The sequence below is a fragment of the Streptomyces sp. WAC 04229 genome, from assembly GCF_003947455.1.
Classification (GTDB): domain Bacteria; phylum Actinomycetota; class Actinomycetes; order Streptomycetales; family Streptomycetaceae; genus Streptomyces.
In genome coordinates, this window is the sequence record NZ_QHJH01000029.1 from 1 (window position 1) to 56719 (window position 56719).

At 73.1% G+C, this 56719-nt stretch carries 51 protein-coding genes, 2 tRNA genes and 1 pseudogene (1 of these 54 cut by a window edge); 24 read left to right on the forward strand and 30 right to left on the reverse strand.

Annotated features, from left to right (window positions below):
- The 3 genes from DMH12_RS11220 to DMH12_RS11230 all read right to left on the reverse strand — a co-directional run.
- On the reverse strand, positions 1–362 hold a 362-nt coding region (locus tag DMH12_RS11220; protein WP_125491427.1), incomplete at its 3' end, for an FAD-dependent oxidoreductase.
- Entirely contained in the window at positions 359–1765 is a 1407-nt protein-coding gene (locus DMH12_RS11225) for an FAD-dependent oxidoreductase (RefSeq protein WP_125491428.1), read from the reverse strand. The genes DMH12_RS11220 and DMH12_RS11225, both read right to left, overlap by 4 nt.
- A 118-nt stretch (positions 1766–1883) precedes the next feature.
- Positions 1884–3323 (reverse strand): FGGY family carbohydrate kinase, encoded by a 1440-nt coding sequence (locus DMH12_RS11230; RefSeq protein ID WP_125491429.1) that lies wholly within the window; start codon positions 3321–3323, stop codon positions 1884–1886.
- 274 nt (positions 3324–3597) lie between these two features.
- Between DMH12_RS11230 and DMH12_RS11235 the strand changes: the two genes are divergently transcribed.
- The 5 genes from DMH12_RS11235 (at position 3598) to DMH12_RS11255 (ending at position 10671) form a co-directional block, all read left to right on the forward strand.
- Positions 3598–4599, forward strand: coding sequence for a hypothetical protein (locus tag DMH12_RS11235; RefSeq protein WP_125491471.1), 1002 nt, complete (start codon positions 3598–3600; stop codon positions 4597–4599).
- Between the two features lie 32 nt (positions 4600–4631).
- Positions 4632–6176: an amino acid permease gene (locus DMH12_RS11240; RefSeq protein WP_125491430.1), complete on the forward strand. Its 1545-nt coding sequence runs from the start codon at positions 4632–4634 to the stop codon at positions 6174–6176.
- A 214-nt stretch (positions 6177–6390) separates the two neighbouring features.
- A complete protein-coding gene (locus DMH12_RS11245) occupies positions 6391–7533 on the forward strand; it encodes a mechanosensitive ion channel family protein (protein WP_260474181.1) in 1143 nt (380 codons plus the stop codon).
- A 37-nt stretch (positions 7534–7570) separates the two neighbouring features.
- Positions 7571–9790 carry an NADP-dependent isocitrate dehydrogenase gene (locus tag DMH12_RS11250; protein ID WP_125491431.1) on the forward strand — a complete coding sequence of 740 codons (2220 nt, stop codon included), beginning with the start codon at positions 7571–7573 and terminating at the stop codon, positions 9788–9790.
- An 83-nt stretch (positions 9791–9873) separates the two neighbouring features.
- Entirely contained in the window at positions 9874–10671 is a 798-nt protein-coding gene (locus DMH12_RS11255) for an N-formylglutamate amidohydrolase (protein WP_125491432.1), read from the forward strand.
- Between the two features lie 19 nt (positions 10672–10690).
- On the opposite strand, the gene DMH12_RS11260 is transcribed toward DMH12_RS11255, so the two are convergent.
- The 3 genes from DMH12_RS11260 to DMH12_RS11270 all read right to left on the reverse strand — a co-directional run bounded on the left by DMH12_RS11260 (position 10691) and on the right by DMH12_RS11270 (position 13289).
- Positions 10691–11212 (reverse strand): hypothetical protein, encoded by a 522-nt coding sequence (locus tag DMH12_RS11260; protein WP_125491433.1) that lies wholly within the window; start codon positions 11210–11212, stop codon positions 10691–10693.
- The gene (locus DMH12_RS11265) at positions 11209–11784 is read right to left on the reverse strand and encodes an RNA polymerase sigma factor (RefSeq protein ID WP_125491434.1); all 576 of its coding nucleotides are present in this window, start codon (positions 11782–11784) and stop codon (positions 11209–11211) included. Before DMH12_RS11265 ends, DMH12_RS11260 begins: the two co-directional genes overlap by 4 nt.
- 71 nt (positions 11785–11855) lie before the next feature.
- A complete protein-coding gene (locus DMH12_RS11270) occupies positions 11856–13289 on the reverse strand; it encodes a S8/S53 family peptidase (protein WP_125491435.1) in 1434 nt (477 codons plus the stop codon).
- 200 nt (positions 13290–13489) lie between these two features.
- Between DMH12_RS11270 and DMH12_RS11275 the strand changes: the two genes are divergently transcribed.
- Positions 13490–16267: a CHAT domain-containing tetratricopeptide repeat protein gene (locus DMH12_RS11275; protein ID WP_260474185.1), complete on the forward strand. Its 2778-nt coding sequence runs from the start codon at positions 13490–13492 to the stop codon at positions 16265–16267.
- Positions 16268–16286: 19 nt separating this feature from the next.
- On the opposite strand, the gene DMH12_RS11280 is transcribed toward DMH12_RS11275, so the two are convergent.
- On the reverse strand, positions 16287–18101 hold the full coding sequence (locus DMH12_RS11280) for a helix-turn-helix transcriptional regulator (protein WP_125491437.1): 1815 nt from the start codon (positions 18099–18101) through the stop codon (positions 16287–16289).
- A 72-nt stretch (positions 18102–18173) separates the two neighbouring features.
- On the opposite strand from DMH12_RS11280, the gene DMH12_RS11285 reads away from it, so the two are divergent.
- Positions 18174–19253, forward strand: a complete 1080-nt coding sequence (locus DMH12_RS11285) for a hypothetical protein (protein ID WP_125491438.1) — start codon at positions 18174–18176, stop codon at positions 19251–19253.
- On the opposite strand, the gene DMH12_RS11290 is transcribed toward DMH12_RS11285, so the two are convergent.
- From DMH12_RS11290 to DMH12_RS39035, 7 genes are all read right to left on the reverse strand, one after another.
- On the reverse strand, positions 19187–19708 hold the full coding sequence (locus DMH12_RS11290) for an SDR family NAD(P)-dependent oxidoreductase (RefSeq protein ID WP_125491439.1): 522 nt from the start codon (positions 19706–19708) through the stop codon (positions 19187–19189). The two genes, DMH12_RS11285 and DMH12_RS11290, sit on opposite strands and share 67 nt — an antisense overlap.
- On the reverse strand, positions 19668–21158 hold the full coding sequence (locus tag DMH12_RS11295; protein WP_125491440.1) for an FAD-binding oxidoreductase: 1491 nt from the start codon (positions 21156–21158) through the stop codon (positions 19668–19670). Before DMH12_RS11295 ends, DMH12_RS11290 begins: the two co-directional genes overlap by 41 nt.
- Positions 21159–21383: 225 nt before the next feature.
- Complete coding sequence (locus DMH12_RS11300; protein WP_125491441.1) at positions 21384–21815, reverse strand: nuclear transport factor 2 family protein; 432 nt, start codon at positions 21813–21815, stop codon at positions 21384–21386.
- Complete coding sequence (locus DMH12_RS11305; RefSeq protein ID WP_125491442.1) at positions 21812–22756, reverse strand: aldo/keto reductase; 945 nt, start codon at positions 22754–22756, stop codon at positions 21812–21814. Before DMH12_RS11305 ends, DMH12_RS11300 begins: the two co-directional genes overlap by 4 nt.
- Positions 22753–23883: a type III polyketide synthase gene (locus tag DMH12_RS11310; RefSeq protein ID WP_125491443.1), complete on the reverse strand. Its 1131-nt coding sequence runs from the start codon at positions 23881–23883 to the stop codon at positions 22753–22755. The genes DMH12_RS11305 and DMH12_RS11310 overlap by 4 nt, the downstream gene beginning before the upstream one ends.
- A 1006-nt stretch (positions 23884–24889) precedes the next feature.
- The gene (locus DMH12_RS11315) at positions 24890–25159 is read right to left on the reverse strand and encodes a hypothetical protein (RefSeq protein WP_125491444.1); all 270 of its coding nucleotides are present in this window, start codon (positions 25157–25159) and stop codon (positions 24890–24892) included.
- On the reverse strand, positions 25150–25296 hold the full coding sequence (locus tag DMH12_RS39035) for a hypothetical protein (RefSeq protein WP_185832254.1): 147 nt from the start codon (positions 25294–25296) through the stop codon (positions 25150–25152). Before DMH12_RS39035 ends, DMH12_RS11315 begins: the two co-directional genes overlap by 10 nt.
- A gap of 540 nt (positions 25297–25836) precedes the next feature.
- Between DMH12_RS39035 and DMH12_RS39040 the strand changes: the two genes are divergently transcribed.
- Both DMH12_RS39040 and DMH12_RS11320 read left to right on the forward strand, forming a co-directional pair.
- Positions 25837–26016, forward strand: a complete 180-nt coding sequence (locus tag DMH12_RS39040; RefSeq protein ID WP_185832255.1) for a hypothetical protein — start codon at positions 25837–25839, stop codon at positions 26014–26016.
- A 23-nt stretch (positions 26017–26039) separates the two neighbouring features.
- Entirely contained in the window at positions 26040–26774 is a 735-nt protein-coding gene (locus tag DMH12_RS11320; protein WP_185832256.1) for a class I SAM-dependent methyltransferase, read from the forward strand.
- Positions 26775–27417: 643 nt separating this feature from the next.
- Here the strand turns inward: DMH12_RS11320 and DMH12_RS11325 are convergent.
- The 3 genes and pseudogenes from DMH12_RS11325 to DMH12_RS11330 all read right to left on the reverse strand — a co-directional run.
- A pseudogene (locus DMH12_RS11325) lies at positions 27418–27693 on the reverse strand (calcium-binding protein); the annotation flags it as partial.
- Positions 27694–27797: 104 nt separating this feature from the next.
- On the reverse strand, positions 27798–27968 hold the full coding sequence (locus DMH12_RS39045; protein WP_185832257.1) for a hypothetical protein: 171 nt from the start codon (positions 27966–27968) through the stop codon (positions 27798–27800).
- Between the two features lie 52 nt (positions 27969–28020).
- A tRNA-Pro gene (locus tag DMH12_RS11330) sits at positions 28021–28094 on the reverse strand.
- A gap of 148 nt (positions 28095–28242) precedes the next feature.
- Here DMH12_RS11330 and DMH12_RS11335 point away from each other — a divergent pair.
- From DMH12_RS11335 to DMH12_RS11350, 3 genes are all read left to right on the forward strand, one after another.
- Complete coding sequence (locus tag DMH12_RS11335; protein WP_260474182.1) at positions 28243–29202, forward strand: bile acid:sodium symporter family protein; 960 nt, start codon at positions 28243–28245, stop codon at positions 29200–29202.
- Between the two features lie 529 nt (positions 29203–29731).
- Complete coding sequence (locus DMH12_RS11345; protein WP_125491447.1) at positions 29732–30085, forward strand: cupin domain-containing protein; 354 nt, start codon at positions 29732–29734, stop codon at positions 30083–30085.
- 107 nt (positions 30086–30192) lie between these two features.
- On the forward strand, positions 30193–31356 hold the full coding sequence (locus DMH12_RS11350; RefSeq protein WP_125491448.1) for a Gfo/Idh/MocA family protein: 1164 nt from the start codon (positions 30193–30195) through the stop codon (positions 31354–31356).
- On the opposite strand, the gene DMH12_RS11355 is transcribed toward DMH12_RS11350, so the two are convergent.
- Positions 31334–31978, reverse strand: coding sequence for a TMEM175 family protein (locus tag DMH12_RS11355; protein WP_185832258.1), 645 nt, complete (start codon positions 31976–31978; stop codon positions 31334–31336). The two genes, DMH12_RS11350 and DMH12_RS11355, sit on opposite strands and share 23 nt — an antisense overlap.
- Before the next feature lie 63 nt (positions 31979–32041).
- Positions 32042–33076 carry a LacI family DNA-binding transcriptional regulator gene (locus DMH12_RS11360; protein ID WP_125491449.1) on the reverse strand — a complete coding sequence of 345 codons (1035 nt, stop codon included), beginning with the start codon at positions 33074–33076 and terminating at the stop codon, positions 32042–32044.
- A gap of 181 nt (positions 33077–33257) precedes the next feature.
- Between DMH12_RS11360 and DMH12_RS11365 the strand changes: the two genes are divergently transcribed.
- Positions 33258–34262 carry a Gfo/Idh/MocA family oxidoreductase gene (locus DMH12_RS11365; RefSeq protein ID WP_125491450.1) on the forward strand — a complete coding sequence of 335 codons (1005 nt, stop codon included), beginning with the start codon at positions 33258–33260 and terminating at the stop codon, positions 34260–34262.
- Positions 34263–34354: 92 nt separating this feature from the next.
- Here the strand turns inward: DMH12_RS11365 and DMH12_RS11370 are convergent, their stop codons facing one another.
- From DMH12_RS11370 to DMH12_RS11390, 5 genes are all read right to left on the reverse strand, one after another.
- Positions 34355–34768, reverse strand: coding sequence for a VOC family protein (locus DMH12_RS11370; RefSeq protein ID WP_125491451.1), 414 nt, complete (start codon positions 34766–34768; stop codon positions 34355–34357).
- Positions 34769–34881: 113 nt separating this feature from the next.
- Positions 34882–35784, reverse strand: coding sequence for a sugar phosphate isomerase/epimerase (locus DMH12_RS11375; protein ID WP_125491452.1), 903 nt, complete (start codon positions 35782–35784; stop codon positions 34882–34884).
- A gap of 1 nt (position 35785) precedes the next feature.
- Positions 35786–36835: an ATP-binding cassette domain-containing protein gene (locus tag DMH12_RS11380; protein WP_260474183.1), complete on the reverse strand. Its 1050-nt coding sequence runs from the start codon at positions 36833–36835 to the stop codon at positions 35786–35788.
- A gap of 5 nt (positions 36836–36840) precedes the next feature.
- Complete coding sequence (locus DMH12_RS11385) at positions 36841–37917, reverse strand: ABC transporter permease (RefSeq protein WP_185832259.1); 1077 nt, start codon at positions 37915–37917, stop codon at positions 36841–36843.
- Positions 37917–38939 (reverse strand): sugar ABC transporter substrate-binding protein, encoded by a 1023-nt coding sequence (locus DMH12_RS11390; RefSeq protein WP_125491454.1) that lies wholly within the window; start codon positions 38937–38939, stop codon positions 37917–37919. The genes DMH12_RS11385 and DMH12_RS11390 overlap by 1 nt, the downstream gene beginning before the upstream one ends.
- A gap of 234 nt (positions 38940–39173) precedes the next feature.
- On the opposite strand from DMH12_RS11390, the gene iolC reads away from it, so the two are divergent.
- The 5 genes from iolC to DMH12_RS11415 are packed head-to-tail and all read left to right on the forward strand — an operon-like array spanning position 39174 to position 44646.
- Entirely contained in the window at positions 39174–40136 is a 963-nt protein-coding gene (gene iolC / locus DMH12_RS11395; protein WP_125491455.1) for a 5-dehydro-2-deoxygluconokinase, read from the forward strand.
- Positions 40137–40149: 13 nt separating this feature from the next.
- A complete protein-coding gene (locus tag DMH12_RS11400) occupies positions 40150–41037 on the forward strand; it encodes a deoxyribose-phosphate aldolase (RefSeq protein WP_125491456.1) in 888 nt (295 codons plus the stop codon).
- A gap of 23 nt (positions 41038–41060) precedes the next feature.
- On the forward strand, positions 41061–41957 hold the full coding sequence (gene iolB / locus DMH12_RS11405) for a 5-deoxy-glucuronate isomerase (protein WP_125491457.1): 897 nt from the start codon (positions 41061–41063) through the stop codon (positions 41955–41957).
- Complete coding sequence (gene iolD, locus DMH12_RS11410; protein ID WP_125491458.1) at positions 41954–43828, forward strand: 3D-(3,5/4)-trihydroxycyclohexane-1,2-dione acylhydrolase (decyclizing); 1875 nt, start codon at positions 41954–41956, stop codon at positions 43826–43828. Before iolB ends, iolD begins: the two co-directional genes overlap by 4 nt.
- Positions 43829–43860: 32 nt before the next feature.
- Positions 43861–44646 (forward strand): GntR family transcriptional regulator, encoded by a 786-nt coding sequence (locus tag DMH12_RS11415; protein ID WP_125491459.1) that lies wholly within the window; start codon positions 43861–43863, stop codon positions 44644–44646.
- A gap of 27 nt (positions 44647–44673) precedes the next feature.
- Here the strand turns inward: DMH12_RS11415 and DMH12_RS11420 are convergent, their stop codons facing one another.
- Together DMH12_RS11420 and DMH12_RS11425 are read right to left on the reverse strand one after the other, a co-directional pair.
- On the reverse strand, positions 44674–46029 hold the full coding sequence (locus DMH12_RS11420; RefSeq protein WP_399187077.1) for a sensor histidine kinase: 1356 nt from the start codon (positions 46027–46029) through the stop codon (positions 44674–44676).
- Between the two features lie 17 nt (positions 46030–46046).
- The gene (locus DMH12_RS11425) at positions 46047–46733 is read right to left on the reverse strand and encodes a response regulator transcription factor (protein ID WP_125491460.1); all 687 of its coding nucleotides are present in this window, start codon (positions 46731–46733) and stop codon (positions 46047–46049) included.
- 138 nt (positions 46734–46871) lie between these two features.
- Between DMH12_RS11425 and DMH12_RS11430 the strand changes: the two genes are divergently transcribed.
- Both DMH12_RS11430 and DMH12_RS11435 read left to right on the forward strand, forming a co-directional pair.
- Positions 46872–48002, forward strand: a complete 1131-nt coding sequence (locus DMH12_RS11430; protein ID WP_260474186.1) for a glycosyltransferase — start codon at positions 46872–46874, stop codon at positions 48000–48002.
- Entirely contained in the window at positions 47999–48997 is a 999-nt protein-coding gene (locus DMH12_RS11435) for a GDP-mannose 4,6-dehydratase (protein WP_125491462.1), read from the forward strand. The genes DMH12_RS11430 and DMH12_RS11435 overlap by 4 nt, the downstream gene beginning before the upstream one ends.
- Before the next feature lie 86 nt (positions 48998–49083).
- Here the strand turns inward: DMH12_RS11435 and DMH12_RS11440 are convergent.
- Positions 49084–49157: transfer RNA gene (locus tag DMH12_RS11440), tRNA-Pro, on the reverse strand.
- A gap of 97 nt (positions 49158–49254) precedes the next feature.
- Between DMH12_RS11440 and DMH12_RS11445 the strand changes: the two genes are divergently transcribed.
- The 3 genes from DMH12_RS11445 (at position 49255) to DMH12_RS11455 (ending at position 52792) form a co-directional block, all read left to right on the forward strand.
- The gene (locus tag DMH12_RS11445) at positions 49255–49770 is read left to right on the forward strand and encodes a DUF309 domain-containing protein (protein WP_125491463.1); all 516 of its coding nucleotides are present in this window, start codon (positions 49255–49257) and stop codon (positions 49768–49770) included.
- A gap of 64 nt (positions 49771–49834) precedes the next feature.
- Positions 49835–50605, forward strand: a complete 771-nt coding sequence (gene cobF / locus DMH12_RS11450; RefSeq protein WP_125491464.1) for a precorrin-6A synthase (deacetylating) — start codon at positions 49835–49837, stop codon at positions 50603–50605.
- 66 nt (positions 50606–50671) lie between these two features.
- Positions 50672–52792 carry an MDR family MFS transporter gene (locus DMH12_RS11455; protein ID WP_185832260.1) on the forward strand — a complete coding sequence of 707 codons (2121 nt, stop codon included), beginning with the start codon at positions 50672–50674 and terminating at the stop codon, positions 52790–52792.
- Here the strand turns inward: DMH12_RS11455 and DMH12_RS11460 are convergent.
- From DMH12_RS11460 to DMH12_RS11470, 3 genes are all read right to left on the reverse strand, one after another.
- The gene (locus tag DMH12_RS11460; RefSeq protein WP_125491466.1) at positions 52719–53498 is read right to left on the reverse strand and encodes a sulfite exporter TauE/SafE family protein; all 780 of its coding nucleotides are present in this window, start codon (positions 53496–53498) and stop codon (positions 52719–52721) included. The two genes, DMH12_RS11455 and DMH12_RS11460, sit on opposite strands and share 74 nt — an antisense overlap.
- 63 nt (positions 53499–53561) lie before the next feature.
- The gene (locus tag DMH12_RS11465; RefSeq protein ID WP_125491467.1) at positions 53562–55100 is read right to left on the reverse strand and encodes a long-chain fatty acid--CoA ligase; all 1539 of its coding nucleotides are present in this window, start codon (positions 55098–55100) and stop codon (positions 53562–53564) included.
- Between the two features lie 87 nt (positions 55101–55187).
- A complete protein-coding gene (locus DMH12_RS11470) occupies positions 55188–56375 on the reverse strand; it encodes a thiolase family protein (protein WP_125491468.1) in 1188 nt (395 codons plus the stop codon).
- 158 nt (positions 56376–56533) lie between these two features.
- Here DMH12_RS11470 and DMH12_RS11475 point away from each other — a divergent pair, with 158 nt between their 5' ends.
- Positions 56534–56719, forward strand: the beginning of a protein-coding gene (locus DMH12_RS11475) for an alpha/beta hydrolase (protein WP_125491474.1). The gene runs 624 nt beyond the window's last position; 186 of the gene's 810 nt are visible here — the first part of the coding sequence; its start codon is at positions 56534–56536; its stop codon lies beyond the right edge, outside the window.

The window sequence follows — 56719 nt, forward strand, 5'->3', positions numbered from 1 at the left end:
GCGCGGGGGCGTTCGCGGGCGCCGGTGGCGAGGAGGACGGCCCGGGCGGCGATGGTCTCGGCGCCCCGGGGTCCGACGGTGGCGAGGGTGCGGGGACCCGCCCAGTCGAGGGCGGTGACGCCGGTCCGTACGTCCGCCCCCGCGCGGACCGCCGCGTCGGCGAGCAGCCGGGCGTGGGCGGGCCCGGTCCGCGTGTGCGGCCAGGTGCCGAAGCCGCGGTGCGCGCAGTGGACCGGCGCTCCCCCGGCCCACCGCTCGCGCTCCAGGACCTCGACGCGCGCGCCGGTCGTCGCGAGCCGGGTCGCGGCCACGAGTCCGGCGGGCCCCGCCCCCACCACCAGGACGTCGACCTCGCGCTTCATCGCCGTGCCTCCTCGAACAGTTCCCGGACCGCGGCCCCGCAGTAGAAGCCCTGGCAGCGGCCCGCCCGGGCGCGGGTGCGGCGGCGCAGTCCGTCGAGGCCGCGGGGCGGGATCGTACTGGCGAGGGCGTCGCGGATCTCGCCGCGGGAGACGCGCTCGCACGGGCAGACGAGGACGCCGTACTCCGGGTCGGCGGCGATCAGGTCGGGCCGTTGGTGGGGGCGCGGGCACGTCTCGCCGAGGGAGGGCATGCGGACCGGCTCCGGGGGGCGTCGCGGACCGAGGTCGAGTCCGGTGCCGGCGAGGAGGCCGGTGACGTGCTCGGCGATGGCGAGGGAGGCGGTGAGGCCGGTGGAGCGGATGCCGCCGACGGTGACGCAGCCCTGGCCGGGGTGGGCGGTGATGCGGTAGTCGTCGTGCTCGGTGGCGGCGCGCAGCCCGGCGTAGACCGCGGTGACCTCCTCCTCCAGCAGCGCGGGGAGGATACGCCGGCCCTGCTCGCGCAGGCGGCGCAGGCCCTCGGCGGTGGACTCGGTGGCGCCCTTGTCGTCGAGGTCCTCGGCGGTGGGCCCGAGGAGGACGTTGCCGTGCACGGTGGGGGCGACCAGGACGCCCTTGCCGAGCGCGGTGGGGACGGGCAGGAGGATGTGCCGGACGAGTGCGCGGGCGAACGTGTCGTGGACGATGAGCTGGCCCCGGCGCGGGGTGACGGTGAAGTCGTCGTGGCCGAGTTGCCGGTCGAGGGTGTCGGCGTGCAGTCCGGCGGCGTTGACGAGGCGGCGGGCGCGCACGGTGCCGCGCGGGGTGGTCAGGTGGTGGACGCCGTCGTGGTGTCCGGCGTGTGCGACGGGCGCCTCGAGGTGCAGGTGGACGCCGGCCCGGACCGCCTGGGTGGCGTAGGCGAGGGTCGTCGTCCACGGGCAGACGATGCTCTCGCCGGGCACGTGCAGGGCGCCGAGCGCGCCGGGGCCGAGGTGGGGTTCGCGGGCGTAGAGGTCGGCGGGGCCGAGGACGCGGGTGTCGTGGTACTCGTTGCGCGCGGCTTTCTCGGCGAGGCGGGGCAGGGCGGCGAGCTGTTCCTCGTCCCAGGCGACGAGCAGCGCGCCCACGGGCTCGACGGGGATGCCGGACTCGGCGGCGTACGCGGCGAGTTCGCGGGAGCCGGTCCGTACGAGACGGGCCTCCAGGGAGCCGGGCACGGCGTCGAAGCCGGTGTGCAGGATGGCGGTGTTGGCCTTGGAGGTGCCCTGTCCGACGTCGTCCCGCGCCTCGACGAGCGCGACGCGCAGTTCCGGGTGGTGGGCGAGCCGACGCGCAATCGCGCACCCGACCACTCCGGCACCGACGATCACCACGTCGTACGGGTCCTCGGGCAGCGCGCCGGAGACGGTGACGGTCGTCATGCGGGGCTCCGTCCGGTACGGGCGCCCGTCGCGAGGGGTTCCCGGCGAACGTCACGCCGACCGCGGCGGCGCGCGTCGCGCCGGGCCCCCGGCGAGCGGCGCATCCACCCGACGCCCCTCACGCCGGCCCTCGGGCCAGCAGCACGTCGACCGCCCCGCGGAAGCGTGCGCGGCGGGAGGCGGCCTCGTCGGCGGTGACGCGGGGCTCGTAGACGGTGGTCGGGCCGGTGGCGGGCAGTGCGGAGGCGAGTGGCAGGGCCGGGTCCGCGCCGAGGCGGGCCAGCGCTCCCACGCCGAGCGCGGTGGCGTCCGGCAGGGCGGACACCTCCACGGGGAGTTGCAGGAGGTCGGCCTGGGTCTGCATGAGGAGCGCCGAGCGGGTGAGTCCGCCGTCGGCGCGGAGCACCTTCAGGGGGGTGCCGAGGTCGCCGGCGGCCGCGTCGGCGAGTTCGGCGACCTGGGCGGCGATGCCCTCGCACAGCGCGCGCACCAGGTGGCCGGGGGCGGTGTCCAGGCCGAGACCGGTGAGCGAGCCGCGCAGGTCGCCGCGCCACCAGGGGGCGGCGAGGCCGGCCAGCGCGGGGACGAAGGTGACGCCGCCGCTGTCCGGCACGGTGGCGCCGACGGGGTCGAGGTCGGCGGCGCCGGTGATGACGCCGAGGCAGGTGAGCCAGTGCACGGCGGATGCGGCCGTGTACACCTGTCCGTCCAGGCAGTACTCGGTGCGTCCGCCCAGCCGCCAGGCCACGCAGCCGGCCAGGCCCGAGGCGCCCCGTCGCGGGGTGTCGCCGGTGTGCGCGAGGAGGAACGCGCCGGTGCCATAGGTGCACTTGGCGGTGGAGGGCTCGGTGACGCGCTGGGCCAGCAGGGCCGCCTGCTGGTCGACGGCGAGTCCGGTGAGCGGGAGTTCGGGGCCGAAGGCGCTGGTCGTGCCGACCGGGCCGGCGTTGTCGACGACGTCCGGGAACGGCTCGTCGGAGAGGCCGTACAGCTCCAGGGCGCGGGGCGACCAGTCGGCGCGGTCGAGGTCGAGGAGCTGGGTGCGGGAGGCGGTCGCGGCGTCGGTGACGTGGGCGCCGGTGAGCCGGTGGACCAGCCAGCTGTCGGAGGTGGAGATCCGGCCGTCGCGGGTGAGGTGGCGTCGGATCCAGGCCATTTTCGGCGCGGCGAAGTACGGGTCGAGCGGCAGGCCGGTCAGGTGGCGCAACTCGTCGGCGTGGGGTGAGAGTTCGGTGCAGATCGGTTCGGCCCTGCGGTCCTGCCAGACCAGGGCGCGGGTGAGCGGGCGGCCGGTGTCCGGGTCCCAGGCGAGTACGGTCTCGCCCTGGTTGGCCAGGCCCAGCGCGGTGACGGGCCGCCCCGCCTCGGCGAGGGCCTGACGGCCGGCGTCGACCACCGAGCCGTACAGCTCCTCCGGGTCCACCTCGACCAGGCCGCCCGGCAGGTGGCGGGGACCGACCTCGGCGAAGCCGGTGCCGACGACGCCGCGTTCGGGACAGATCACTAGGGCCTTGGTGCCGGACGTGCCCTGGTCGACGGCGAGCACTGCACCGGTCATCGCGTCCCTTCCCGCCTCCCCCGCCGACGGCGTCGGCGATCACTGCGGGCCAGCCTGCCGCCGGGCGCGGACCCGCGTCAAGAGTGACTGCTGAGGCGTCAACTCGCCCTGATAGAAGCCGATTTGCACGGCTGTGCTGAAACTGAACAGAGGCGGAACCTCCGCCTCTATAGTGTCCGCCGACCGCACGACCGCTTCACCGCCGCCCAGGGGAGGGCTGTTTGTCACGCCACGCTGCCGTCCCGCCCGTACCACTCCCGGCAGCGGGCGCATGATGGCCAGGGACGGGACACAGCCCGCCTACGACCCCGCGGGCCACGACGCCGGACTGCGCTCCGCCCTTCAGGAGTTACGGGCCGGACGCTGGATGTCGATGCGCGCCCTGCTCGACGAGACCACGTCCTGGTCGCAGTGGACGCAGCGCACCCAGGTGCTGGCTGCGTCCGCCGCCGGTACCGACGTGGTGCGGGCCTGGCTCACCGAGGAGCCGCACAGCGTGCCGGCCGCGGTGATGCACGCCCGGGTCGTCGTGGAACGCGCGCTGCGGGCGCACCGCGAGGACCACCCGCGCACGCGGGAACTGTGGCTCCAGGCCTGGCACGCCTGCGACGCGGCGACCCGTTCGGCGCCGTACGACCCGGTGCCGTGGGTGTGCCTGCTGGCGCTGGCCCGGCTGGACGAGGAGCAGCGCTGGGACGAGCACCGGATGGCGCCGCCGGAACCCATGCTTCCGGCGGGGCCGTGGGGGCTGCTCGCACAGGCCGGCAAGCGGGACCCGTACAACCGCGAGGCGCACCACCGCATGCTCCAGTTCCTGTATCCGCGGGGCGGCTCCGAACGGCTCGCGCAGGCGGCGGGGTTCGCGCAGTGGGCGGCGGAGTCGGCGCCGCCCGGCTCCGCGCTGCACGTGCTGCCGCTGTACGTGCGGGTGGAGCGCTACCGGCGTTCGGGCGGGCGGGAGGCCGCCCTGGACCTGCACTGGGTGGCGGAGGACGCCACCCGGGAGGCGCGGCAGGCGTACCACTCGTGGTTCGCCCTCACCCCCCACGACGAGCGGTCCCAGCTGGACATGAACCACCTGGCGCACGCCCTGTGGGGCGCCCTGCGGTTCTCGGAGGCGGACCGGGTGTTCGACGCGCTCGGCCCCTACTGGACGCCGCAGCCCTGGGCCTGCCGGGTACCGGGGGCGGGCTCCTCCCAGCGGGCGGTGGAGGTCTTCCTCCAGGCCCGGACGCGCAGCCGGTCGGCCGCCCACGGCGGTGGCCGCCAACCCTGACCCCCCACACCCTTCCGTTCCGGAGGTTTCGTATGTCCCGCCCTTCCGAACCGTCCGTCCCGGGTGCGCGCGCCGGGTCCGGCGCCGCGACCGACGAGGAGCAGCGTCTGCGCGAACTCGGCTACCGGCCGGTGCTGGCCCGCCGCATGGGTGGCTTCGGCAACTTCGCGATCAGCTTCTCGGTGATCTCGATCCTGTCCGGCTGCATGACCCTGTACGGCTTCGGCATGGGCACCGGCGGCCCCGCGGTGATGCTGTGGGGCTGGGCGGGCGTCGGCCTGTTCGTGCTCTGCGTCGGGATGGCGCTGGCCGAGGTCACCAGCGCGTATCCGACGTCCGGCGCGCTGTACTACATGGCCGACCGGCTCGGCGGACGCCGCTGGGGCTGGTACACGGGCTGGCTGAACCTGCTGGGGCTGCTCGGCGCGATCGCCGGGATCGACTACGGGGCGGCCCTGTTCACGGGCGCGTTCCTGAACCTCCAGTGGGGCTTCGAGCCGACGCCGGAGAAGACGATGCTGATCTTCGTCGTGATCCTGATGCTGCACGCCACCCTCAACCTCTTCGGCGTGCGGCTGGTCAGTGTCCTCAACTCGGTGAGCGTGTGGTGGCACCTGGCCGGTGTGGCGCTCATCGTCGGCGCGCTGGTGATCGTCCCCGACCACCACCAGTCGCCGTCCTTCGTCTTCACCGAGTTCGTCAACGACACCGGCTGGGAGAACCCGCTGTACGTCGCGGCGATCGGGCTGCTGCTGGCGCAGTACACGTTCTCCGGCTACGACGCCTCGGCCCACCTGTCCGAGGAGACCTCGAACGCGTCGGTGTCGGCGGCGCGCGGCATCGTGCGGGCCATCTGGGTGTCGTGGCTGGCGGGCTTCGTGCTGCTGGCCGGACTGACCTTCGCGATCCAGGACTACGCGGCCACGCAGAACACGGCGACCGGGGTGCCGCCCGCGCAGATCCTCCTGGACGGCCTGGGCACGGACGGCGCGAGCGCGCTGCTGCTCGTGGTGATCGTGGCGCAGCTGTTCTGCGGCAACGCCGAGGTGGCCGCCGCCAGCCGCATGGTGTTCGCGTTCAGCCGGGACGGTGCCCTGCCCGGCTCTGCCCTGTGGCGCAAGGTCTCCGCCCGCACCCAGACGCCGGTGGCCGCGGTGTGGCTGTCGGTGGTGGTGGCCGGTCTGCTGGCCGTGCCCTCCCTGTACTCGGCGACGGCGTACGGCGCGGTGACCGCGATCAACGTCATCGGCATCACCCCGGCGTACGCCATCCCGGTGCTGCTGCGGCTGCGGGCGGGCGACCGGTTCACGCCGGGGCCGTGGAACCTGGGCCGGTGGAGCAGGCCGGTCGGGTGGGTCGCGGTGGTGTGGGTGGCGTTCGTCACCGTGCTGTTCTGCCTCCCCCAGTCGTCGCCGGTGACGGTCGACACGATGAACTACGCGGCCGTCGCCCTGGTCGTCGTACTGGTTTTGGCCACGGTGTGGTGGTTCGTCGCCCGTCGGTCGTACGGCACTCCGACGACCGCGGCGTACGGCGACGACCGTGAGCAGGCGGAACTCGCCGAGGGGATCGTCTGAAACGCCTCTCCCCGCCCCCGTGCGCGGTACGGAACACCGCTCGGGATACGGCAGGATGAGCCCTCGCGCCGGTCGAACTGCCTTGCGACCGGCGCGAGCGCACATCTGGAATCCAGTAGCCATCGAGTGATCGAGCAGGTGACGACGTGACGCGAGCTCACATCAGGCCGTCGGCGGGGAACTTCGCCGCGGCGGGGCCCCGTGGAGGTGGCCGGTGACCGACGACCTGACCATGGACCACCTGGTGCCCGCGGGCATCGCGCTGGGGTCGGGCCTGCTGGGTGCGTTCCTGCTGCGGATGCTGCTGCGCTGGCTGGCCGGCCACGCGGGGCGCACCCGCTGGAGCGGCGACGACGTCATCGTGGCCGCGCTGCGCACGATGGCGCCGTGGGTGGCGGTCTCCGCCGGTGCGGCCGGCGCGGCGGCGGCGCTCCCGCTGACGCGGGCGGTGCAGCACCACGTCAACCAGGTACTGACGGTCCTGCTGATCTTCGTGGCGACGGTGACGGCGGCGCGGCTGGTCGCCGGTCTGGTGCGGTCGGTGACGACGTCCCGTTCCGGGGTGGCCGGGTCGGCCACGATCTTCGTCAACATCACCCGGATCCTGGTGCTGGCCATCGGCTTCCTGGTGATGCTGCAGACGCTGGGCATCTCCATCGCGCCGCTGCTCACCGCGCTGGGCGTGGGTGGTCTGGCGGTCGCGCTGGCCCTCCAGGACACGCTGGCCAACCTCTTCGCGGGTATCCACATCCTGGCCTCGAAGACCGTGCAGCCGGGTGACTACATCCAGCTCAGCAGCGGCGAGGAGGGGTACGTCGAGGACATCAACTGGCGGCAGACCACCGTCCGCGACCTGTCCAACAACCTGGTCGTGATCCCGAACGGCCAGCTCGCGCAGTCCAACATGACCAACTTCATGCGGCCCGAGCAGCAGCTGACCATCCTCGTCCAGGTCGGCGTCTCCTACGACAGTGACCTGGAACACGTGGAGCGGGTGACGATCGAGGTGGTCGCCGAGGTGATGGCGGAGATCACCGGCGCGGTGCCCGAGCACGAGCCCGCGGTGCGTTTCCACACCTTCGGCGACTCGCGCATCGGCATGACGGTGATCCTCGGCGTCGGCGAGTTCAGCGACCAGTACCGGATCAAGCACGAGTTCATCAAGCGCCTGCACCGGCGCTACCGCACGGAGGGCATCCGCATCCCGTCGCCCGCCCGGACGGTCGCGCTCCAGCAGGGGGCCGTGGTGTTCCCGCAGCAGCGGACGGGAGAGCCCGACGACGCCCCGCACGCCGGATTCGTCCGGAATCTCCCGTCGAACCCCAGTCGAGTCGACGCCGAGCACGAGATATCTTGATGTCGAGCAATGTTGCAGACGTGGAGCGGAGCACCCGGTGACTGACTCGACCATCATCTACACACACACTGACGAGGCCCCGGCCCTGGCGACGTATTCGTTCCTGCCGGTGATCCGGGCGTACGCCTCGCAGGCGGGTGTCGCCGTCGAGACCCGCGACATCTCGCTGGCCGGCCGCATCATCGCCGTCTTCCCGGAGTACCTGGCCGAGGACCAGCGCGTCCCGGACGCCCTCGCGGAACTCGGTGAGCTGGCCAAGACGCCCGCCGCCAACATCATCAAGCTGCCGAACATCTCGGCGTCCATCCCGCAGCTCAAGGCCGCGATCGCCGAGCTCCAGGGCCAGGGCTACGCGCTTCCTGACTACCCGGACGACCCGAAGACCGACGAGGAGCGCGACATCCGCGCCCGCTACGACAAGGTCAAGGGCTCCGCGGTCAACCCGGTCCTGCGCGAGGGCAACTCCGACCGCCGCGCCCCGGCCTCGGTGAAGAACTACGCCAAGACCCACCCGCACCGCATGGGCGCCTGGACCGCCGACTCCAAGACCAATGTCGCGACCATGGGCGAGAACGACTTCCGCTCCACCGAGAAGTCCGTGGTGATCGCCGAGGACGGCGCGCTGCGGATCGAGCTGGTCGGCGACGACGGCACCACCACGGTGCTGCGCGAGTCGGTACCCGTGAAGAAGGACGAGGTCGTCGACGCCTCCGTGCTGCGCGTCGCCGCGCTGCGCGAGTTCCTGACCGCGCAGGTCGCCCGCGCCAAGGCCGAGGGCGTCCTGTACTCCGTGCACCTCAAGGCCACGATGATGAAGGTCTCCGACCCGATCATCTTCGGCCACGTGGTCCGCGCGTTCTTCCCGAAGACCTTCGCGAAGTACGCCGACAAGCTCGCCGCGGCCGGCCTCACCCCGAACGACGGCCTCGGCGGCATCTACAAGGGCCTGGAGTCGCTGCCCGAGGGCGCCGAGATCAAGGCCTCCTTCGACGCGGAGCTGGCCGAGGGCCCGGAGCTGGCCATGGTCGACTCCGACAAGGGCATCACCAACCTGCACGTGCCCTCGGACGTCATCATCGACGCCTCCATGCCGGCCATGATCCGCACCTCGGGCCACATGTGGGGCGCGGACGGCCAGGAGCACGACGCCCTCGCCGTCATCCCGGACTCCTCCTACGCCGGCGTGTACCAGGCCGTCCTCGACGACTGCCGCGCCAACGGCGCCTACGACCCGTCGACCATGGGCTCCGTCCCGAACGTCGGCCTCATGGCGCAGAAGGCCGAGGAGTACGGCAGCCACGACAAGACCTTCGAGATCCCGACCACCGGCACGGTCCGCCTGGTCGACGCCGACGGCAACGCGGTGCTGGAGCAGACGGTCTCCGCCGGCGACATCTTCCGCGCCTGCCAGACCAAGGACGCCCCGATCCGCGACTGGGTGAAGCTGGCCGTCACCCGCGCCCGTGCCACCGGCGACCCGGCCGTCTTCTGGCTGGACGAGGGCCGCGCCCACGACGCCAACCTGATCGCCAAGGTCAAGGCCTACCTGCCGGAGCACGACACCGAGGGCCTGGACATCAAGATCCTCTCCCCGGTCGAGGCGACCAAGCTGTCGGTGGAGCGCATCCGCCGCGGCGAGAACACCATCTCGGTCACCGGCAACGTGCTGCGCGACTACCTGACCGATCTCTTCCCGATCCTGGAGCTGGGCACCAGCGCCAAGATGCTGTCGGTCGTCCCGCTGATGGCGGGCGGCGGCCTCTTCGAGACCGGTGCCGGCGGCTCGGCCCCGAAGCACGTGCAGCAGCTGGTCAAGGAGGACTACCTGCGCTGGGACTCCCTCGGTGAGTTCTTCGCCCTGGTGCCGTCCCTGGAGCAGTACGCGGAGGCCACCGGCAACACCAAGGCCCGGGTCCTCGCCGACGCCCTCGACCGCGCCACGGCGACCTTCCTCAACGAGGACAAGTCCCCGACCCGTCGCGTCGGCGGCATCGACAACCGCGGCAGCCACTTCTACCTGTCCCTGTACTGGGCGCAGGAGCTGGCCAAGCAGACCGACGACGCGGAGCTGGCCAAGGCCTTCGCCCCGCTCGCCGAGACGCTCACCGCCGCCGAGCAGAAGATCGTCGACGAGCTGAACGCCGTCCAGGGCAAGCCCGCCGAGATCGGCGGCTACTACCAGCCCGACCCGGCCAAGGCCGCCGCGGTCATGCGCCCGTCGGCCACCTGGAACGAGGCGCTGGCGTCCCTCGCCTGATCCTCAGACGTTCCCCGGCACCCCGTCTCCTTCTCCGGGAGGCGGGGTGCCCGTCTGTGCCGTCCGAGCCCCGGAGCCGCCCCGTGACCGACGCCCCGCCCGCCTTCGAGCTGCTGCCCGGCGCTCCCGGGTCCCCCGTGATCCTCCACGTGCCGCACTCCTCCCGCCGGATCCCCGCCGACGTCCGCACCGGCATCGTGCTCACGGACGCCGCGCTGGAGCGGGAGCTGGACCACATGACCGACGCGCACACCGCCGAGATCGCCGAGCGGGCCGCAGGGCTGGCCGCCCTCACGCCGTGGCGGTTCGTGAACCGGACGTCGCGGCTGGTCGTGGACCCGGAGCGGTTCCCGGACGAACGGGAGGAGATGGCCGCCGTCGGCATGGGCGCCGTGTACACGCGGACCTCGCACCGCGAGGTGCTGCGCGCCGCCGGCACCGACCCCGGACCGCTGGTCGAGCAGTACTTCAGGCCGTACGCGCGGGCGATGACCGAGGCGGTCGCCGGCCGGCTGGCGGCGACCGGGCGGGCCGTCGTCGTCGACGTGCACTCCTACCCCACCGAGCCGCTCCCCTACGAGCTGCACGGCGAGGGCCCGCGCCCGGCGGTCTGCCTCGGCACCGATCCGTTCCACACCCCGCCCGGGCTGCTCGCGGCGGCCCGGGCGGCGTTCGCACCGTGCGGGGAGACCGGCCTGGACAGCCCCTTCGGCGGGACGTACGTACCGCTGGACTTCTACGGGCGGCGGCACGAGGTCCGCGCGCTGATGGTGGAGATACGCCGGGACACCTACATGACCGAGCCCGGCGGCCCGGCGGGGCCCGGCCTGACCCGCCTCGCGCGGTCACTCGCGGCGCTGGTGGACGCCGTGCCGGCCTGACCCGGCGGCCGCCGCCGGGTCAGGCGCGCAGCCACTCGGTGACGACCACCTCGCCGCCGGTCCGCAGCCGCAGCGCGAACGGGCCCGCGGGCGGGGCGTCGCCGGTGAACCGGCCCATGTCGTCGGCGGTCAGCCGGGCGTGCGCCCGCGGACCGCTCAGCACCTCGATCCCGGCCGGGCCCGGCGGCAGCACCTGGCCGATCAGCCCGTCCGCGGTGACCTCCACGTCGACGGTCACCCCGTCGCTGCGGAAGGTCAGCATCCGCGGCGGGTCCGTCTCCCCCCGGACCGGGATGGCGTCGACCAGCGAGTCGAAGGTCAGCTCGGCGACGCGGGCGTCGAGGTCGTGCAGCGCGAAGGCGTCGACGGCGACCTGGCGCAGGCCGGCCGGAACCGGGTCAAGGATCGCGGCCGCCTGCCGCAGCTCCTCCTCCAGCAGGCCGTCGTCCGGGTCGTCGTCCGCGAACGCCCCCTCGGGAAGTCCGTCGCGGGGCCCGGCGAAGTCGTCGAGCCCGTCGAAGTCGTCGTGCCGGTCGCTCATGCCGTCCCCCGTGTCTCCAGCCGGGCCCGCAGCCGGCGCAGACAGCGCTGGCGCATGGGTCCGATGCTGCCCACCGCGATCCCCAGCGCGGCGGACACCTCCTGATAGCTGGGCGGCGGCGAGGCGATCAGCACCCGCAGCAACTGGCGGCACCGCTCGCCCAGTTCCTCGAACTCCTGCCACAGCCGGCGCACCCGCTCGGTCTGCGCGGCGGCCTCCTCGGAGTCGAGCACCGACTCCTCCGGCGTACGGTCCTCGCTCGGCCGGTCGAGCAGCTGCGGGTCGTCCGTCGGCGTCCACCGCTTCGAGGCGCGCAGCAGCTTCAGGCACTCGTGGCGTGCCGTGCTCGCCAGCCAGGAGCCGGTCTTCTCCGGTTCGCGGATCCGCCCCAGGTGCTGGGCGAACCGGAACCAGGCGGTCTGGTACACCTCGTGCGCGTCGGCGTCGGACAGCCCGTGCGCCCGCACGACGGACCACACCAGCGGGCCGAGCCCGTCCACCAGTGACTTCCAGGCCGCCGCGTCCCCGTCGGCGGCCGACCGGACGAGCGCCCCGACATGTGCACGGTCCACGGTCCCACCCCTCGTGTACGACACGTCATCGTACGCCGTGGAGCGAGTGCTTCCGGCCGCCGTCAGGACGCTCACGACCCGCCGGCCGACGGGTCGACGGTGACCGGGTGCCAGGTGGGCGGCAGCAGCGCGGGCACGTGCGCGCCCCGCACCTCCGCGTACTCGGTGTTGGCCGCGAGGAGCTGCGTGCGGGCCGCGCGCGGGTCGGTCTCCTTGTGCGCGGTCATGTGGGCGGCGACGAGACCCGCGACCACGGGGGTGGCGAACGAGGTGCCGCTCCACTGCGCGTGCCCCTCGAACATCACCTGGTCCGGCTTGGCGGGTGCCTCGCCCGGCTCGCTCAGCACCCCGTTGTGCCGGGGGTACTGGCAGGTGCAGGGATAGGCGAACCCGAACCGGCAGGCGTCGTAGGTGGAGTGCTGGTAGACGTACGGCACGGGGGTCCCGAACCCGGTCAGCGCGCTGGTGAGGCGCTCGCCCGGGGCGTAGACCTTGACCCAGCCGCCGTGGTTGCTGAAGCAGGCGCCGAACTCGCCGTCGGAGCGCAGCGCGCCGACCGACAGCACCGAGTTCTCCCAGCCGGGCAGGTCGGCGTAGGCGGCGGGCCAGAACGGCGTGGCGCTGGCGTTGTTGCCGGCGGCGGCGACGAGCAGGGTGCGCTGGTCGCGCAGTTCCTCCATGAAGGCGTGCACCCCGAGCAGGCCGTCCACGCGGCCGTTGGAGGTGCCGGCGGAGAGGCTGAGGACCTCGGGCCAGCCGCCGCGGTCGACGGCCTCGAAGAGCTTCTCGCCCAGCTCCGACTCCAGGATGGCCCCGGCGTCGTTGAGCGTGCCCAGGACGGTCACGTCGGTGTTGGGGGCGACGGCGGCGACGAGCCCGGCGATGAAGGTGCCGTGGCCGACGTACTGCAGCAGGACGCCGTCGTCGTCGCACTCCTTGAGCTGGGCGTCGCCGTCGGTGTGGGCCAGCAGCGGGTAGGAGCGGTAGTCGTTCATGAGGCCGGTGTCGATGACGAGGACGCCCACGGCGGTCTCCTCGTCGTACGGCGTACCGGCGGCGGCCGGGTTCGGCGGCTCGCTGACCGGGACCGGTACGGGTTCGTCGCCGGGGCAGGCGTTGACGGCGATGGAGACGACGTGGTTGCGGCTGATCAGCCGGCGCCCCGCGCGACCCTCCACGGTCCGCAGGGAGCGCAGGGCGTGGGCGACGGTGGAGTCGGTGCCGCGGTCGCCCTCGTCCGCCTCGCCGACCCGGATGCGGGTGATGCCGGTGCGGTTGGTCTCGGGGCCGGCGCGGCGCACGGAATCCGAGGTGAGTCCGGACATGGCGGTGAAGTGGTCGCGCACGGTGTCCTCGACGATGCGGGCCTCCTCGCCGTCGCGGGCGAGGACGACGCCCTTCTCGTAGAAGAACTCGGCGGAGTCGTCCGGGCCCATCGCCAGCGGGATGTCCGGCATCGAGCGCTGGATCTGGTCGAACTGCTCGTGGAATCGCTGTGGTGCCATGGCATGTCCTCCACGTCGGCGGCGGTGACGGCGGTCGTGGCCGCGTCCGGCTGCGGTCTGGCTGCGGCCGGGGCCGCGTTCTTCAATCAGAGTCCCGGGGCGGCCGATTGATACAGACTCGAACCTGTGGGGTGTGGTTCCGGAGCACTACCATCCGTGGGGTGACGGCGGGAAACGACTCGGTTCTCCAACTGCTGCCCATGGTGTTCGCCGCCCCCAACGAAGCGCTGGCGCGGGCGGAGGAACTGCTCGCGGCCGATCCGTCGCCGCTGCACGCCTCGGTCGCCCACCAGGTGATCGGCATCTGGCAGCGGGACTTCGGCGACACCCGGCTGGCCCTGGCCCACCTGCGGCGCGCCCGGGATCTGGCCTCCCGCGCGGACTCGCCCGAGCGGGAGGCGGACGTCCTGGCCACGCTCGGGGTCGCGTTGGTGCATTCCGGGCGCACGCGGGAGGGGCTGGCCGCGTTCGAGCGGGGCGTGGCGCGCGGCACCGGGCACACCAGGGCGCGGGTGCTGTTCCGGCGGGCGTACGTCTGGTGGGTGCTCGGGCGGCACCGGGAGGCGCTGGAGGACGTGCGGCGGGCGATCCCCGTACTGCGGCAGGCGGACGACGTGATCTGGACGGCGCGGGCGCTGACGCTGCGGGCGACCGTGCACCTGGCGCTGGGCTCGGTGGAGCGCGCGGACGCCGACTTCACGGCGGCGGAGCGGCTGTGGGACACGACCGGCCAGGAGCACGACAAGGCGGACGCGGTGGAGAGCCGGGGGCTCGCGGCGTTCCGGTCCGGTGACGTGCCGGCGGCGCTGCGGCTGCTGGACGAGGCGGAGGAGCGGTACGCGAAGCTGGGCACGCCGACGTTCATGCTCACCATCCGGCGGTGCGAGGTGCTGATGGCGGCGGGGCTGGCCACGGAGGCGCTCACCGAGGCGGACGCGGCGACGGCCGCGCTGGACGGGATCGGCGGGCAGTCCACGCGCAGGGCCGAGTTGCTGCTGGTCGCCGCGCGGGCGGCCCGGCTGGCGGGCGAGCCGCGGACCTCGCTGGCGCGCGCGGCTCTGGCGGTGCGGCTGTTCGCCGGGCAGCGGCGCACCTGGTACGAGACGCACGCCCGGCTGGTGCTGCTGGAGGCGCGGGTCGCCACGGGGCGCGCGTCGGGGCGGCTGGTCGCGGACGCGGCGGCGGTGGCCGAGCGGCTGGCCGCCTTCGGGGCACCGGCCGCGCCGGAGGCGTCGCTGCTCGCGGGCCGGATCGCGCTCGGTCTCGGCTGGACGGCGGACGCGGAACGGCATCTGGCCGTCGCCGCGCGCAGCCGGCACGGCGGACCGCCGCTGGCGCGGATGACCGGCTGGGCGGCGCAGGCGCTGCGGGCCCGGGCGGCGGGGTCGGCGCGCGGGGTGCTGGAGGCCTGCCGACGGGGCCTGGACGTGCTCGACGACCACCGGATGACGCTGGGCGCCTCGGAGCTGCGGGCCCGGGCCACGGCGCAGGGGGCCGAACTGGCGGCGCTCGCGCAGGAGGCCAGTCTGGTCTCGGGCGGGCCGCGGCGGCTGCTGGTGTGGAGCGAGCGCTGGCGGGCGACGGTGCTGGCGGCGCCGCCGACCCGGCCACCGGCCGATCCCGCGCTGCTGAGCGGCATGACGGCGTTCCGGGAGATCGCCGCCCGCGCGGAGGAGGCCCGCACGGACGGCGGCCGGCCCGTCCCCGCGCTGGAGCGCGAACAGCGGCGCCTGGAGCGGGAGATCCGCTCCCGCACCCTGCACATGCGGGGCGGGGCGCCCGGCGACGGCGACCGGTTCGACGTCGGGCGGCTGCTGCGGCGGCTGGGGGACGACGTACGGCTGGTGGAACTGGCCGTGCTCGACGGGCGGGTGCACGTGCTGCTGTGCGGACAGGGGCGGGTGCGGCGGTTCGCGGCCGGGCTGCTGGCGGAGGCGGAACGGGAGGCGGAGCACGTGCAGGCCGGGCTGCGGCGGCTGGCCCACCCGGGGGCGGAGGCGCGGCTGCCCCTCGTGGAGGCGGCGGGCGCGCGCCTCCAGGAGCTGCTGCTCGGCCCCGCCGCGGCCCACCTCGGCTCCGGTCCGGTGGTGGTGGTCCCGCCCGGCCGCCTGCACCGGGTGCCGTGGGCCCTGCTGCCCGCGCTGCGCGAGCGGGTGCTCAGCGTGTCGCCGTCGGCGAGCAGCTGGCTGCGCGCGAGCGACACGGCCCCACCGCCCGGCGGCCGCCAGGTCCTGGTCCGCGGCCCGGGACTGGCGAGCGGCGGGGCCGAGGTGACGGAGCTGGCGGAGCGGTACGGGGCGGTGGGGGCGCCGGGCGTGGCGGCGCCGGGCGGGACGACACCCGGCGCGCCCGGCACCGGCGCGTACAGGGGGCCGGGGGACCGGACGGACGGGACTCCGGACCGCGCCGACGGGACGCCCGGCCGCACGGACCGGGCGCTCGGCCCGGCCGACGGGTACGGCGTCCCGGGCGGCGGGGCCGGGTCCCCCGGCCGTCCCGTGCCGCGGCCCACCGTGCTGGAGGGCGACGCGGCGCGGGTGCCGCGGGTGCTGCGGGAGTTGGACGGGGCCGCGTTGGCGCACATCGCCGCGCACGGCACCTTCCGTGCGGACAGCCCGCTGTTCTCGTCGCTGCGCATGGCGGACGGGCCGCTCATCGTGCACGACCTGGAGCGCCTCGACCGCAGCCCGTACCGGATCATCCTGTCCTGCTGCGACACCGCGCGGTTCGCGTCCGTCGGCGCGGACGAGCTGCTCGGGCTGGTCACCGCGCTGCTGCCGCTGGGCACGGCAGGCGTGGTGGCGTGCAGCGCGCCCGTCAACGACGCCGCGGTGGTGCCGCTGATGCTCGCCCTACACAAGGGCCTGGACGCCGGTCTGTCGCTGGCGGAGGCGCTGCGCGACGCGCGGGCCGCGCTGCCGGGCGACGCGGTGCACCAGGCGACCGGCTGGGCCTTCTCGGCGTTCGGCGCGGCCTGAGACCTCGCCGACGGACGCGTCAGGCGGGCTGGGACTCGGGCAGGTCCATCAGCCAGGGCAGGGCGCCGCGGTCGCCGGCGCCGAGGCGGGTGTAGGCGCCGTAGAGGTGGTTGCCGACGGTGCGGACGGACAGGGTGAGGCGCTCCGCGATCTGCCGGTTGCTCAGACCCGCGGCGGCCAGCGTGACGATCTGCCGCTGGCGGGCGGTGAGTTCGCCGAGCACCAGTGCGGACAGGGCCGGGGTGCGGGCGCCCTGGCAGCGCCTGGCGAGGGCGGCGGCGCGGGTGCGGGCGGTACGGGCGGCGCGCGGGTCGCGGTGGGCGGGCACCGCCTGGGCGTGCGCCTCGGCCGCGAACAGCAGGAAGCCGCGCCGCTCCAGCTCCTCGGCCACCCGGTCGAGCGCGGGTCCGTCCTCGCGCGCGAGGGCGTCGGCGTGCTCGGCGAAGACGCCGGTCAGCCGCCCGGCGGCCCGGTCGGGGGCGCCGAGCCGCACGGCGTCGTACGGGTCGTCGGAACCGGCCGCGCGGAGGGCCTCGTCGAGGTCGCCGCGCGCGGCGGCGGCCCAGGCGGCCGTGCCGTGGCTCCCCGCCGACGTCTCGCCCGACTGGGCGGTGGCCAGGGCGAGTTCACTGAGGCAGGAGGAGTCGTCGAGGCTCGTCCGCAGTCCCTCCCGGGCCCACGCGGCGGCCTCGCTCAGCCGCCCGCGCAATCGGGCGAAGCGGGCGCGCAGCGCCGCGTACCCGGCGGGCAGCGGCGTTCCCTCGGCCGCCAGCCACTCCCCCACGGGCGTCTCCAGCTCCGTTACGTCGGCCTGTTCGATGCGCAGCGCGAGGGCGGCCCGCTCCACCTCCAGGGCGGGGCCGCACCGGTCGGGGGTGCGGGCCAGGCGCCGGGCCCGCAGCCGGCCCGTGGCGGCGCGCAGTACCGGGCCGTGCAGGGGGTGGGCGAGCCGGGCGGTGCCCCGGTCGTCGACCGTGACCAGGCCGTCGGCCTCCAGGCGCTCCAGGATCCGTACGTCGAGATCGTCCGGGTCGAGGGGCAGGGGCTCGGCGAAGGCAAGGCGTTCGAGTGTCTCGCGCTCCTCGGGGCGCTCGCGGTCGAGGAGGGGCGCGGTGCGTTCCCGCACCCCCGCGGTGATCGGTACCGGCCCCCGCCAGGCCCGCTGGTCCGTACCGGGCACCGGCAGGAGCAGGTCGTGCTCGCGCAGGGCGGCCAGCAGGTCGCGCAGCAGCCGCAGGTCCCCCCGGCACAGGCGGTGCAGCCGGTCGGCGGTGAGGGGGTCCAGGCGAGTGCCCGCCCCCGCCGTGAGCAGTTCGGCGGTCTCCTCGCGGGGCAGCGGTTCCAGGGCGAGGCGCGGCAGCAGTTCGCCGGACCACAGCCGGGACACCGCGCCCGGTACGGCGGCGCCCTCGGTGGCGACCACCAGGAGGCGGGTGCGGCCGTGCACGGCGAGCTGGTGCACCAGGGCGGCGGAGGCGCTGTCGAGCAGGTGCGCGTCGTCGACCAGCAGCAGCCGTACGCCGGACAGCAGGTGCAGCGCGCGGTGCAGCGTGACGCCTTCGGGCAGCAGGTGGGCGAAGGCGGCGAAGGGGATGTCCCGGGCCTCGGGCGTGCCGGCCGCGCGGGCGCAGTCCAGGCCGCGCAGGGCCTCGGTCACGAGCCGGGTCTTGCCGAAGCCCGCCGGGCCCGTCACCACGAGGCCGCCCCGTCCGGCGGCCACGGACCGGCGCACCAGCTCCAGTTCGTCCGTCCGCCCGGTGAACGGCCAGGGCGTCCAGGGCGTCTTCGCGTCGCGCAGAGAAGTCGTCACGACAACATGAGCCGGCCTACTCATCCCTGATACAGGGTGACTTGAGTACCCCCCGACTCAGGCGCCGGATCCCGGCCGGACGGCAGTCTGGGGGTCATGACCGCACGCTACTGCTCGCTCGCGCAGCAGCCGCTCCCCGCGTTCGCGCCGGGGCTGGCCGCCGAGCGTGTCGCCGCGCTCGTCGGCGGGCAGCGGATGTGGGTCGACGGAACCGTTCTGCACTACTGCTTCCTGGGCGGCGACACCGACGACTCGGTGGTCCCGATGCGGGGGGCCGGCCGGCCGCGGCGGGAATCGTGGGTCGGGACCGAGGAGCAACGGGACGTGGTGCGCGACTGCTTCCGGGAGTGGCGGGACCTCGGCATCGGGGTCGGTCTCACCGAGGTGCGGGACCGCTCGGAGGCGGAGCTGCGCATCGGCTTCCAGCCCGGTGACGGATCCTGGTCGGCGATCGGCAAGGACGCGCTCCGGGTCGGTCTGAACGACCGCACGATGAACTTCGGCTGGGACCTGACCGCGCCGGGTGAGCGCGCGACGGCCCTGCACCAGATCGGGCACGCGCTCGGCATGCTGCACGAGCACCAGAGCCCGTTCGCGGGCATCCTCTGGGACGACGAGGCGGTCTACACCGAGCTGGCGGGCCCGCCCAACCACTGGAGCCGGGAGCGGACCTTCCACAACATCCTGCGCAAGCTCGACGGCGACGAGGCCAACGGACCGGTCTGGGACCCGCAGTCGATCATGGAGTACCCCTTCCCGTCGGGTCTGATACTGGAGCCCGAGCACTACCGCTCGGGACTCCAGCCGCCCGGCACCCTGTCCGCCGCCGACAAGGAGTTCGCCCTGCGCTGGTACCCGCCCACCGGCCGGCCGGGTCCGCTGGTGCCGTTCCGTTCGGTGCCGCTCGGCCTCGGGCCCGGCGAGCAGGCCGACTTCCGGCTGGACCCGCCGGAGACCCGCGAGTACACCGTGGGCACCTTCGGGGACAGCGACGCCGTCGTCGTGGTCTTCGAGGAGCGGGACGGCGTGCCCCGCTTCCTCGTGGGACAGGACGACGGCGGCACCTCCCGCAACGCCACCATCAGGGCCCGTTTCGTCAAGGGCCGCCGCTATGTCGTCCGGGTGCGCCTGTACTCCTCGTGGGGTGCGGGCGAGACCGCGGTCATGTGCTGGTGACCGCGGGACTCAGGAACGCCCGGGCGCCGCGGCCACAGTCCGGCACCGGGGGCCGGCCGCCGTACGCCACCTTCGGGGGAGGGTGACGTACGGCGGCACACGCCGTGTCCGCCGCTGGGGGGCGGCGGACACGGCGACTTCCGTGAAGCGGCGCCGGCGTGGCCGGCGGCGGCGGGCGTCGCGATCCGTGAGGCGGTACCGACGTCGGCGGGAACGGCGTGGGCGACACCGCCCGAGGAGCGGATGGCCGCGACGACACGGTCCGCGGCCTGCTTGCTGTCGGGGTGGTCCGAGGAGTGGTTGACGGCCACCGCGGCGCCCTCCGCAGCGAGCCGGATCGCGATCGCTGCCCCGATGCCTTTCGAAGCACCGGTGACCACCGCACTTTGCCCGTCAGGCGTGCGGGCGCGTCTTTCAGCTTGGACATGTGTCCCCCTTGTCCTGGTCGGCGGCACGTGGCAGCGGTTGGCGCGTCCTTGCGCCGGAAAGGGGGTCGTCGGCCGGTGGGGTGTTCCAGTTGCACCGAAAGGTGTTTCCCGGGTCGTAGCGGGACTTCACCTGCCGCAGCCGGGCGTACTTCTCCGGTCCTTCGTACGCTTCGGTGAGCGTCCGGACGTCGTCGCCTTCGTCGGCGTTGCGCATGTTCAGGTAGGACCCCGCGGCCACGCAGTCCCCGATCCGGCCGACGGCTTCCCGGACCTGCCGCACGTACGGGGCGTCAGACCGCGGGTCCTGCCAGTGCAGGAGGAACTCCAGCCACCACGGGCACCCACGGTGGGAGAAGGCGCTGTCGGGCTCGGGCACGTCGCGCAGCGCACCGCCGAGGCCCAGGAGCACGATCTCCCCGCCCATCGGCATCTCTGTCCAGAAACGCACTGTCTCGGATATCGCCTCCTCGTCGAGTCCCCGAAGGTGCGCCGCCTTCGTGTAGTAGCGCTGTCCGTCGGGGAACTCGGCGTCCATGAGCCGCTGCACCCCGTCCGCGAACGGCAGCACGAGGCACTCCTGCGCCGAGGGTCTGCCCACCTGGGTCAGGGAGCGCACCTGTGCGGCTGCGGGGTCGGCGGCGTCGCCGAGCCACATGGCGATCAGCAGCAGCCCCGGGCTGCCCACGCGTTCGGCGGGCACGAAGGGATAGGCCGGCAGGCGCTTCTTCAGTGATGCGTGCCAGCCGATCTGCCGGGGCAGTCCCGGGGCCAGGTCCGCGTACGCGGCCAGCGCCTCGTGTGCCTCCTCGGGCCCGTACAGGGACGCGGCGACAAGCATTCCGGGGCCGAATCGGTGCGCGCGGAGGGTGAACCGGGTGACGATCCCGAAGTTGCCCCCGCCGCCCCGCAGTGCCCAGAACAGGTCCGCTCGTTCGGTGGCGGAGGCTTCCACCACCCGGCCGTCGGCCAGTACCACTTCGCACGCCACGAGGTTGTCGCAGGTCAGGCCGTAGGACCGGGTCAGCCAGCCGGTGCCGCCGCCGAGAGCCAACCCGCCCAGCCCGGTCTCGGACACCGTCCCGGCCGGCACCACCAAGCCGTGTGCGGCGGTGGCCGGGTCCAGGTCGGCGAGGCGGCAGCCGCCCTCGGCCTCGACCAGGCCCTGGCCGGCTCGCACGGTCACCCGGCGCATGCCCGAAAGGTCGATGGTGAGGCCGCCGTCGCACAGCGCGTGACCCGAGACGGAGTGGCCCCCGCCGCGCACCGACAGGGGCAGGCCTTCCGCCCGGGCGGCGTCGACGGCGCGGACCACGTCGAGGGTTGAGGTGCAGACAGCGATCGCCGCGGGCCGGCGGTCCACCATGGCGTTCCAGACCGTGCGGCGCCTTTCGTAGTCTCCGTCTCCCGGCAGCAGCAGCCTTCCACAGAACTCAGGAGTGAGGGCGGCCCGCATCTGACGCATGCGGTCGGCCTTCACCGCACCGATCCCGGAGGGCACGGGATCTGACCGGCCTGACCGATCCCGGGCATTTGGTAGACGGCCACCAGGAGTTCATGCACCGTCAGGTTCGGGTCCCAGCCGGTCGCGACAGGCGTGCCGAATCCCGAGAGGAAGGAGCCGAGCCGTTCTCCGCGCCGGGGACCGGGATGCCGGCCCGGGTTGCGACCGGTGCCGTCCCGGCCGGCGGGGAGGACGGACGTCTCATTCGTGGGTGCCGGCCGGGCGGGCCGGTGCGAGGAGCTGCTGGAGTGCGTGAGGGGCATGAGCGTTCTCCCAGTGTTCGATGATCAGTCCGTCGGCGAACCGCCAGAGTCCGCAGAAGGGCATGGCGAAGGGTCGGGGACGGGAGGCCCGCAGTGTGCCGAGAACGGCGCCGAAATAGTCGTTGGCGACGACGCGTTCGGTGTCCATCACGAGGCTGCCGCCGGTGGCCTGGAGGAGGGCCCGCTCATGGGCCAGGACGGCGTCCCTTCCCCGGACCACCCGGCCCTCATCGGTGCCCCGGTGCGCGGGGTGGAGGACGATGCCGGCGTCTGCGAAGTCCACCAGGCGCGGCAGGTCCGCATAGACGGCTTCCAGGATGCGTACGTGCGGATGGACGGGGGCGGACCCTGAGGTTACCGAGGCGGTCATCGGGTGGCCCCCTGCGTGTCCGGACGCCAGGGCGTGGCTTCGGCACACACCTTCTCGACCTCGGCCCACTCGCTGTCGCTGAGCCGGAGCCCGGCCGCCGCGACGTTCTCCTCGAGGTGGGAGACGGAGGTGGTCCCCGGGATGAGCAGGGTGTTCGGGGAGCGGCGCAGAATCCAGGCCAGGCCGAGTTGGGCTCCGGTGGCACCGTAGCGACCGGCCACGGCGGTGAGTACGCCGTCGGGGCCGACGAGATCGCCGTGACCCAGCGGGAACCAGGGGATGAAGGCGATGCCGTGCCTGTTCGCGTAGTCGAGGACGTCCTCGCCCGACCGGTCCGCGATGTTGTAGAGGTTCTCCACCGCGGCGATCTCGGTGATCCGCCGGGCCTGGTCCAGCTGCTGCACGGTTACTCCGGGCTGGCCCGACAGTCCGAGGTGACGGATCTTTCCCTCCCGCTGCAGCTCAGCGAGGGTTCCTATCTGGTCCTCCATCGGCACCGCGTCGTCGATGCGGTGCAGCATGTAGAGGTCGATGCGCTCCAGACCGAGCCGGAGGAGACTCACTTCGACCTGCTGGCGCAGGTACGCGGGCCGGCCGAGTGCCACGATGTACGGAGAGCGGTTTTCCGCCCTGACCCAGTCCTCGGGCCCGCTGCGCAGCATTCCGCCCTTCGTGGCGATGACCAGGCCCTCCGGGTAGGGGTGCAGTGCGGTGCGGATGAGTTCCTCGTTGTAGCCGGGCCCGTAGGAGTCGGCCGTGTCGATGAAGTCGACGCCGAGTTCCACGGCGCGCCGCACGACCGCCACCGCGTTGTCCGGGTCGGCGGGCGGGCCCCACATGCCGGGGCCTGTCAGATGCATGGCGCCGTAGCCCATGCGGTTGACGCGCAGGCCGTCGGCGAACGTGAAGTGGGTGGGGGGTGTGGCGGTCGGTGTGATCATGCCGTTGCGCTCCTCTCGGGTGTGCTGGTGAGGGGTTGTTCGGTGCCGGAGGCGGATGCCTCGCCATCCAGGGTCCTGTCGTCGCCCAGCCAGGTGCCCACGCTGATCTCCGCGGTGATCCCGGGTCCGAAGCCGGCGATGATGCCGCGGTGCCCGGGGCGCAGGGTTTCCGAGGTGATCACCCTCCGGAGTACATCCAGGACAACCGCGGACGCGATGTTGCCACGGTGGGTGAGCGTGGCACGGCTGAAGGAGAAGAGGTCCGGCGGCACGCCCAGGAAGTGGGACAGGTCATCGAGGATGCGGGGGCCGCCGGCGTGAATGACGTAGAAGTCCAGCGCGGAGGCATTCCAGCCGTGGGTGGCTGCCACGTCCCGGAGGGCGGGGGCGAGTTGCTCCATGGTGTGGGGCACCCGGCGGTCGAGGCGGAAGTGGAACCCGGTGTCCTTCACGGCGTAGGAGATCCAGTCCTCGGTGTCCGGGACCAGCCGGGAGCCGTTGGCCTCCAGCCGCAGGCCGTGCGTGGAGTGGGACTTGACGACGGCCGCGGCGATCGCGTCGCCGAAGAGGCCGTTCGACAGCAGGTTCCCCACGTCCAGGTCGTCGGGCTGGTAGCACAGCGAGCAGAACTCGCAGGCCACCACAAGGACGTTGGAGCCGGCGTGGGAGGCGCAGAAGTCCTGGGCGCGGTTGAACGCCGCACCTCCGGCCGCGCAACCGAGCTGGGCGATCGGGATCTGGCACGTGTCGTGCCGGAAGCCCAGTTCGTTGATCATCCACGCGGTGAGCGACGGCATGGTGAACCCGGTGCAGGACACGAAGACGATGGCGTCGATGTCCGCGGCCGCGAGTCCCGCGTTGTTCAGGGCCTCGTCGACCACGGTGGGGATACGGGCCTGCGCTTCACGCACGTAGACCTTGGTGCGCTCCTCGACGCCCGGGTGACGAAGGGTGCGCTCGAGAGGCTGGATCAGATGTCGTGTGCGGACGCCTGTGCTGGAGATGAGTTTCAGCGCGAGGGGCAGCTGGTCGTGGTTCCCGTGCAGACGCTCCGCGAGGTGCAGGGTGTCCTCCATGGTGATGGTGTGCTCCGGGACGCTTACGGCAGGGCAACATAGGACCGCCATGGCACTCCTTCGGTGTGGTCGGTCGGGGTTCGGGGTGGGCTGCGGGAGACGAGGCCGTCGCGTGACCTGCCGGTCGGCCGCCGCGGCAGCGGTGGCTCGTGGCTGTGAAAGCACTGTCGAGGGCTGCTCGTCAGCTCCGCACCGGGACACAGGACCGGTTAACCGGGGAGGGGAGGCCCTAACAGCAGTCGAGGGCTCGTGCTGTGAACGCGTTGAAACGGGCCGGAACGGCGACGCCCTTGAACGCGAACCGAACTGGGGCCCACACTCCGACCGGACCGCCTCCCGGCCGGCCGTCTTGCGGCGGCGACGGTCGTGTCGTTGCTGACCGAGGTCCGCCCCACGACCGTCATCGGCTGCGAAGAGCCCGCCCGGAGTTCGCCGCGGTCGAACGAACAGTCACCCGCGTACGGGCACGTAGCGCCACGTCACGGGATCCAAGGGCGCAGCTCGGAACCGTTCGCCCCGGCGGCCGCCCTCAGTCGGCGTCCCCAGGGACGGATGACGCACAGGAGCGCTCATGAGCCGTGCCGGCGGTTCCTCGCCAGCGGCGTGAGAGCACGGGCCCGTTCTTCCTACACGGCGGCCGCTGCGGGTGGCGTGCAAACGCGCTGAGGGTGTCGATGAGGTCTGCCAGAGCGCGATCCGTCTGAGCGGAGCGCAACAAAGGGTCGAGGTCGAGGAAGTGCTGCCAGTGGCTGCACGCCTCCCCCAGGCGTCCGGCTTCGAGCGGAAGGTGCGCGAGACGGGTGTGGGTGAGGGCCTCCGGCCGGTGTTCCCTCGACGAGCGGCCGTGCACCGCGGCCTGGAAAGCGGCGACTGCCTGGTCGCGCCGGCCCAGGGCGTGAAGGGCCCGGGCCCCGTTGGTACGCGAAGGCCGCCGCCGGACAGGAGGTGAACGACCCCTCCTCGCGGGGCGTCTGGCGAAGAGCGTCCTCGGCGGCGGCGAGATCGGCGTCCGCCTGACGGTGTTCGCGCAGCAGGGCGCGGGCCAGGGCGCGCTGACTCAGCACGTACGCACGGACTGCCGCAGGTGCGCCGGGGGGGCGTGTCCGACGGCCGGCGTGGCGAGATCCGCCGCCTGCCGGATGTGGCCGAGGTTCGCGGCCTGGGTGCTCATGGCCCGCAGGACGATGGCACACGTCAGCCGGTCACCAGCCGCGTGCGCCAGGCCGAGGCAGGTCCCGAAGTAGGTCTGGGCGAGCCCCTGATGACCCGCGTCCGCGGTCATGACCGCCAGCAAGTGGGTCAGCTGGGCGACTGCCGTCAGGGCCATTCGGCGCAGTTCATCCGACGCCGGTCCGGATATGAAGCCATGCCGTCGTCGGCGAGGTAGGCAACGAGCGCGCTGCGCGCCTGGTTGCCGCCGCGCGCGTCGACGCTGGCCGCGAAGAGCCGTGTGGCGGCTCCCAAACGAAGTAGGTGGTCCTGCTGACTCCCCAACGCGTACGATGCCCTGGCCAGTTGGGCACCGCTCCAGCCAGGCTTCCGTGAGGAGGGCGGCGAGTCGTCGGGTCGGCTGCTGGGGCGACGTCTGTATTCCGGCCCACGGAACCGCACGTTCCAGCAGGGCGCGAGTGTGTGGCACAGGACGCCTGCTCCGGTACACGCCGCCGGCCGGCTTCCACTCCCTCGAGTGAAACGCTTACCACGCAATCGGCCCGGAATCCTCACCCGGCGAACGACACCGTCTACTTCTGGCCAACAGGCTGCCGGGACGCAGCAGGAGTGCACGTCCGAGGCCGTTCAACGCGTTCACGCGTCCGGTACCTTGTGCGGCTTCTCATTCCGCTTTGTCCGGCGCTGTAATGGAGAGCCACCGCGCCGCCCTTACGGCAACGTACCCAAGGCGGGGGCGGGGCAAGAGGGAGGACCGCGTCCGCGCGGGTGAAAGGGAACGCGTCGCGAGTCGTCGCCGCCACCCTCGCGACAAAGGTCTGCAGAGTGTGCGTCATGCAGGATCCCTTCACCTTCGAAGCACTCGTACGACCCCACGACCAGGCCGGTTCCGATCAGCCGGACACCCGTCCGCGAGGCGCGGTCCGCCACCGGGCCAGGACACCCGGCAACGACCAGCCGTTGGAGACCAACCCGAAGAACGACACGGATTTGGCGGTCGCCACGGATACGTGAAGTCGCCGCACAGGAGCGCTGACATGTTCGGTTACGCCGACAGTTGGGAGACCTACTGGGCCGAAACAGCGGCCCAGGGGCAATCGTCGCTGTGGGACTGCGAGCCCGCGTTCGCGAGCGCTCGTGACCTGCCGCTCTTCGCGCCCCACCTCGACCCCGAGCAGCCGCTGATCGACCTCGGTTGCGGCAACGGGACCCAGACCCGCTACCTCGCCCGGCACCACGGGCGGGTCGTCGGGACCGACGTGTCCGCCTCGGCCATCAGGCAGGCGCGCGCCCTCGATCCCGACCACATCTATCTGGTGCTCGATCTGCTCGACACTTCGGCCGTGAACGCCCTGTACGACATGCTCGGCGACGCAAGCATCTACATGCGCACCGTCCTTCACCAGATCCGGCCGGAGCACCGCCCCGCCTTCGCTGCCTCCTTGCGCACCCTGCTGGGCGCCAACGGGGTCCTCGCCTTCGTCGAGCTGGCATCAGGCGCCGAGGATTACCTGCGCCAGCTCACAGCGGAGTACGGCCCTCCCCCGGCCCTCACCCGAGTCCTCGACACCGGTGTCCGCCCCGGCAGCATCCATCGTGACGAGACGCTTGCCCTTCTGGGCGAGGACGAGTTCACCGTACTCGCCGAATCTGACACCACCGTCCACACCACCTACACCCTGCCCACCGGGCGGCGCGCTGAAGTCCCCGCGTACTTCATGGCACTGCGCCGCACGCGAACGAGGACGGCGGAGGGCTTCGGGAGCCGGTGAGGCGGCCGACGCGCCGCGAGCTTGGTGCCGACGCCCGGTGAGCCCGGCTTGCCCTCCAGTACGGTCCCCTCATGGGAAATGGCGAGGGTGTGCCGGAGAAGGTGGCGTAGGTCCTGGTCCGGGACGGCCTGACGCTCGTGACGTGTAGTCAGGGCAAGGAGCGCTGCTACCTCCCGGGCGGTCGTCGTGAGCCGTTCGCCCAGGCGCTGGTCCGCCCCGACCTGCCCCAGCGGCCCTGAGGCAGGGGGCGCTCCGCAGTGCCGCCGAAGTGACTGCGCTGTCGGCGGTGGTCTTCCACGAGCCGGATCCTTGCCTCGCTGGAGAACATGGCCCAGGCACGGACTGGGCAACTACGCACGCGCCGGCCGCACCTTAGTCACCGAGGGGACCGCTGATGAGGCGTTTCGCGCCCGGTCCGGCATCGGATGCGGCGCCACCGTCGGCCGTTCTGCTCCCCCTCGCGTTGATGGGCAAGGAGACCTTCGTACAGGTTCAGGACGCCACGCGGCCGTACCGGAGAACGATCTCTTCGCCGGACTGCGCTGATCCGCTGGGCCGCACTGCCGACCGGGACAAGCGCGGGGGCGACCCGGTCGGCAGCAGCTGCCTCAGCTGGTGGGCACAGCGGCGGCCAGGACGGTGGTCACGCCTGTGCGAGGAGCGTGTCGTAAGGGGTGGTGCGCAGGCGGCCGGTCATGAAGGACGGGAAGTCCTTGATGAACGCGCTGCGCGTGTACCCCGTCCCGGTTCCGGCCGTGTCGCGCTGGAAGACGGTGCGAAACATGGCGCGGTACTCGTCCGCGTCGATGGTCTGGTTGCCGTCCTTGTCGGTGGCGTCGAAGAGGACTTCGGCGACTCTGATCAGTGCGGGTCCGGCGAGGGAGGGAACGGCCGCGGCGTGCTCCTCCGCGCTGACGGCCCGTGGCCGCTGCGTCTCGTGCCCGGACACGGGGGGAGACTCGCCGCCGGGCCACACCCCCGCCCCCGCCTCGCCAAGGACCCGTCGCTTTCGAACTCCCGGGTTCAGCTCGGGAGCGTAAGCGGGTCATCGTGGGTGAGCCAGTCCTGCTCGGCGACCCAGACACGCATCGCACGGCTCCGATGGGCGGACGGGCCGCCCCCGACCAGCACCACGTGCTCGCCGCGGTAGAACGTCTTTATCTGCTTGAGGACCTGGTCGCCAAGAATGGTCAAAGGCCGGTTTCGGATACCTCCGAAACCGGCCCTGACCTGCAACTGTCTCCAGTCGGGACGACAGGATTTGAACCTGCGACCCCTTGACCCCCAGTCAAGTGCGCTACCAAGCTGCGCCACGTCCCGGCGGGCGACCCACGGAACTCCGTGATCGCGCTGGTCAACCCTACCTCATCCAGGGAACGGGGCGCCCCCGGTTCGCGCCTGGTCGTCCCGATGATCACATCGCGAGACGGTTTTGCGTCATGTGCCCGACCAGGCGTTACCTCGCACGGTGCGAACCGAACGACCCGAACAGGCCAGTACCGACGTCACCGCAGACCGCTCCGCGCGGCGGGCCGTGACCGTCTTCCCGATCCTCGTCCTCGTGGCCGGCGCGCTCGGCCTGCTGCTCCCCGGTGGTTTCACCGGGTGGAGCGAGGCCGTGCCGTACCTGCTGGGCGTCGTGATGTTCTGCATGGGCATCACGATGACCCCGGAGGACTTCCGCGGGGTCGCCAGGCGTCCCTGGGCGGTGGCCCTGGGACTGGTCGCGCACTACGTCATCATGCCCGGGCTCGGCTGGGCCGTGGCCCACCTGCTCGATCTCCCCCCGCAGCTCGCGGCCGGCGTGATCCTGGTCGGCTGTGCGCCCAGCGGCACGGCCTCCAACGTGGTGACGTACCTCGCTCGCGGCGACGTCGCCCTCTCCGTCTCCGTCGCCACCGTCTCCACGCTGGTCGCGCCGCTGGTCACCCCGCCCCTGACGCTACTGCTGGCCGGCGAGTACCTGCCGGTGGACGCCGGGTCCATGGTCACCGACATCCTCAAGACGGTCCTGCTGCCGGTCCTCGCGGGCGTCGTCGTACGGCTGCTCGCGGGGCGGTACGTGCAGCGGGCGCTGCCGGCGCTGCCCTGGCTTTCGGCGCTGACGATCGCCGTGATCGTCGCGGTGGTCGTAGCGGGCAGCGCGGACGCCATCAAGTCGGCCGCCGGGCTGGTGTTCGTCGCGGTGGTCCTGCACAACGGCCTCGGCCTGGCCCTCGGTTACGGAGCGGGCCGCCTCGGCCGCCTCGGTGAGCCCGGCAGCCGGGCGATGGCCTTCGAGGTGGGCATGCAGAACTCCGGCCTCGCGGCATCCCTGGCCACGGCCCACTTCAGCCCCCTGGCAGCTCTCCCCGCGGCGGTCTTCTCCGTCTGGCACAACATCTCCGGTGCCCTGACGGCCGCGTGGCTGTCACGCCGGGGGCGATAGGGCGACGGCGGCCGGCCGGTCGACCGCACGACGGGCCCCGCCGCAAGGTCCGCCTCCGGGAAGGTACCGGGGGCGGCCTCCGCCGGCGGGACCCGCGCCCCGGTCGCGCCACACCCCTCGGCTCCCCCGGCCTCCGCCGCAGGCGTCCGGAGGCAGGGGCCGCGGGGAGTTCGACGTCGTAGCGGGCGGCCGGCTCGCGGACCCGGTCGGTCCGGCCCTGGGCGACCAGGAAGCTCAGCGACTCGGGCAGGTACCTCAGCAGCACGGGGACGAAGAGCAGCGAGACCACGCACATCCGGAAGGCGGCGCGCCGGCCGAGCGGTTCCACGATCCACAGGGCCACGTAGGCGGAGAGGACGCCGCCGGCGTGGTGGGCGGTCAGCAGCAGGCCGATGACGAGGGCGCCGCGCCCGCGCGGGACGTAGGCGCAGACCACCTTGTTCGCGTTGACGGAGTGTCGTAGCAGCCGGCCGGTTTCCGCACACCCTGTCTCCCCCGCGCCGCCGTGCGCCCCGGCTAGCGTCGCGGCATGACCCACAGCTTCGTCGTCCACGTGCCCGACGCGGAACTCGAACCCGAGCCGCTCTCCCCCGACCAGATCGTGTCCGGCGACCCCGAGGTGACGGGCAAGGTGGTCTGGGAGTCGGCGGACGGCGGGCAGGTGCGGGGCATCTGGCAGATCACGCCGGGCGTGGTCACCGACACCGAGGCGGACGAGCTGTTCGTCGTGCTCAGCGGCTCGGCCACCATCGAGGTCGAGGGAGGCCCCACGCTGAGGGTCGGGCCCGGCGACCTGGCCGTGCTGCGCGAGGGCGACCGTACGACGTGGACGGTGCACGAGACGCTGCGCAAGGCGTACGCGATCAACCTCGGCGGCTCCTGAGGTCCAGCGGTTGTCCGGAGCTTTGTCCTGTCAAAAGGTTGACATGATGCCGACGCCCGCCCAGGGTGGCCTGGACAGATCACGGACAGGTCCGAAGAGGGGCTCTCATGGTCGACGCACTCGGGGTCGCCGTCGTCGGTTTCGGCTGGATGGGCCGGGTGCACACCCAGGCGTACGCCCGTGTCCGGCACCACTACCCGCGGCTCGCCCTGCGGCCCGAGCTGGTGGCCGTCGCGGAGGAGGTGCCGGGGCGGGCCGAGGAGGCCGCCGAGCAGTTCGGGTTCGCCTCGACGACCCGTGACTGGCGGGAGGTGGCCGCCGACCCGCGCGTGGGCGCGGTCAGCATCACCGCGCCGAACTTCCTGCACCGCGAGATCGCCGTGGCGATGGCGGAGGCCGGCAAGCACATCTGGATCGAGAAGCCGGTCGGACTGACCGCCGACGACGCCCGCGCGGTCGCGGACGCGGTCGCCGCGGCGGGCGTCCAGGGCGCGGTCGGCTTCAACTACCGCAACGCTCCCGCCGTGGAGGCCGCCCGCGACCTGATCGCCACCGGCGGGATCGGCACCGTCACGCACGTCCGCATCCGCCTTTTCAGCGACTACGCCGCCCATCCCGAGTCCGCTCTGACCTGGCGCTACGAGCGTGCGCGCGGCGGCAGCGGGGTGCTCGGCGACCTGGCCTCGCACGGCGCCGACCTGGCCCGCTTCCTGCTCGGAGACATCGCGTCCCTGACCGCCGACACGGCGATCTTCCTGCCCGAGCGGGCCCGGCCCACGGTCGCGACGGCGGGTCACTCACGGGCCACGGGCGGCGAGTCGGGGCCGGTCGAGAACGAGGACTACGTCAACTGCCTGCTGCGCTTCGCGTCCGGCGCCCGGGGCGTCCTGGAGGCCTGCCGGGTCTCGGTCGGGGAGCAGAACAACTACGGCTTCGAGGTGCACGGCACCACGGGCGCCGTGTTCTGGGACTTCCGCCGCATGAACGAACTGGGCGTCAGCCGGGGCACGGGGTACCAGGACCAGCCGGTCTCCACGGTGTACGTCGGCCCCGGACACGGCGAGTTCGCCGCCTTCCAGCCGGGTGCCGCGAACGCCATGGGCTACGACGACCTCAAGGTGGTGGAGGCGTACCGCTTCCTGCGCTCGGTGGCGGAGGGAGTGCCGCACGGCGCCGGCCTGCCGGACGCCGTGCACAGCGCCGCCGTACTGGAGGCGATGGCGCGGTCGGCGCTGAGCGGCGGCTGGGTCACCCCCGAGGTTCCCGCCTGACCGCGGGCGGGCGACTCGCCCGCACCGCCCACCTGCCGATCACGACCTTCACCGGGGGCAGGACGAGCCAGCCCCACATGGCCGCGGGGCCGATCGCGAGGGCGAGGGGGACGCTGAGCGCGAACACCACGACCGACGCGGCGAGATCCAGGCCGTAGATCAGGAAGCCCTCCTCGGGGACGGTGTCGCCGCGCAGCCAGGGCCGGGCGGCCAGGAGCGCGACCAGGGCGAGGTGCGAGGCGCCCAGGGAGGCCACCGCCGCCGCGTAGACGGCGACGGAGGCCGGCTCGTGGCCGTACTCGGAGATGAGCGTGGTGGGGAAGGGCACGAGGGCGGCGACGCCGAGGCCGAGCAGCGACAGGGTGATCACCTGGCCGTCGACCCGCTCGACGAAGCGGAAGATGCGGCGGTGGTCGCGCCAGAAGACACCGAGCACGACGACGCTCAGCGCGTACGCCCCCAGGTTGGGCACCAGCTCCCGCAGTTCGTCGCGGTACGCCGCCGGGTCGAGGCCGCGGGGCATGGAGAAGTCGAGTACGAGGAGGGTGATGGCGATCGCGAAGACGCCGTCGGCCAGCGCCACCACCCGCTCGGGTCCGCCGGCCGGAGTCGATTTCCACATGCCCCCGACGGTAGAAGCGGCACCACGCGGGGCGGCGTCACACGCCCGGGACGCCACCGGACGTCACACGGCCGCGGTGCCGGGCGGCATGTTGTAGGGGGTGACCACCTGGATCGCGGAGGGCAGGGACGGGCCCGCGGGCGGCAGTGCGCCGTGGGCCCGCATCACCGTGCGGCAGGCCTCCCGGAGGTCCTGCCGCAGGTCGTGGTGGAGTACGGCGGACAGGCGGTGCTCGCGCAGCAGGCGGGTGTTGTCCTGGTCGAGGTCGTGGGCGATGAAGACCGCGCAGGTGCGGCCCAGGTCGGCGAAGGCCCGCAGGGTGGCGATGTTTCCGCCGCCGATCGAGTAGACCGCGCGGATCTCCGGATCGCGTTCCAGCGCGGCCCGGACCAGGTCGTACTGGGTGGCGTCCAGCCCCTGGCCCCCGGCGATCTCCACGAGGGCACGCTCCGGGTGCCGGGCGCGCATGACGGCGCGGAAGCCCATCTCGCGCTCCTCCTCGTTGCGGAAGAAGCCGCTGCTGAGACTGGTGAGGACGTTGCCGGGACGGTCGCCGAGCCACTGGCCCGTCAGATGGGCGGCGGTCGCGCCCGCCGCCCGGTTGTCGATGCCCACGTAGCCGAGCCGGGAGGCGGCGGGCAGGTCCGTCACCAGGGTCACGACGGGGACCCCCGCCGCGGTCAGGCGGCCCACCGCGGCGGCGACCTCGGGGACGTCCGGCGCCTTGAGGATCACTCCCTGCGAGCCTCGCCGGGCGATCCGGTCCAGGACGGCGGTCAGCCCGCCTGCCGGGCCGGTCTCACGGAAGTGGAAGCGCGAGCGCACGACGGCGGGGTGCAGGGAGGGCAGTTCGGCCTCCAGCGCGGCGCGCACGGCGGTCGAGAAGCGCTCCGGGGACTGCATCACTATGTCGATCATGAAGGTGCGGCCGACCAGCCGGACCTGGGTGCGCTGCCGGTCCAGGTCGGCGATGGCCCGGCGCACCTCGTCCGCCGTGGACTCCCGCACCCCGCCGCGACCGTTGAGCACCCGGTCGACCGTGGCCTCGCTCAGCCCCGCCTGACGTGCGATCTCCCTGATCGGGAAGGGATGGCCCATGTCCGGCTCCTCCGTGGCCCGCTCAGTCCCGCGCGGATGTCTTGAGGGGTTTTTGATGGCTGGCTGCTGGTTGTTCGCGCTGTTTGTCAGGACAAGAATGGCAGCACCGTGCCGCCCCTGTCAGCGAAAGGGCGACCGGGTGCCGGCCACGGCAACCACGCACAAGGAGCAGCGGAAGAACATGCGTATCGGAATCCTCGGCCTCGGCCGCATCGGTGCCTTCCACGCCGAGACCCTCGCGGGACTCGCCGCCGTCGACTCGCTGGTCGTCGCCGACCCGTTCGCGGATGCCGCGCGGGCGGCCGCCGACCGGTTCGGCGCCGAGGTCGCCGCCTCGCCGGAGGCGCTGCTGGCCGCCGGCGTGGACGGTGTGGTGGTCGCCGCGGCGACCGACGCCCACCCCGAGCTGATCGTGGCCGCGGTCGAGGCCGGGGTACCGGTCTTCTGCGAGAAGCCCGTCGCCCGGACCATGACGGAGGGCGTCGAGGTGCTCAAGGCGGTCGCCGGCCGCGACGTGCCGGTGCAGATCGGCTTCAACCGGCGCTTCGACGCCGGGTTCACCGCCGCCCGGGAAGCGGTGCTGGGGGGCGAGCTGGGCAAGCTGCACACGGTGCGGTCGACCACGCTGGACCCGGCGCCGCCGCCCGCCGCGTACGTCGCCGCGTCCGGGGGCATCTTCCGTGACTGCTCGGTGCACGACTTCGACATCATCCGCTGGGTGACCGGCCGCGAGGTGACCGAGGTGTACGCCGTCGGCGGCAACCGGGGTGCCGAGTACATCAGGGAGGCGGGCGACGCCGACACCACCGGCGCCGTCCTCACCCTGGACGACGGCACGATCGCCGTGGTCTCCAACAGCCGTCACAACGCGCGCGGTCACGACGTCCGCATGGAGCTCCACGGCTTCGCCGACTCCATCGCGGTCGGTCTGGAGGACAGGCTGCCGCTGCGCTCGGTCGAGCCCGGCGCGACCTTCCCGGCGGGCACGCCGCACGACTTCTTCATGGACCGGTTCACCGCGGCCTACCGCGCCGAACTCGGCGCGTTCACCGAGGTCGTCGCGGGCGGGCGGCCCTCGCCCTGCACGATCGAGGACGCGCTGGAGGCGGGCTGGATCGCCGAGGCGTGCACGCTGTCGCTGCACGAGCACCGTCCCGTGACGATCGCGGAGGTGCGGCGGGGCTGAGCCCGGACGGGCCCGGTGGGACTGCGGGCCGACGGGTGACACGTCGACGGGTCGACGGGTCGACGGGTCGAGCGACCTACGAGCCGGCGGGGTCAGCCCGTCGGCTCGCTGATGTTCACCATCCAGGGGATGCCGAACCGGTCGGTGCACATGCCGAAGACGTCGCCCCACATCTGCTTCTCCAGCGGCACGGAGACGGACCCGCCGGCGGACAGCTTCTCCCAGTAGCCGCGCAGCTCGGCCGCGTCGTCGCCGCTGAGACTCACCGAGAAGTTGGTCCCCGGCGTGTGGTCCATGCCGGGCGGGGTGTCGGCACCCATCAGGGTGAAGCCGCTCGGGGTCTCCAGCATGGCGTGCATGATCTTGTCGGTGTAGGCCGGGTCGGGCATGCCGGCCGAGCCGAAGGTGTTCAGCGCGAGGGTGCCGCCGAACACCTGCTCGTAGAACTCCATCGCCTGTCGGGCGTCGCCGTCGAAGCTGAGGTAGGGGTTGAGTCGCGAGGTCATGACGCCTCCCGGGTCGGGACGAAAGTGCCAGTGCTGCGCACGCTAGCGCGCACCACCGGCAACGGCCCGCCGAGCGGCGCACCGGCGGGACCCGCCCGCCGGCGCGGTCGGTCTCAGGCGCCGCAGGAGCGCAGGAACTTCCGGGTGCGCACCGCGATGGGCAGCGGCTTGTCCGGCTCGCACGGGTACATGTCCTGCTCGACGATGGCGAACAGGTCCACGTCCAGTTTCTGGGCGGCGGTCAGCACCGGGCCCAGCTCCGGCACCCCGGCCGGCGGTTCGCACATCACCCCGCGCTGCACGGCCGGCCCGAAGGGCACGCCGCCCGCCCGCACCTCGGCGAGGATCTCGGGGTCGACCTGCTTGAGGTGCAGGTAGCCGATGCGTTCGCCGTAGGTCTCGATCAGCTTGACGCTGTCGCCGCCGCAGTAGGCGTAGTGGCCGGTGTCCAGGCAGAGGTTGACCAGGCCGGGGTCGGTGGCGTCGAGGAAGCGCTCGACGTGCTCCTCGGTGTCGATGTGGGTGTCGGCGTGCGGGTGGACGACGATGTCCAGGCCGTAGGTGTCGCGCACCTCGCGGGCGAGGCGTTCCATGCCCTGGGTCAGGTGGGTCCACTGCTCGCCGGTCAGCTCCGGCGGCTCCAGGATCTCGGCGGTCTTGTCGTCGCGCCAGAAGGACGGGATGACGACCAGGTGCTCGGCGTCCATGGCCCGCGTCAGGGCGGCGACGCGGCCGACCTGTTCCCAGGTGGCGTCCCACTCGGAGGGGCCTCGGTGCAGCCCGCAGAAGATGGTGCCCGCGGAGACCTTGAGCCCGCGCCGGGTCACCTCGTCGGTGAGCCGGGCCGGGTCGGTGGGGAGGTAGCCGTAGGGGCCCAGCTCGATCCAGTCGTAGCCGGCCTCGGTGACCTCGTCCAGGAAGCGTTCCCAGGGCACCTGCCGAGGGTCGTCGGGGAACCAGACGCCCCAGGAGTCGGGGGCCGAGCCGACGCGGATGCGGTCCAGGGCAGCGGGCATGTCAGGTCTTCCCTTCGACGGTGTGCGGTGCGTCGGTGACGGGTGGCGTGTCCCCCGGCACCGTGTCCTGCGCCTTCTCCTCCTCCGGCTTCTTCCCCTCCGGCTTCTTCCCTTCCTTCGGCTTCTCCCCCTCCGGCTTCTTCCCTTCCTTCGGCTTCTCCCCCTCCGGTTCCCCGTCCTTCGGCTCCGCGTCCGGCAGCGCCTCCACGTCCACCCCGCCGACCTGGGCCAGTTCGTGCTTGAGGGCGGCCAGTTCGGCGCCGCCCGCCATGTGGTTGGTGAGCTGTTCGAGGGTGATGCCCGCGCGGGCGGCGCTGAGTTCGAGGGTGCCCAGGCGCAGCACGCTGAAGTGGTCGCCGACCATGTAGGCGTGGTGGGGGTTGTGGGTGATGAAGATGACGCCGAGGCCGCGTTCGCGGGCGGCGGCGATGTACTTGAGGACCACGCCGGACTGCTTGACGCCGAGAGCGGCGGTGGGCTCGTCCAGGATGAGGACGCGGGCGCCGAAGTAGACGGCGCGGGCGATGGCGACGCTCTGGCGCTGACCGCCGGAGAGGGTGCCGATGGGCTGTTCCAGGTCGTCCAGGACGATGCCCATGTTGCGCAGCTCCTCGTCGGCGGTCCGCTTCATGCGGGCGATGTCGAGACGGCGCAGGGGCCAGGGGCCCCTGGTCATCTCGGAGCCGAGGAAGAAGTTCCGCCACACCGGCATCAGCGGGATGGTGGCGAGGTCCTGGTAGACGGTGGCGATGCCCCGGGCGAGGGCGTCGCGCGGGGTCGTGAAGCGCACCGGTTCGCCGTCGACGAGGAACTCGCCCTCGGTGTGCTGGTGCAGCCCGGAGATGATCTTGATCAGGGTGGACTTGCCCGCGCCGTTGTCGCCGAGCACGCAGGTCACCCGGCCGGGGTGGACGGCGAGGTCGACGCCGTGCAGGGCGCGGACGTTCCCGTACGCCTTGCCCGTGCCGCGCAGTTCGACGATCGGGCCGCCGGGCCCGGGTGCGGGGTCCGTGCGGACGGCACCGTCGGTGCCGGGGGTCTTGGTGGTCATTTCCGTCACCTCCGGGTCGCCGCGCGGCGGACGTACAGGTTGATCAGGACGGCGCCGAGCAGCATCACGCCGAGGAAGGCCTTGAACCAGTCGGGGTTCCAGCCGGCGAAGACGATGCCCTGGTTCACCATGCCGAACATGAAGGCGCCGAAGACCGGGCCGATGGCGGAACCGTAGCCGCCGGTGAGCAGACAGCCGCCGATCACGGCCGCGGCGATGTAGATCAGCTCCTGGCCGACGCCCTCACCGGACTGCACGGTGTTGAAGGAGAACAACTGGTGCATGCCGACGAACCAGGCGCCGAAGCCGACCAGCATGAACAGCGTGATCTTGGTGAAGGTGACGGGCACGCCGACCGCGCGGGCGGAGTCCTGGCTGCCGCCGACCGCGAAGATCCAGTTGCCGTACTTGGTGCGGAGCAGCACCCAGGTGGCCAGGGCGGCGAAGACCAGCCAGTAGAAGACAGTGATCTTCACCTCGACGCCGCCGATGTCGAAGGACGAGGCGAACACGGCCTTGGCCTGGTCGAAGCCGTCCATGTCGCTGATGTCGTCGGTGGCAACGTTGCCGGTGACGAGTTTGGTGACGGCGAGGTTGACGCCCTGGAGGATGAGGAAGGTGGCCAGCGTCACGAGGAAGCTCGGCAGGCCGGTCTTCATCAGCACCCAGCCGTTGAACGCGCCGACGGCGAGGGAGACGACGAGGGCGACGATCACACCCATCCAGACGTTCACGGTCAGCTGGTAGCTGAGCATGCCCGCGGTGAGCGAGGAGGCGACCACGGCGACACCGGCCGACAGGTCGAACTCGCCGCCGATCATCAGCAGGGCCACCGGCAGCGCCATGATGCCGATGGTGGACGACTGGTAGAGGACCGTCGCCATGGAGCCGCCGTCGCGGACCGAGGGGGCGGCGATCAGGAAGAAGACGAACACGGCGACGGCGCCGAGGAAGACCCCGACCTCGGGCCGGGCGAGCACCCGCACCGCCACCGGGCGCTCGCGGGTGCGCCCGTCGGTCTCCTTGGGGCCGGGGGCCGGCGGTGTGGTCACCGCCGGCTCAGCCTGTTGGGCCATGCTCATCACCGGGTGCCCTTCGAGGCGAACTCGGCGACGGCCTTCACGTTGGACTCGTCGACGAAGGCCGGGCCGGTCAGCACCGGCTGCTCACCGCCGCCGCTGTAGTTGCCGTTGTTCTTGTAGAGCCACAGCCCGTCGACGGCCAGGTAGCCCTGGAGGTAGGGCTGCTGGTCAACGGCGAACTCGATGTCGCCCTTCTCGATGGCGCCGGTCAGCTCCTTGTTGAGGTCGAAGGTGGCGACCTTGGCCTCGCTGCCGGACTCGTCCACGGCCTGCACGGCCGTCATGGCGAAGGGGGCGCCGAGCGTGACGAGGTGGTCGATGTCGCCGTCCTGCTTGAGCTTGGCGGTGACGGTCGACTTCACCGAGGGCATGTCGGTGCCGTTGACGTAGAGGTTCTCGATCGAGCCCTCGAAGGTCTTCTTCACGCCCTCGCAGCGCTGGGTCAGGCCGACGTTGCCCTGCTCGTGGATCACGCAGACGGCGTTCTTCGCGCCGTCCTCGTTGAGCCGCTTGCCGAGCGCCTCGCCGGCCACGCTCTCGTCCTGGCCGAAGAACTCCATCAGGCCGAGCTTCTTCCAGTCGGCGAGACCGGAGTTGAGCCCGACCACGGGTATGCCGGCCTTCTCCGCCTTGCCGAGGACGCTCTTCAGGGCGTCCGGCTTGGCGAGGGTGACGGCGATGCCGTCGACCTTCTGGTCGATCGCGTTCTGCACCAGGTTGGCCTGGTTGCCCGCGTTCGGGTCGGCGGAGTAGACGAGCTTGACGTTGTCCTTGGCGGCCGCGGCCTCGGCGCCCTTGCGGACGATGTCCCAGAAGGTGTCGCCGGGCGCCTGATGGGTCACCAGGGCGACGGTCATACGGGGGGTGTTCGCCTTGCCCGCGGAGGCGCCCGAGCCCCCCTCCTCGTCGGCCTTCTTCCCGCCCGAGCTGCTGGAACAGCCGGCGAGGGTCAGGGCCGCGGCGGCGGCGAGGGCCACGGCGGGGGCGAATCTGCGGGAGCGGGCGTGCGAAGAGCGGTCCATCTTTCCTGCACCTCACTGTGCGACTGTGCGACGGGAAGCCGTGTGCCAGACCAGAGAAGAACGGCTGTAGCGCTGGGACCGGATACAAGTCCTTGGGGCGCCCGCTGTCAATACTTTGTCAAGACATCATTTCACTCACAGGTCCGAATGTAAGTACAAACTATTGACAGCGTCGTCCAGGAGTCATACACCTGGGAGGCGGCAGGCCCCCGCCCAGCCCGAGGAGCGTCGCACATGGCCGAGTCAGTCCCGCGTTTCGATCTGATCACGATGGGCCGCATCGGGGTCGATCTCTATCCCTTGCAGACGGGCGTACCCCTGGCGGAGGTTGAGACCTTCGGCAAGTTTCTCGGCGGCTCGGCCTCGAACGTGGCGGTCGCCGCCGCCCGCCTCGGCCGCGCCACGGCCGTCATCACCCGGACCGGGGACGACCCGTTCGGCGGCTATCTGCACCGCGCGCTCCGGGAGTTCGGCGTCGACGACCGCTGGGTCACCCCCGTGGCCGCCCACCCGACCCCCGTGACCTTCTGCGAGATCTTCCCGCCGGACGACTTCCCCCTGTACTTCTACCGCCGCCCCAAGGCCCCCGACCTGGAGATCCACCCGGAGGAGCTGGACCTGGACGCGATCCGCGCCGCCCGCATCTTCTGGATCACCGGGACGGGGCTGAGCGAGGAGCCGAGCCGTGCGGCGACCCTGGCCGCGCTCGCCCACCGTGCCAAGTCCGGCACCACCGTCTTCGACCTCGACTGGCGGCCGATGTTCTGGGCCGATCCCGACCAGGCCCGCCCGTACTACGCCGAGGCGCTGCGGCACGCGACCGTCGCGGTCGGCAACCTGGACGAGTGCGAGATCGCCACCGGCGTCCGCGAGCCGCGGGCCTGCGCCGAGGCGCTGCTGGCCGCCGGTGTGGAGCTGGCCGTCGTCAAGCAGGGGCCGAAGGGCGTCCTGGCCGTGCACCGCGACGGCCGCGACGCCGAGGTGCCCCCGGTGCCGGTCGAGGTGGTCAACGGCCTCGGCGCGGGCGACGCGTTCGGCGGCTCGCTGTGCCACGGTCTCCTCTCCGGCTGGGAGCTGGAGCGGATCATGCGGTACGCCAACGCGGCCGGCGCCCTCGTCGCCTCCCGACTCGCCTGCTCCTCCGCGATGCCCACCGGGGCCGAGGTCGACGACCTCCTCGCGCGAGCCACTCCCTGAACGGAGCAACGCCTTGTCCCTCAGCATCCCCGACCTCACCGCGGTCAGAGCCCGGCGTCCGGAGGCGGTCGCCGAGGCCGCGGCCCGCCGTACCCGCCGGCCGCTGATCGGCGACTCCGGCCGGCTGATGATCGTGGCGGCCGACCATCCGGCCCGCGGCTCGCTCGGCGTCGGCGACCGGCGGCTCGCCATGGCCAACCGGGCCGACCTGCTGGAGCGCCTGTGCACCGCGCTGTCCCGGCCGGGCGTCGACGGCGTGCTCGCCACCGCCGACGTGCTGGACGACCTGCTGCTGCTCGGGGTGCTGGAGAACAAGGTCGTCATGGGGTCGATGAACCGCGGGGGTCTCGCGGGCGCCGCCTTCGAGATGGACGACCGCTTCACCGGTCACCGCGCCGAGGACCTCGCCCGGCTGCGCTTCGACGCGGGGAAGCTGCTGCTGCGCGTCGACTACGACGATCCCGGCTCGCTGGACACCATGGAGGCCGCCGCCCGCGCCGTGGACGCCATGGCGGAACGCCGGCTGCCGCTGTTCGTGGAGCCCTTCATCTCCCGGCGGGTCGACGGCCGGGTGCGCAACGACCTGTCCGCCGAGGCCGTCACCCGGTCCGTCGCCATCGCCTCCGGCCTCGGCGGCACCTCGGCCTACACCTGGCTGAAACTGCCCGTCACCGACGACCCGGAGGACATGGGTGAGGTCCTGGAGACCTCCACGCTGCCCGCCGTACTGCTCGGCGGCGACATAGGCGGCTCGCCCGCCGACCAGACGGCGGCCTACGAGCGCTGGCGCAAGGCGCTCAGGCTGCCCACCGTGCAGGGCATGGTCGTCGGCCGCTCGCTGCTCTACCCGGCCGAGGGCAGCGTCGAACAGGCGGTGGACACGGCCGTCGGACTGCTGTGACCGAAGAGACGGAGGAGCGGACGATGACCTATCACCTTCCCGCCGGCAAGGCGGCCGCGGACGGCCCGTACACCGTGGAGGTGACCCCCGAGAGCGCCGGCTGGGGCTACTCGGGACTGCGCGTGCTGACCCTGCCGCCCGGCGGCGGCCACACCTTCGACAGCGGCGAGAGCGAGTGGATCGTCCTGCCGCTGAGCGGCGGCTGCACCGTGGCAACCGCGGACGACTTCGGTCAGGAGACCTTCGAACTCACCGGCCGCGACGGCGTGTTCAGCGGGGTGAGTGACTTCGCATACGTGCCGCGCGACGCCCGTACGACCGTGACCTCTTCGGGCGGCGGCCGCTTCGCGCTCACCGGCGCCCGCTGCACCCGCCGCCTGCCCGCCCGCTACGGCCCGGCGTCCTCGGTCCCGGTGGAGCTGCGCGGCAGCGGGAACTGCTCGCGGCAGGTCAACAACTTCGGCGCGGCCGGGGTGTTCGAGTGCGACAGGCTGATCGCGGTCGAGGTGATCACCCCGGGCGGGAACTGGTCGTCGTTCCCGCCGCACAAGCACGACGAGCACCGTCCGGGCGAGGAGTCGGTGCTGGAGGAGATCTACTACTTCGAGTTCGCGGAACACGAGGGGACCCCCGGTCTCGGCTACCAGCGTGTCTCCCCCTCGGGGCGGGGGCGGGGCACGGACGTGCTCGCCGAGGTGCGCGACGGCGACGTGGTCCTCATCCCGGACGGCTGGCACGGACCGTCGATGGCGGTCCCCGGCCACGACATGTACTACCTGAACGTCATGGCGGGACCCGAGGCCGAACGCGCCTGGCTGATCTGCGACCACCCCGGGCACGCCTGGATCCGCGACACCTGGCCGGACCAGGCCGTCGACCCCCGACTCCCCCTCTACACCGCACCGGAGAGGTCCGCATGAGCGCCACCGGCACCCGCCGACTGACCACCGCCCAGGCCCTGGTGCGCTTCCTGGCCGCGCAGTACACCGAACGCGACGGCGTACGGCACCGCCTGATCGCCGGCACCTGGGGCATCTTCGGCCACGGCAACGTGGCGGGCGTCGGCCAGGCCCTCGTCGAGTACGGCGACGTCATGCCCTTCCACCAGGGGCGCAACGAACAGGCCATGGTGCACGCCGCCGTCGGGTACGCCCGGCAGCTCAACCGCCTCTCCGCACAGGCGGTGACGACGTCCATCGGCCCCGGCGCCACCAACCTGGTCACCGGCGCGGCCCTGGCGACCGTCAACCGCCTGCCGGTCCTGCTCCTGCCGGGCGACTACTTCGCCTCGCACGCCGCGGGCCCGCTGCTCCAGCAGCTGGAGCACCCGGTCGAGGCCGACGTGTCGGTCAACGACGCCCTGCGTCCCGTCTCCCGGTACTTCGACCGGATCAGCCGCCCCGAGGCGCTGCTCGCCTCCGCGCTGCGGGCGATGCGGGTGCTGGCGGACCCGGCCGAGACCGGCGCGGTCACCCTCGCGCTGCCGCAGGACGTGCAGGCGGAGGCGTTCGACTGGCCGGAGGAGTTCTTCGCCGACCGCGTCTGGCGGGTACGGCGGCCGGCGCCCGATCCCGAGGAGCTGACCGAGGCCGTCCGGGCGCTCCGCGCCGCCCGGCGCCCGCTGATCGTCGCGGGCGGCGGCGTCCACCACAGCGAGGCCGAGGCGGCGCTGACGGCGCTGGCCGACGCCACCGGCATCCCGGTCGCCTCCACCCAGGCCGGCAAGGGCGCCCTGCGCCACGACCATCCGGCCGACCTCGGCGGCATCGGCCACACCGGCACCGCCGTCGCCGACGACCTGGCCCGCACCGCCGACCTGGTGATCGGCGTCGGCACCCGCTACTCGGACTTCACCACGGCCTCCGGCACCCTCTTCCAGGCCCCGGACGTCCGCTTCCTGAACCTCAACATCACCGCCTTCGACGCCCACAAGCTCGCCGCCCGCACCCTCGTCTGCGACGCGCGGGCCGGGCTCACGGCGCTGACCGAGGCGCTGTCCGGCCACCGGGTGCCGTCGTCGTACGAGGACGAGTACCGGGCCGGCCGGTCCCGCTGGGAGGAGAAGGTGCGGGCCGCCTTCCGGGCCGACGACGACGGCGCCGTGCCGACCCAGACGCAGGTGCTGGGCGCGCTGGACGCGGTGGTCGGCGAAGAGGACGTGGTGATCAACGCGGCCGGTTCGCTCCCGGGCGACCTGCACAAGCTGTGGCGGTCCCGCTCGCCGCGCCAGTACCACCTGGAGTACGGCTATTCCTGCATGGGCTACGAGATCCCGGCCGCGCTCGGCGTCCAGCAGGCCGCGCCCGGCACGGCGGTGTGGGCCCTGGTGGGCGACGGCACGTACCTGATGAACCCGACCGAGATCGTCACCGCCGTTCAGGAGAACCTGCCGGTCAAGCTGGTCCTGGTGCAGAACCACGGCTACGCCTCGATCGGCGGCCTGTCCGAGTCGGTGGGCGCCGAGCGGTTCGGCACCGACTACCGCCACCGCGCCGCCGACGGCACCTTCACCGGCGCCCCGCTCCCCGTCGACCTCGCGGCCAACGCGGCCAGCCTCGGCATGGACGTGCTGCGCGCCAAGACCGTGCGGGAGCTGCGCGAGGCGCTGTCGACGGCCCGCGCGGCGACCCGCCCGACCTGCGTCCACGTCGAGACCGCAGCGGCCCGCGACGCCCTCCCGGCCGAGGCCTGGTGGGACGTGCCGGTGGCCGAGGTGTCGGCCCGCGAGCCCGTCAACGACGCCCGCGCGCGGTACGAGCACGCGGTCGCCGACCGCCGCCACCACCTCTGACACCCCGTCATCCACGCAACGGAGGTACGTCCATGGCGAAGACCGGCGACCGGGCACGTGCCGTGACCGCCCCCGCGCTGACCACCCTGGACTTCGCCCTCGACCGGAGCAGTCCCGTGCCGCTCTACTACCAGCTGGCCCAGCAGCTGGAGGGGGCGATAGAGCACGGCGTCCTCGCGCCGGGGAACCTGCTGGGCAACGAGGTCGATCTCTCGGTCCGGCTGGGCCTGTCCCGGCCGACCGTCCGGCAGGCCATCCAGTCCCTCGTCGACAAGGGCCTGCTGGTCCGGCGGCGCGGCGTCGGCACCCAGGTGGTGCACAGCCAGGTCAAGCGCCCGCTGGAACTGAGCAGCCTGTACGACGACCTGGAGGCGGCCGGGCAGGGCCCCGGCACCCGGGTGGTGCGCAACGAGGGCGTCCCGGCCCCCGCCGAAGCGGCGGCGGCGCTCGGCGTCGCGGAGGGCGACGAGGTCACCGTCCTGGAGCGGCTGCGCCTCACCCACGGCCAGCCGGTGGCGCTGCTGTGCAACTACCTTCCGGCGGGGCTGCTGGAACTCGACGGCACACGGCTGGAGTCGACCGGCCTGTACCGGCTGATGCGCGCGTCCGGGATCACCCTGCACAGCGCCCGCCAGACCGTCGGCGCCCGCATCGCCACCCGCGAGGAGGCCGACTGCCTCGACGAGCGGGAGGGCGCCGCGCTGCTGACCATGCGGCGCACCGCGTACGACGACACCGGGCGCCCGGTCGAGTACGGGACGCACATCTACCGCGCGTCCCGGTACGCCTTCGACTTCCAGCTGCTGGTCAGGACCTGACGTCTGACGCGGGCCGGTGGGCCGGTCTCAGAAGGCGAGCCGGAACAACGCCCCCGCGCCGGGGGCGCGCTCGGCGGTGAGTTCGGCGCCGTGGGTGCGGGCGATCTGGCGGGCCATGGCCAGTCCGAGGCCCGAACCGGGCAGCGCGCGGGCGGAGGGTGCCCGGTAGAAGCGGTCGAAGATGTGCGGCAGGTCCCGGTCGGCGATGCCGGGGCCGTGATCGCGCACGGTCAGCTCCCGTTCGGTCAGGGCGACCTCGACCGTGCCGCCGGGCGGGCTGAACTTGGCCGCGTTGTCCAGCAGGTTGCCGAGCAGCCGGGCCAGCCGGGCCGGGATGCCGGGGCGCAGCAGGCCGGCCGCGCGGTCGGTGACGTCCAGGGTGAAGGTGACGCCGGGCCAGCGTTCGCGGGCGCGGGTCAGGGCCTGCCGGGTGAGCGCGGCGAGGTCGATCTGTTCGAGGAGCGGTTGCGGTTCCTCGTCCCGGGCCAGCTCGATGAGGTCGTTCACCAGGGTGGTGACGTCCTCCAGTTGCCGGACCAGGGCGCCGGCCGCCCGTTCGCGCCGGTCGGCGGGCAGGCGGCCGGCGCGGGTGAGGAGTTCGGCGTTGGTCCGCAGCGCGGTCAGCGGGGTGCGCAGCTCGTGCGAGGCGTCGGCGATCAGCCGGCGCTGCGCCGTCACCGACCGCTCCAGCTCGTCGAGCATCGTGTTGAAGGTCGTCGCGAGCCGGGTGATCTCGTCGTCCCGGTGCCGGCCGGGACCCGGACCGGCGGGCAGGTCGATGCGGTGGCGCGGGTCGCGGGTGGCGGCGACCCGCTCCGCCGTGGCCGTGAGCCGGGTGACGGGGGCGAGGCCGGTCCGGGAGACGGCGTAGCCGAGCAGTCCGGCGACGACCACGCCCGCCGCGCCGATGCCGCCGAGCAGCCACGCGGCCTGGTGCACGCCGCGCTCGGCCACGTCGGAGCGGAGCGCGACCTGGACGGCGGTGCCGTCGCCGAACGTGGTGGTCAGCATGCGCGCGGGGTGCCCGTCGACGGTGATGTTCCGGTAGTACGGCGCGTGGCGGCCGGCGGCCACCTCGCGGACGGCCGGGGACACGGGCAGGACGTACGGCTCGGCCGGGTCGTCGGCCGGATCGGGCGGCACCGTCTGGGCACAGGCGGGGGCGCCCAGGAAGCGGCACTCGCCGCGGTGCACGGCGGGCCCGTCCTCCCGGCTCTGCTGGGCGACGAGGGTGGCCGACTGGGCGAGGTTCTGGTCGACCTGCTGGTAGAGCTTGTAGCGCAGGACGAAGAAGGCGGCCGTGCACACCCCTACGGTCACGAGGACGACGGCCGCCGACGCCGCCAGTGCCAGCCGGGACCGCAGCCGGCGCGGGCGTGGCAGGCGACGCCACGGCCCGTTCACGCCGCGCCCAGGCGGTAGCCGACCCCGTGCACGGTGTGCACCAGGCGCGGCTCGCCCTCCGCCTCCAGCTTGCGGCGCAGGTAACCGATGTAGACGGCCAGCGAGTTGGAGCCGGGGCCGAAGTCGTGTCCCCAGACCCGTTCGAAGAGGGTCTCCCGGGTGAGGACCTGCCCGGGGTGGAGCAGCAGCTGCTCCAGCAGCGCGTACTCGGTCCGGCTGAACTCGACGGCCCGCTCGCCGCGCCGCCCGGTCCGGGTCTCCGGGTCCACCACCAGGTCGGCGTACGACAGGAGGCCGCCCGGCTCCTGGGCGCCGGTGTCCGCCCGGCGCAGCAGGGCCCTCACCCGCGCGGTCAGCTCGTCCAGCGCGAACGGCTTGACCAGGTAGTCGTCGGCGCCGGCGTCCAGCCCGTCGACGCGTTCGCTCACCGAGTCCAGGGCGGTCAGCACCAGCACCGGGGTCCGGTCGCCGATGCCCCGCAGGCGGCGGCAGAACGCCAGGCCGTCCAGTACCGGCATCATCACGTCGACGACCACGGCGTCCGGCTGCCAGGCGGCGACCTCGGAGAGGGCGGCGAGGCCGTCGGCGGCACCCCGCACGGCGTAGCCCTCGACGGAGAGGCCGTCCTCGACGGCGGCCCGCACCTCGGGCTCGTCGTCGACCACCAGAATTCTTCTCAGCACGCGCCCAGCCTGCCAAAGGAGTGTCTTAAAACCTTCTTAGGCCGGCTTGTGACCGTGGCGGCCATGTTCGGATCCTCCTCCGGCCCGGCCCACGTGCCGCCCGCCGGACCTCACAGTCCCCCGCCCCGGCTGTCCGTGGTGATCGGCGCGGGCGGTACCGGTGGGCACATCTACCCCGGTCTCGCCCTCGCCGACGCGCTGCGCCGCGCCGTACCGGCCGCGGAGATCTCCTTCGTCGGCACCACCCGGGGCCTGGAGACCCGGCTCATCCCGCAGGCCGGGTACCGGCTGCACACCGTCGACATGATCCCCTTCGACCCGAGCCTCGGCGCCCGGCGCTACCTGCTGCCCTCGGCGCTGGTGCGGTCCGCCGGGCAGTGCCGGACGGTGCTGCGCGACCAGCGGGCCCAGGTGGCGGTCGGCATGGGCGGCTATCCGAGCGCCCCGGTGATCCTCGGGGCCCGCTGGTCGGGCCTCCCGAGCCTGATCCACGAGTCCAACGCCGTGCCGGGCCGCGCCAACCGTTTCGCCGCCCGGCTCACCCCGCACGTCACGGTCGCCTTCGACCGCTCCCGCTCGGGACTGGCCGGCGGCGAGAACGCCCGCGTCGTCGGCATGCCCATCGCGGCGGCCCTCGCCGGGCTGGACCGCGCCGCCCGGCGCCCCGGGGCACGGCGGGCGCTGGGGGTGCCGGACGGGGCGCGGCTCGTCGTCTTCAACGGCGGCAGCCTGGGCGCCGCGCGGCTCACCGAGGCCGCGACGGAGCTGGCCCGGCGCTGGCGGCGGCGCACCGACGTCCACCTGCTGATCAAGACCGGGCCGGACGCCCTGGAGGAGGCCGGGTTCCGGCTCGCGGGCAGCCCGGTGGCCCGCGTGGTGCCCTACCTCGACCACATGGACCAGGTGTACGCCGCCGCCGACCTGGTGGTCTGCCGGGCCGGTTCGGCGACGGTCGCCGAACTCGCCAGCACCGGCGTACCCGCGGTGCTCGTGCCCTACCCGCACGCGCCCGGCGACCACCAGACGCACAACGCGCGGGTGCTGACCGACGCCGGGGCCGGCCTGCTGCTGTCCGACGCCGAGACCTCGGCGGCGCGGCTGGCCGAACTGATCGAACCGCTGCTGGCCGATCCCGCCCGGCTCGCGGCGATGGAGTCGGCCGCCGACCCCGGCCCGCACGCGTACGCCGCCGACCTGCTCGCCGCCGAGGTCCTGCGCCTCGCCGGCCACCCCCTGCCGACCCTCGACCCCCTGGAGCGCACCCCGTGAACCACACCCCCGACTGGACCGGCCGCGAGGTCCTGGTCACCGGAGCCGAGGGCTTCATCGGCTCGGCCCTGGTCGACCTGCTCGTCGCCCGGGGCGCCCGGGTCCGGGCGTTCACGCACTACAAGCCGTACGCCGAGAAGGGCCACCTCGCCCACCTCCTCGGCCACCCGCTGGTCACGACGGTCACCGGCGACGTCCGCGACGCCGGCCGCGTGACGGACGCCGTCGACGGCTGCGACACCGTCTTCCACCTCGCCGCGCTGATCGGCATCCCGTACAGCTACGACTCGCCCGGCGCCTACGTCCAGACGAACGTCGTCGGCACCGAGAACATCGCCGAGGCCTGCCGGCGCCACCAGGTGCGCCGCCTGGTGCACACCTCCACCAGCGAGGTGTACGGCACCGCCCGCACGGCGCCGATCAGCGAGAGCCACCCGCTGCAGCCGCAGTCGCCGTACTCCGCGTCCAAGATCGGCGCCGACATGATGGCGCTCTCCCACTGGCACGCCTTCGAACTGCCGGTCACCGTGGTGCGCCCCTTCAACACCTACGGCCCCCGGCAGTCCGCCCGCGCGGTGATCCCGGCCATCCTCGCCCAACTGCACTCCGGGGCCCGCACCATCAGGCTCGGCTCGCTCACGCCCACCCGGGACTTCACCTACGTCACCGACACGGCGCGGGGCTTCCTGGCGATGGCCGACTGCGACCGGGCTCTCGGGCAGGTGGTCAACCTCGGCTCGGGCCGGGAGATTTCCATCGGCGACCTGGCGCAGGCCCTCACCGTCGCCGCGGGCACCGACGCGGAGATCGTCGTGGACCCCGCGCGGCTGCGCCCGAGCGGCAGCGAGGTCCAGCGCCTCCTGTCCGACAACTCCCGCGCCCGCCGGTGGGCGGGCTGGGAGCCGCAGGTCGGCCTGGCGGACGGGCTGCGCCGCACGTCGGCGTGGGTGAAGGAGCACCTGGATCTGTTCGCGGCGGAGCGCTACCAGGTCTGACCCGGCGGTCCCGCGGCCGTGGCGGACGGGAATGTGCGAAGGACCTCCGCGGGCTCATGCCCGCGGAGGTCCTTCTTCGGTCACCGTCGGGACGACAGGATTTGAACCTGCGACCCCTTGACCCCCAGTCAAGTGCGCTACCAAGCTGCGCCACGTCCCGGTGCCCACGCGCGGTGCGACCGCGCGATCACGCGACAGCACCTTACCGCACCCACCGGGCCACGCCTAAGCGGGACGGGCGGGGGACAATCGGCCGTATGGACAGCACAGCATCGGACCGCCCGGCCGGCGCCCGCGACCGGGACGAGGAGGGGCGGGCGCGCAACGCCCGGCCGCGCGACGGGCTGGGGCGCCCGCTGCCGTACGGCGCGGACGGCGTCGCCCGTCAGCCGGAGGGCGTCGTACGGGCGCCGGAAGCGACGGTCGCCGAGGCGCAGCGGCTGCTGGACGAGGGGAAGCCGTTCCACGCGCACGAGGTCTTCGAGGACGCCTGGAAGTCGGGCCCCGAGGAGGAGCGGCAGCTGTGGCGCGGGATGGCCCAGCTGGCGGTGGGGCTCACGCACGCGGCCCGGGGGAACGGCACCGGCGGGGCCAGGCTGCTGCGGCGCGGGGCGGGCGCCGTGACGGAGTGGGCGGCGTCGGACGCCGGACGGGAACGGCCGTACGGGCTGGATCTCGGCGCGGTCGCCGGGTGGGCCGTGGAGCTGGCGGGGGACGTGGAGGAGGGCGCGTCCGTGGACGCGGGGGCGCGGGCGCCGCGGCTGCGGGGCTGACCCGCGCGGGCCGGACCGGCGGCCCGGGCCGGGGGCTGTCGGTGGCGTACGGCAGACTCGTGGGGTGCGGAAGATTCATGTGATCGGTATCGGTGCGGGCGACCCCGACCAGCTGACCCTGCAGGCGGTCAGGGCGATGCGCGGCACGGACGTGTTCTTCGTCCTGGGCAAGGGCGAGGTGAAGGACGACCTGGTGCGGCTGCGCCGGGACCTGCTGGAGACGCACGTGCCGGAAGGCACGTACCGGGTCGTCGAGGCCCGGGACCCGGAGCGGGACCGGAGCGCGGAGGGCGCGGCGTACTCCCCCGCCGTCGAGGACTGGCGCCTGGCCCGCGCCGGCATCTACGAACGGCTGATCGCCGAGGAGCTGGGCGAGGACGAGAGCGGCGCGTTCCTGGTGTGGGGCGACCCGTCGCTGTACGACAGCACGCTGGGCATCCTGGAGGAGGTCCTGGGGCGCGGCACGGTGGCGTTCGAGTACGACGTGGTGCCCGGCATCAGCAGCGTCTCGTCACTGGCCGCCCGGCACCGGACGGGGCTGAACCGGGTGGCGCGGCCGGTGCAGATCACCACCGGGCGGCGGCTCGCGGAGGGCTTCCCCGAGGGCGTCGACGACGTCGTGGTGATGCTGGACGCCCACCAGACCTTCCGGCGGTACGCGGACCAGGACCTCGACATCTACTGGGGCGCCTACCTGGGCACCCCGGACGAGATCCTCGACTCGGGTCCGGTCGCCGAGGCCGGTCCGCGCATCGAGCGGCTGCGCGCCGAGGCGCGGGAGCGCAAGGGCTGGATCATGGACACGTACCTGCTGCGGCGGCGCCCCAGAGCCTAGGCTCCGGCGCACCCGGGCGGACCGTCCCCACATGCGTGGCAGCTGCACGGGTGTGATCGTGACCTCGTGACAGTCGCCGAGGAAGCGCCACGGACCGCCGCCGCACAGCCGCCCGTGCTGGACCGGCGGCGGCGCAACGTCGTCTTCGTCACGATCATGCTCGGGCTGCTGCTGGCGGCCCTGGACCAGACGATCGTCGGCACCGCGCTGCCGACGATCGTGTCGGACCTGGGCGGCGCATCCCACATGTCGTGGGTGGTGACGTCGTACCTGCTCGCGGAGACCGTGGCGACGGTGCTGGTCGGCAAGTTCGGCGACCTGTTCGGCCGCAAGGTGGTCTTCCAGGTCTCGGCGGTCGTCTTCATCACCGGGTCGTTCCTGTGCGGCCTGGCGACCAGCATGCCGCTGCTGATCACGTGGCGGGCGATGCAGGGCATCGGCGCGGGCGGCCTGATGGTGACGGCGATGGCGCTGATCGCGGACGTGATCCCGCTGCGGGAGCGCGGCAAGTACCAGGGCGCCATCGGCGCGGTGTTCGGGGTCTCGACGGTCATCGGGCCACTGCTGGGCGGGCTGTTCACCGACCATCTCTCGTGGCGCTGGGCGTTCTACGTCAACGTGCCCATCGCGATCGCCGTCGTGATCGCCGCGGCCCGCACCATCCCGGTGGTGAAGTCGGCCGTCCGGCCCGTCATCGACTACCTGGGCATCGCGCTGGTCGCGGTGGGCGCGAGCGCGCTGATCCTGGCGACCAGCTGGGGCGGCAACGAGTACGCGTGGGGCTCGGGCGTGATCCTGGGCCTGTTCGCGGGCGGGCTGGTCGCGCTCGCGCTGTTCTGCCTGGTGGAGCTGCGGGCGGCCGAACCGATGCTGCCGATGCGGCTGTTCGCCAACCCGGTGTTCACGGTCTGCTCGGTGCTCAGTTTCATCGTCGGCTTCGCGATGCTCGGCGCGCTGACGTACCTGCCGACCTACCTCCAGTACGTCGACGGCGACTCGGCGACCGTCTCCGGGGTGCGGACGCTGCCGATGGTGGCGGGGCTGCTGATCGCCTCGGTCTTCAGCGGCAGCGTCGTCAGCCGGACGGGACGGTACCGGCTGTTCCCGATCGCGGGCACGCTGGTGATGGGCGTCGGCCTGTACCTGATGTCGCTGATGGACCCGTCGACCGGCGCCGTCCTGGAGTCGCTGTACATGTTCGTGCTGGGCACGGGCATCGGCCTGTCCATGCAGGTGCTGATCATCGCCGTGCAGAACACCGTCGACTACGCCGACCTCGGCACCGCGACCTCCGGCGTCACCTTCTTCCGCACCCTGGGCAGCTCCTTCGGAACCGCCGTGTTCGGCACCATCTACGTCAACGCCCTCGGCCCCAACCTGCGCGACGGCGTCGCCGAGGCCGCCCGCACGGGCGCCGCCGACCCGTCGGCGATCGGCCGGGCGGCGACCAGTCCGGAGGGCGTGCACGGGCTGCCCGCCGAGACGTCGGCGCCGATCGTCGGGGCGTACGCGGACACCATCCAGACGGTGTTCCTGTGGACGGTGCCGGTCGCGGCGGTCGGCTTCCTGGTGGCCCTGTTCCTCAAGCAGGTCCAGCTGCGCGACAGCGCCCGCGCGGGCTCCACGGACATGGGCGAGGGCTTCGCGTCCCCGCACGACGCCGACAACAGGCGCACCCTGGAGGCCTCGGTCGGGAAGATCATCGGCGGTACGGAGCTGGACACCGCGCGCCGGATCATCGCCGAGAGCGACACCCGGCTCGACGTCGCCGGCGCCTGGGCCGTGATGCAGGTCGAGCTGTTCACCCGCCTGGTCGGGCACGCCAGCCTGGGGCTGATCGCCGCCCGCCGGCGGCTGCCGCCCGAGGTGCTGCTGCCGGTCTTCGACCGGATGGTCGAGGAGGGCTTCCTGACCCGGCACGGCTCCCTGCTCTCCCACACCGACGCGGGCGCCCGCGAGGCCCTGGTCATCGGGCGGGCGTGGGCCACCTGGCTGGAGCGCCGGGTGGAGCAGGACATCGGCCGGCCCACCGGCACCGAACTGCGCGCCGCCGTCGACGCCATCGCCAAGCGCCTTCTGGTGGAGGACCTGAGCAACGGCCTGCCGCGGCGCCTCACGCCAGCAGGAGCTGCAGCCCGCCCACGATCGTCGCCGCGATCACCAGACGCTCGAACAGGCGCTGGTTGATCCGGGTCACCGCCCACTTGCCGAGGAACGCGCCGGGCACCACGAACACGACCAGCGCGGCGTCGAGGAGCAGTGAACGGCCATCGATCAGGCCGAGGCCGGCGCTGAAGGGCACCTTGGAGACGTTGACGATCAGGAAGAAGAACGCCGAGGTGCCCAGGAAGCCGAGCTTGCGGAAGCCCGCGGAGAGCAGGTACATCGACATCACCGGGCCGCCCGCGTTGGCGACCATCGTGGTGAAGCCGCCGAGGACGCCGTACGAACGGGCCTTGACCCGTCCGGCCCGCGAGGCCGTGCCGTCGCCCTCGGGCGGGTCGGACGCGTCGGCCTGTCTTCTGCGCCACACCGTCACCCCGGCCATGAGCAGCAGGATCACGCCGATCGAGGTCCGGACGATCGCGTCGTCCGCCCACACCAGGAACAGGGTGCCCACGGCCACGCCGACCGCCACGGCGGGGAACAGCCGCCACAGCGTGGGCCAGTGCGCATGCCGCCGGTAGGTGAGGACGGCCAGGACGTCCCCGGCGATCAGGACGGGCAGCAGGATGCCGGTGGAGGCGCGGGCGGGCAGGACCGCGGCGAAGATCGCGAGACTGACCGTGTTGGCCCCGCTCACGGCGGTCTTGGAGAAACCGACGAGCAGGGCCGCGAAGGCGAGTGCCGCGAACTCCCAGCCGGTGAGGTGCCAGAGCGTCATGGTGTCCATTGCGGCCACTGATGCTATGCGCACTCAACCGGTCCGCGTAAGCACCGTCTCGCCAGTCGGTCCTTAGCTGGCCGGCGGTCCCTGGAGCTGGGCGTGGTCCACGTAGCGGGCCCGCAGTTCCCGCTTCAGCACCTTCATGCTCGGCCCGAGCGGCAGCGCGTCCGCGAACTCCACCCGGCGCGGGTACTTGTACCGGCCGAGGTGCCCCTTGGACCACTCGGTGATCCCGGCCGCGTCCGGCGTCGCGCCCGGCTCGGGGACGACGACGGCGCACACCTCCTCGCCGTGGAGTTCGTCCGGGAGGCCGATGACGGCGACGTGCGCGATGCCGGGGTGGCGCATCAGCACCTCCTCGACCTCCCGCGGGTAGACGTTGTAGCCACCCCGGATGATGACGTCCTTCTTCCGGTCGACGATGCGCAGGAACCCCTCGCCGTCCTTGGTGCCGAGGTCGCCGGTGCGGAACCAGCCGTCGACCAGCGCCTCGGCGGTGGCCTCCGGGCGGCCGAGGTAGCCGGAGAAGACGTTGTGGCCGCGTACGACGACCTCCCCCAGCTCACCGGGCGGCAGCAGCACGACACGGCCCTCGACGTCCGCCTGGGCGATCTCCACGTCCACGCCCCACAGCGGGTGGCCGATGGTGCCGGGCCTGGTCCCGAACACGGGCTGGTTCACTGCCGCCGCGGGCGAGGTCTCCGACAGCCCGTACCCCTCGTGGACGCGCGCGCCGAACGCCTCCTCGAACCGCTCCAGCACCGCCACCGGCAGCGAGGCGCCGCCGGAGACGCACACCCGCAGGTCGGGCAGGGCGCCGGCGTCGCCCGCCGCGGCGGCGAGGGCGACGAACATGGTCGGCACCCCGTGGAAGGTGTTGACCCTCTCCTCGGCCATCAGCTCGATCGCGCGCGCCGCGTCGAAGCGGGGCAGCAGGACCAGGGTGGCCCCCGCCCGCCAGGTCGAGTTGAGGGAGACGGTCTGGCCGAAGGCGTGGAAAAGCGGCAGCGCGCCGAGCGCGATGTCGTCGGGCCGGATGTCGTTGGCGTCGAAGGCGTTGACGGTCGCGTTCATCACCAGGTTGAAGTGGCTGAGCACCGCGCCCTTGGGGACACCGGTGGTGCCGCTGGTGTAGAAGACCACAGCCGGGTCGTCGGCGTCGCGGGTGACGTACGTGGGCAGCGGCTCGGCGGCGGCGGCGAGCCTGCCGAACTCGTCGCCGAGGGTGATCATCCGTACGCCCGTCTCCCGCGCGGCGGCCGTGCCCGTCCCGGCCTGGGCGGGGTGGCACAGCAGCAGCGTGGCGCCGCTGTCGCGCAGGACGTGCTCGACCTCGGCGGCCGACAGCAGCAGGTGCACGGGCACGACGACGCCACCGGCGGCGGCGATCGCGTAGTACGCCTGCGGGAAGTCGGCGGTGTTCGGTGCCATCAGCGCGACCCGGTCCCCCGGCCGGACGCCGAGGCCGGTCAGCGCGCCGGCCTGCGCCCGCGCCCGCCGCCACACCTCGGCGAAGGAGAGCCGCAGGCCGCCCTCGACCAGCGCCTCCTTGTCGGGACGGCGCCGGGCGTTCTCGGCGAGGATGGCGGCGACGGAGAGGGTTGCCATGGGGTGTTGCTCCGTTCCTTGCTGCGGCTCTGCGGAGAGGTGCGGCGTACCTGCGGCCGGGTCGTGTCCGAACCTTGCGGACAAGGCCTAGTGCCGTTCGACGAGCACCGCGCTGCCCTGCCCCACGCCGACGCACATGGTGGCCAGCCCGCGGGCCGCTCCGGTGCGGCGCATGCGGTGGAGCAGGGTGGTGAGGATGCGGGCGCCGGAGCAGCCGAGCGGGTGGCCCAGCGCGATGGCGCCGCCGGTGGGGTTGACCAGGCCGGGGTCGATGCCGAGCTGGTCGACGCAGGCGAGGGCCTGGGCGGCGAACGCCTCGTTGAACTCGGCCTCGGCCAGGTCGTCGACGCTCCAGCCGGCCCGGGCGAGGACCTTGCGGGTGGCGGGGACCGGGCCGATGCCCATGACGTCCGGGTGGACGCCGGCCGAGCCGCCGGCGACGTAGCGGCCCAGCGACTCCAGGCCCAGCTCGTTCAGGGCCTCCTCGCTGACCAGGAGGAGTCCGGCGGCGCCGTCGTTCATCGGGGAGGCGTTGCCCGCGGTGACCGTGCCGCCGGGGCGGAAGACGGGCTTGAGGCGGCCCAGCTTCTCCAGCGAGGTGTCCTCGCGGACGCATTCGTCGGCGTCGACGACCACCCCGTCGGGGCGCTCGACGGGGAGGATCTCGTCGTCGAAGCACCCGTTCTTGCGGGCCTCGGCGGCGAGCCGGTGGCTGCGCAGGGCGAACTCGTCCTGGCGCTCGCGCGGGATGCCGTACCGCCCGGCGACCTCCTCGGCGGTCTCACCCATCGCCAGCAGTCCGTGCAGGTCCTTCATCGCCGGGTTGACCAGGCGCCAGCCGAGCCGGGTGTCGACGGTCTCGATGCGGTGCGGCAGTGCCTCGTCGGGGCGGGGCAGCACGAAGGGGGCGCGGCTCATCGACTCGGAGCCGCCCGCGAGCACGACGTCCGCCTCTCCCGCGGCGACGGTGCGGGCGGCGGTGGTGACGGCCTCCAGGCCGGAGGCGCACAGCCGGTTGACGGTGGCGCCGGGGACGGACTCGGGCAGGCCCGCGAGGAGGGCGGCCATCCGGGCCACGTTGCGGTTGTCCTCGCCGGCCTGATTGGCGGCGCCCCAGTACACGTCGTCGACGCGGGCGGGGTCGAGCGCGGGCACGTCGGCGACCAGGCCCCGGATCACGGCGGCGGCGAGGTCGTCGGGCCGCACGGAGGACAGGGCACCGCGCAGCTTGCCGATCGGGGTGCGGCGGGCGGCCGCGAAGTGGACGGGACGCACGAGGGACTCCTGACCGTCGTCGCCCGGTCGCCGGACGGCACGCCGCCGGACGAGGGGCACACGACATTAATTAGCACTGCTAGTTTTGGACTATAGACCGCCGGACCGCTCCCTGGGAAGATCCTCCGGTGACCTTCACCGACGCAGCCGGAGGAGCCATGGCCGAGGCCCGCGCACACGACCTGCCCGGAACACGGGGACGGATCACCGCCCGCGAGTGGCCCGCGGACCGGCCCAGGTACGTGGCGCTGCTGGTGCACGGCTACGGCGAGCACGTCGGGCGCTACGAGGAGGTGGCCGGTGTCCTGGCCGGACACGGCGCGGCGGTCTGGGGGCTCGACCAC

What these genes read in the sequence shown, in the direction of transcription:
- DMH12_RS11270 (WP_125491435.1), bottom strand. Translation starts at nt 13,289, where the DNA reads ATGGCACCACAGCGATTCCACGAGCAGTTCGACCAGATCCAGCGCTCG.
- DMH12_RS11375 (WP_125491452.1), bottom strand. Translation starts at nt 35,784, where the DNA reads ATGCCCGCTGCCCTGGACCGCATCCGCGTCGGCTCGGCCCCCGACTCC.
- DMH12_RS11355 (WP_185832258.1), bottom strand. Translation starts at nt 31,978, where the DNA reads ATGTGGAAATCGACTCCGGCCGGCGGACCCGAGCGGGTGGTGGCGCTG.
- iolD (WP_125491458.1), top strand. Translation starts at nt 41,954, where the DNA reads ATGAGCGCCACCGGCACCCGCCGACTGACCACCGCCCAGGCCCTGGTG.
- DMH12_RS11310 (WP_125491443.1), bottom strand. Translation starts at nt 23,883, where the DNA reads ATGGCGGTCCTATGTTGCCCTGCCGTAAGCGTCCCGGAGCACACCATC.
- DMH12_RS11380 (WP_260474183.1), bottom strand. Translation starts at nt 36,835, where the DNA reads ATGACCACCAAGACCCCCGGCACCGACGGTGCCGTCCGCACGGACCCC.
- DMH12_RS11460 (WP_125491466.1), bottom strand. Translation starts at nt 53,498, where the DNA reads ATGGACACCATGACGCTCTGGCACCTCACCGGCTGGGAGTTCGCGGCA.
- DMH12_RS11235 (WP_125491471.1), top strand. Translation starts at nt 3,598, where the DNA reads ATGGCCAGGGACGGGACACAGCCCGCCTACGACCCCGCGGGCCACGAC.
- DMH12_RS11445 (WP_125491463.1), top strand. Translation starts at nt 49,255, where the DNA reads ATGGACAGCACAGCATCGGACCGCCCGGCCGGCGCCCGCGACCGGGAC.
- DMH12_RS11285 (WP_125491438.1), top strand. Translation starts at nt 18,174, where the DNA reads ATGACCGCACGCTACTGCTCGCTCGCGCAGCAGCCGCTCCCCGCGTTC.
- DMH12_RS11275 (WP_260474185.1), top strand. Translation starts at nt 13,490, where the DNA reads ATGGTGTTCGCCGCCCCCAACGAAGCGCTGGCGCGGGCGGAGGAACTG.
- DMH12_RS11345 (WP_125491447.1), top strand. Translation starts at nt 29,732, where the DNA reads ATGACCCACAGCTTCGTCGTCCACGTGCCCGACGCGGAACTCGAACCC.
- DMH12_RS11350 (WP_125491448.1), top strand. Translation starts at nt 30,193, where the DNA reads ATGGTCGACGCACTCGGGGTCGCCGTCGTCGGTTTCGGCTGGATGGGC.
- DMH12_RS11390 (WP_125491454.1), bottom strand. Translation starts at nt 38,939, where the DNA reads ATGGACCGCTCTTCGCACGCCCGCTCCCGCAGATTCGCCCCCGCCGTG.
- DMH12_RS11415 (WP_125491459.1), top strand. Translation starts at nt 43,861, where the DNA reads ATGGCGAAGACCGGCGACCGGGCACGTGCCGTGACCGCCCCCGCGCTG.
- iolB (WP_125491457.1), top strand. Translation starts at nt 41,061, where the DNA reads ATGACCTATCACCTTCCCGCCGGCAAGGCGGCCGCGGACGGCCCGTAC.
- DMH12_RS11360 (WP_125491449.1), bottom strand. Translation starts at nt 33,076, where the DNA reads ATGGGCCATCCCTTCCCGATCAGGGAGATCGCACGTCAGGCGGGGCTG.
- DMH12_RS11315 (WP_125491444.1), bottom strand. Translation starts at nt 25,159, where the DNA reads ATGGCCCTGACGGCAGTCGCCCAGCTGACCCACTTGCTGGCGGTCATG.
- DMH12_RS11260 (WP_125491433.1), bottom strand. Translation starts at nt 11,212, where the DNA reads ATGAGCGACCGGCACGACGACTTCGACGGGCTCGACGACTTCGCCGGG.
- DMH12_RS11365 (WP_125491450.1), top strand. Translation starts at nt 33,258, where the DNA reads ATGCGTATCGGAATCCTCGGCCTCGGCCGCATCGGTGCCTTCCACGCC.
- DMH12_RS39040 (WP_185832255.1), top strand. Translation starts at nt 25,837, where the DNA reads ATGCAGGATCCCTTCACCTTCGAAGCACTCGTACGACCCCACGACCAG.
- DMH12_RS11305 (WP_125491442.1), bottom strand. Translation starts at nt 22,756, where the DNA reads ATGATCACACCGACCGCCACACCCCCCACCCACTTCACGTTCGCCGAC.
- DMH12_RS11230 (WP_125491429.1), bottom strand. Translation starts at nt 3,323, where the DNA reads ATGACCGGTGCAGTGCTCGCCGTCGACCAGGGCACGTCCGGCACCAAG.
- DMH12_RS11300 (WP_125491441.1), bottom strand. Translation starts at nt 21,815, where the DNA reads ATGACCGCCTCGGTAACCTCAGGGTCCGCCCCCGTCCATCCGCACGTA.
- iolC (WP_125491455.1), top strand. Translation starts at nt 39,174, where the DNA reads ATGGCCGAGTCAGTCCCGCGTTTCGATCTGATCACGATGGGCCGCATC.
- DMH12_RS11370 (WP_125491451.1), bottom strand. Translation starts at nt 34,768, where the DNA reads ATGACCTCGCGACTCAACCCCTACCTCAGCTTCGACGGCGACGCCCGA.
- DMH12_RS11280 (WP_125491437.1), bottom strand. Translation starts at nt 18,101, where the DNA reads ATGAGTAGGCCGGCTCATGTTGTCGTGACGACTTCTCTGCGCGACGCG.
- DMH12_RS11225 (WP_125491428.1), bottom strand. Translation starts at nt 1,765, where the DNA reads ATGACGACCGTCACCGTCTCCGGCGCGCTGCCCGAGGACCCGTACGAC.
- DMH12_RS11385 (WP_185832259.1), bottom strand. Translation starts at nt 37,917, where the DNA reads ATGAGCATGGCCCAACAGGCTGAGCCGGCGGTGACCACACCGCCGGCC.
- DMH12_RS11465 (WP_125491467.1), bottom strand. Translation starts at nt 55,100, where the DNA reads ATGGCAACCCTCTCCGTCGCCGCCATCCTCGCCGAGAACGCCCGGCGC.
- DMH12_RS11240 (WP_125491430.1), top strand. Translation starts at nt 4,632, where the DNA reads ATGTCCCGCCCTTCCGAACCGTCCGTCCCGGGTGCGCGCGCCGGGTCC.
- DMH12_RS11320 (WP_185832256.1), top strand. Translation starts at nt 26,040, where the DNA reads ATGTTCGGTTACGCCGACAGTTGGGAGACCTACTGGGCCGAAACAGCG.